This is a genomic window from Paraburkholderia sp. MM6662-R1, assembly GCF_050436245.1.
Classification (GTDB): Bacteria; Pseudomonadota; Gammaproteobacteria; order Burkholderiales; family Burkholderiaceae; genus Paraburkholderia; species Paraburkholderia tuberum.
On record NZ_JBNDLV010000001.1, the window covers coordinates 1656582 to 1713009 of the forward strand.

Annotated in this window: 56 protein-coding genes and 1 pseudogene (1 of these 57 running past the window's edge); 31 read left to right on the forward strand and 26 right to left on the reverse strand. The window is 64.4% G+C overall.

Annotated elements, in window-relative coordinates; all coding sequences use genetic code 11:
* Positions 1-39: 39 nt before the first annotated feature.
* The 5 genes from OKW39_RS07830 to OKW39_RS07850 all read right to left on the reverse strand — a co-directional run bounded on the left by OKW39_RS07830 (position 40) and on the right by OKW39_RS07850 (position 5430).
* Entirely contained in the window at positions 40-1356 is a 1317-nt protein-coding gene (locus OKW39_RS07830; protein ID WP_429335892.1) for a sulfate adenylyltransferase subunit 1, read from the reverse strand.
* A gap of 24 nt (positions 1357-1380) precedes the next feature.
* On the reverse strand, positions 1381-2343 hold the full coding sequence (cysD, locus tag OKW39_RS07835) for a sulfate adenylyltransferase subunit CysD (RefSeq protein ID WP_090803401.1): 963 nt from the start codon (positions 2341-2343) through the stop codon (positions 1381-1383).
* 100 nt (positions 2344-2443) lie between these two features.
* Positions 2444-3190, reverse strand: a complete 747-nt coding sequence (locus tag OKW39_RS07840; protein ID WP_429562372.1) for a phosphoadenylyl-sulfate reductase — start codon at positions 3188-3190, stop codon at positions 2444-2446.
* On the reverse strand, positions 3187-3729 hold the full coding sequence (locus OKW39_RS07845) for a DUF934 domain-containing protein (protein ID WP_429562373.1): 543 nt from the start codon (positions 3727-3729) through the stop codon (positions 3187-3189). The genes OKW39_RS07840 and OKW39_RS07845 overlap by 4 nt, the downstream gene beginning before the upstream one ends.
* A 21-nt stretch (positions 3730-3750) precedes the next feature.
* Positions 3751-5430, reverse strand: coding sequence for a nitrite/sulfite reductase (locus OKW39_RS07850; protein WP_429562374.1), 1680 nt, complete (start codon positions 5428-5430; stop codon positions 3751-3753).
* 225 nt (positions 5431-5655) lie between these two features.
* On the opposite strand from OKW39_RS07850, the gene OKW39_RS07855 reads away from it, so the two are divergent.
* The 6 genes from OKW39_RS07855 (at position 5656) to OKW39_RS07880 (ending at position 10814) form a co-directional block, all read left to right on the forward strand.
* The gene (locus tag OKW39_RS07855) at positions 5656-6597 is read left to right on the forward strand and encodes a CysB family HTH-type transcriptional regulator (RefSeq protein ID WP_429362161.1); all 942 of its coding nucleotides are present in this window, start codon (positions 5656-5658) and stop codon (positions 6595-6597) included.
* A gap of 39 nt (positions 6598-6636) precedes the next feature.
* Complete coding sequence (locus OKW39_RS07860; RefSeq protein ID WP_429562375.1) at positions 6637-7806, forward strand: ABC transporter substrate-binding protein; 1170 nt, start codon at positions 6637-6639, stop codon at positions 7804-7806.
* Positions 7807-7974: 168 nt separating this feature from the next.
* Positions 7975-8514: a DUF302 domain-containing protein gene (locus OKW39_RS07865; protein ID WP_429562376.1), complete on the forward strand. Its 540-nt coding sequence runs from the start codon at positions 7975-7977 to the stop codon at positions 8512-8514.
* 23 nt (positions 8515-8537) lie between these two features.
* Positions 8538-9536 carry a zinc-dependent alcohol dehydrogenase family protein gene (locus OKW39_RS07870; protein WP_429562377.1) on the forward strand — a complete coding sequence of 333 codons (999 nt, stop codon included), beginning with the start codon at positions 8538-8540 and terminating at the stop codon, positions 9534-9536.
* A 90-nt stretch (positions 9537-9626) separates the two neighbouring features.
* Positions 9627-10391: a ParA family protein gene (locus OKW39_RS07875; RefSeq protein ID WP_429562378.1), complete on the forward strand. Its 765-nt coding sequence runs from the start codon at positions 9627-9629 to the stop codon at positions 10389-10391.
* A 162-nt stretch (positions 10392-10553) separates the two neighbouring features.
* Complete coding sequence (locus OKW39_RS07880) at positions 10554-10814, forward strand: hypothetical protein (protein ID WP_090803389.1); 261 nt, start codon at positions 10554-10556, stop codon at positions 10812-10814.
* A gap of 42 nt (positions 10815-10856) precedes the next feature.
* Here OKW39_RS07880 and OKW39_RS07885 read toward each other — a convergent pair whose 3' ends face one another.
* From OKW39_RS07885 to OKW39_RS07910, 6 genes are all read right to left on the reverse strand, one after another.
* Positions 10857-12008 (reverse strand): Gfo/Idh/MocA family protein, encoded by a 1152-nt coding sequence (locus OKW39_RS07885; protein WP_429562379.1) that lies wholly within the window; start codon positions 12006-12008, stop codon positions 10857-10859.
* A 44-nt stretch (positions 12009-12052) separates the two neighbouring features.
* Positions 12053-13102, reverse strand: a complete 1050-nt coding sequence (locus OKW39_RS07890; RefSeq protein WP_429562380.1) for a sugar phosphate isomerase/epimerase family protein — start codon at positions 13100-13102, stop codon at positions 12053-12055.
* A 67-nt stretch (positions 13103-13169) separates the two neighbouring features.
* A complete protein-coding gene (locus tag OKW39_RS07895; protein WP_187611801.1) occupies positions 13170-14132 on the reverse strand; it encodes a substrate-binding domain-containing protein in 963 nt (320 codons plus the stop codon).
* A gap of 147 nt (positions 14133-14279) precedes the next feature.
* Positions 14280-15293, reverse strand: a complete 1014-nt coding sequence (locus OKW39_RS07900; protein WP_090803383.1) for an ABC transporter permease — start codon at positions 15291-15293, stop codon at positions 14280-14282.
* Entirely contained in the window at positions 15274-16761 is a 1488-nt protein-coding gene (locus OKW39_RS07905; protein WP_090803381.1) for a sugar ABC transporter ATP-binding protein, read from the reverse strand. Before OKW39_RS07905 ends, OKW39_RS07900 begins: the two co-directional genes overlap by 20 nt.
* A gap of 3 nt (positions 16762-16764) precedes the next feature.
* Entirely contained in the window at positions 16765-17853 is a 1089-nt protein-coding gene (locus OKW39_RS07910; protein WP_429562381.1) for a LacI family DNA-binding transcriptional regulator, read from the reverse strand.
* Between the two features lie 289 nt (positions 17854-18142).
* On the opposite strand from OKW39_RS07910, the gene OKW39_RS07915 reads away from it, so the two are divergent.
* The 4 genes from OKW39_RS07915 to OKW39_RS07930 all read left to right on the forward strand — a co-directional run bounded on the left by OKW39_RS07915 (position 18143) and on the right by OKW39_RS07930 (position 20699).
* On the forward strand, positions 18143-18796 hold the full coding sequence (locus OKW39_RS07915) for a protein-L-isoaspartate O-methyltransferase family protein (RefSeq protein ID WP_090805605.1): 654 nt from the start codon (positions 18143-18145) through the stop codon (positions 18794-18796).
* A gap of 89 nt (positions 18797-18885) precedes the next feature.
* Positions 18886-19209 (forward strand): rhodanese-like domain-containing protein, encoded by a 324-nt coding sequence (locus tag OKW39_RS07920; RefSeq protein WP_018419659.1) that lies wholly within the window; start codon positions 18886-18888, stop codon positions 19207-19209.
* A 197-nt stretch (positions 19210-19406) separates the two neighbouring features.
* On the forward strand, positions 19407-20186 hold the full coding sequence (locus OKW39_RS07925; protein ID WP_429562382.1) for a hypothetical protein: 780 nt from the start codon (positions 19407-19409) through the stop codon (positions 20184-20186).
* Between the two features lie 27 nt (positions 20187-20213).
* On the forward strand, positions 20214-20699 hold the full coding sequence (locus OKW39_RS07930; RefSeq protein WP_429362177.1) for a hypothetical protein: 486 nt from the start codon (positions 20214-20216) through the stop codon (positions 20697-20699).
* A 32-nt stretch (positions 20700-20731) separates the two neighbouring features.
* On the opposite strand, the gene OKW39_RS07935 is transcribed toward OKW39_RS07930, so the two are convergent.
* Positions 20732-20881, reverse strand: coding sequence for a hypothetical protein (locus OKW39_RS07935; RefSeq protein ID WP_429362179.1), 150 nt, complete (start codon positions 20879-20881; stop codon positions 20732-20734).
* A gap of 784 nt (positions 20882-21665) precedes the next feature.
* Here OKW39_RS07935 and urtA point away from each other — a divergent pair.
* The 15 genes from urtA (at position 21666) to ureG (ending at position 34939) form a co-directional block, all read left to right on the forward strand.
* Positions 21666-22964: an urea ABC transporter substrate-binding protein gene (gene urtA / locus OKW39_RS07940; protein ID WP_184020929.1), complete on the forward strand. Its 1299-nt coding sequence runs from the start codon at positions 21666-21668 to the stop codon at positions 22962-22964.
* Between the two features lie 291 nt (positions 22965-23255).
* Positions 23256-24890, forward strand: coding sequence for an urea ABC transporter permease subunit UrtB (gene urtB, locus OKW39_RS07945; protein ID WP_429562383.1), 1635 nt, complete (start codon positions 23256-23258; stop codon positions 24888-24890).
* Between the two features lies 1 nt (position 24891).
* Positions 24892-26097, forward strand: a complete 1206-nt coding sequence (gene urtC / locus OKW39_RS07950; RefSeq protein WP_429562384.1) for an urea ABC transporter permease subunit UrtC — start codon at positions 24892-24894, stop codon at positions 26095-26097.
* Positions 26097-26960: an urea ABC transporter ATP-binding protein UrtD gene (gene urtD / locus OKW39_RS07955; protein ID WP_090803371.1), complete on the forward strand. Its 864-nt coding sequence runs from the start codon at positions 26097-26099 to the stop codon at positions 26958-26960. The genes urtC and urtD overlap by 1 nt, the downstream gene beginning before the upstream one ends.
* A 50-nt stretch (positions 26961-27010) precedes the next feature.
* Entirely contained in the window at positions 27011-27703 is a 693-nt protein-coding gene (urtE, locus tag OKW39_RS07960) for an urea ABC transporter ATP-binding subunit UrtE (RefSeq protein WP_018419653.1), read from the forward strand.
* 65 nt (positions 27704-27768) lie between these two features.
* Positions 27769-28128 carry a hypothetical protein gene (locus tag OKW39_RS07965; RefSeq protein ID WP_244144829.1) on the forward strand — a complete coding sequence of 120 codons (360 nt, stop codon included), beginning with the start codon at positions 27769-27771 and terminating at the stop codon, positions 28126-28128.
* A gap of 58 nt (positions 28129-28186) precedes the next feature.
* On the forward strand, positions 28187-28384 hold the full coding sequence (locus OKW39_RS07970; RefSeq protein ID WP_184059700.1) for a hypothetical protein: 198 nt from the start codon (positions 28187-28189) through the stop codon (positions 28382-28384).
* A 73-nt stretch (positions 28385-28457) separates the two neighbouring features.
* Complete coding sequence (locus OKW39_RS07975; RefSeq protein ID WP_429362185.1) at positions 28458-29327, forward strand: urease accessory protein UreD; 870 nt, start codon at positions 28458-28460, stop codon at positions 29325-29327.
* 215 nt (positions 29328-29542) lie between these two features.
* Entirely contained in the window at positions 29543-30355 is an 813-nt protein-coding gene (locus tag OKW39_RS07980; RefSeq protein WP_429335880.1) for a transporter substrate-binding domain-containing protein, read from the forward strand.
* 161 nt (positions 30356-30516) lie between these two features.
* Positions 30517-30819: an urease subunit gamma gene (gene ureA / locus OKW39_RS07985; protein ID WP_008923043.1), complete on the forward strand. Its 303-nt coding sequence runs from the start codon at positions 30517-30519 to the stop codon at positions 30817-30819.
* Positions 30820-30844: 25 nt separating this feature from the next.
* Positions 30845-31150, forward strand: a complete 306-nt coding sequence (locus OKW39_RS07990) for an urease subunit beta (RefSeq protein ID WP_018419648.1) — start codon at positions 30845-30847, stop codon at positions 31148-31150.
* Between the two features lie 82 nt (positions 31151-31232).
* Positions 31233-32939, forward strand: coding sequence for an urease subunit alpha (ureC, locus tag OKW39_RS07995; RefSeq protein ID WP_429562385.1), 1707 nt, complete (start codon positions 31233-31235; stop codon positions 32937-32939).
* 2 nt (positions 32940-32941) lie between these two features.
* Entirely contained in the window at positions 32942-33589 is a 648-nt protein-coding gene (ureE, locus tag OKW39_RS08000) for an urease accessory protein UreE (protein WP_429562386.1), read from the forward strand.
* A complete protein-coding gene (locus OKW39_RS08005; RefSeq protein WP_429563472.1) occupies positions 33576-34256 on the forward strand; it encodes an urease accessory protein UreF in 681 nt (226 codons plus the stop codon). The genes ureE and OKW39_RS08005 overlap by 14 nt, the downstream gene beginning before the upstream one ends.
* Before the next feature lie 20 nt (positions 34257-34276).
* Complete coding sequence (gene ureG / locus OKW39_RS08010) at positions 34277-34939, forward strand: urease accessory protein UreG (RefSeq protein ID WP_429562387.1); 663 nt, start codon at positions 34277-34279, stop codon at positions 34937-34939.
* A 231-nt stretch (positions 34940-35170) separates the two neighbouring features.
* Here the strand turns inward: ureG and waaA are convergent, their stop codons facing one another.
* From waaA to OKW39_RS08030, 4 genes are all read right to left on the reverse strand, one after another.
* On the reverse strand, positions 35171-36484 hold the full coding sequence (waaA, locus tag OKW39_RS08015) for a lipid IV(A) 3-deoxy-D-manno-octulosonic acid transferase (protein ID WP_429562388.1): 1314 nt from the start codon (positions 36482-36484) through the stop codon (positions 35171-35173).
* A gap of 88 nt (positions 36485-36572) precedes the next feature.
* Entirely contained in the window at positions 36573-37457 is an 885-nt protein-coding gene (locus tag OKW39_RS08020; RefSeq protein WP_184020906.1) for a Kdo hydroxylase family protein, read from the reverse strand.
* An 80-nt stretch (positions 37458-37537) separates the two neighbouring features.
* Positions 37538-38539, reverse strand: a complete 1002-nt coding sequence (gene waaC, locus OKW39_RS08025; RefSeq protein WP_090803356.1) for a lipopolysaccharide heptosyltransferase I — start codon at positions 38537-38539, stop codon at positions 37538-37540.
* A 175-nt stretch (positions 38540-38714) separates the two neighbouring features.
* Positions 38715-40109, reverse strand: coding sequence for a phosphomannomutase/phosphoglucomutase (locus OKW39_RS08030; RefSeq protein ID WP_090803354.1), 1395 nt, complete (start codon positions 40107-40109; stop codon positions 38715-38717).
* A 342-nt stretch (positions 40110-40451) separates the two neighbouring features.
* On the opposite strand from OKW39_RS08030, the gene OKW39_RS08035 reads away from it, so the two are divergent.
* The 4 genes from OKW39_RS08035 (at position 40452) to galE (ending at position 44860) form a co-directional block, all read left to right on the forward strand.
* Positions 40452-41717 (forward strand): oligosaccharide flippase family protein, encoded by a 1266-nt coding sequence (locus tag OKW39_RS08035; RefSeq protein ID WP_429562389.1) that lies wholly within the window; start codon positions 40452-40454, stop codon positions 41715-41717.
* The gene (locus OKW39_RS08040) at positions 41714-42544 is read left to right on the forward strand and encodes a glycosyltransferase (protein ID WP_090803351.1); all 831 of its coding nucleotides are present in this window, start codon (positions 41714-41716) and stop codon (positions 42542-42544) included. Before OKW39_RS08035 ends, OKW39_RS08040 begins: the two co-directional genes overlap by 4 nt.
* Positions 42545-42675: 131 nt before the next feature.
* Positions 42676-43824, forward strand: a complete 1149-nt coding sequence (locus OKW39_RS08045) for a glycosyltransferase family 4 protein (protein WP_429562390.1) — start codon at positions 42676-42678, stop codon at positions 43822-43824.
* A gap of 13 nt (positions 43825-43837) precedes the next feature.
* Positions 43838-44860: a UDP-glucose 4-epimerase GalE gene (gene galE, locus OKW39_RS08050; RefSeq protein WP_429362197.1), complete on the forward strand. Its 1023-nt coding sequence runs from the start codon at positions 43838-43840 to the stop codon at positions 44858-44860.
* 125 nt (positions 44861-44985) lie between these two features.
* On the opposite strand, the gene OKW39_RS08055 is transcribed toward galE, so the two are convergent.
* Positions 44986-46545: a methyl-accepting chemotaxis protein gene (locus OKW39_RS08055; RefSeq protein WP_184059735.1), complete on the reverse strand. Its 1560-nt coding sequence runs from the start codon at positions 46543-46545 to the stop codon at positions 44986-44988.
* Between the two features lie 248 nt (positions 46546-46793).
* On the opposite strand from OKW39_RS08055, the gene OKW39_RS08060 reads away from it, so the two are divergent.
* Complete coding sequence (locus OKW39_RS08060) at positions 46794-47894, forward strand: MraY family glycosyltransferase (RefSeq protein WP_184059737.1); 1101 nt, start codon at positions 46794-46796, stop codon at positions 47892-47894.
* A gap of 127 nt (positions 47895-48021) precedes the next feature.
* Here OKW39_RS08060 and OKW39_RS08065 read toward each other — a convergent pair whose 3' ends face one another.
* The 9 genes and pseudogenes from OKW39_RS08065 to OKW39_RS08105 all read right to left on the reverse strand — a co-directional run bounded on the left by OKW39_RS08065 (position 48022) and on the right by OKW39_RS08105 (position 55444).
* Positions 48022-48279, reverse strand: coding sequence for a hypothetical protein (locus OKW39_RS08065; protein WP_090803343.1), 258 nt, complete (start codon positions 48277-48279; stop codon positions 48022-48024).
* A pseudogene (locus tag OKW39_RS08070) lies at positions 48260-48779 on the reverse strand (DUF2778 domain-containing protein). Before OKW39_RS08070 ends, OKW39_RS08065 begins: the two are co-directional and overlap by 20 nt.
* A gap of 362 nt (positions 48780-49141) precedes the next feature.
* Positions 49142-49291 (reverse strand): hypothetical protein, encoded by a 150-nt coding sequence (locus OKW39_RS08075; protein WP_316251815.1) that lies wholly within the window; start codon positions 49289-49291, stop codon positions 49142-49144.
* Positions 49292-49370: 79 nt separating this feature from the next.
* Positions 49371-49898 carry a DUF2778 domain-containing protein gene (locus tag OKW39_RS08080; RefSeq protein WP_429562391.1) on the reverse strand — a complete coding sequence of 176 codons (528 nt, stop codon included), beginning with the start codon at positions 49896-49898 and terminating at the stop codon, positions 49371-49373.
* 401 nt (positions 49899-50299) lie between these two features.
* Entirely contained in the window at positions 50300-50557 is a 258-nt protein-coding gene (locus OKW39_RS08085; RefSeq protein ID WP_184045459.1) for a hypothetical protein, read from the reverse strand.
* Positions 50538-51056, reverse strand: a complete 519-nt coding sequence (locus tag OKW39_RS08090; RefSeq protein WP_429562392.1) for a DUF2778 domain-containing protein — start codon at positions 51054-51056, stop codon at positions 50538-50540. Before OKW39_RS08090 ends, OKW39_RS08085 begins: the two co-directional genes overlap by 20 nt.
* Positions 51057-51520: 464 nt before the next feature.
* Complete coding sequence (locus OKW39_RS08095; protein ID WP_429335862.1) at positions 51521-53401, reverse strand: polysaccharide biosynthesis protein; 1881 nt, start codon at positions 53399-53401, stop codon at positions 51521-51523.
* An 11-nt stretch (positions 53402-53412) separates the two neighbouring features.
* On the reverse strand, positions 53413-54435 hold the full coding sequence (locus OKW39_RS08100) for an MraY family glycosyltransferase (RefSeq protein WP_429562393.1): 1023 nt from the start codon (positions 54433-54435) through the stop codon (positions 53413-53415).
* 49 nt (positions 54436-54484) lie between these two features.
* Positions 54485-55444: an NAD-dependent epimerase/dehydratase family protein gene (locus OKW39_RS08105; protein WP_090803328.1), complete on the reverse strand. Its 960-nt coding sequence runs from the start codon at positions 55442-55444 to the stop codon at positions 54485-54487.
* Positions 55445-55964: 520 nt separating this feature from the next.
* Here OKW39_RS08105 and OKW39_RS08110 point away from each other — a divergent pair.
* Positions 55965-56428, forward strand: the start of a protein-coding gene (locus tag OKW39_RS08110) for a glycosyltransferase (protein WP_090803327.1). The gene runs 508 nt beyond the window's last position; the window shows 464 of its 972 coding nt (coding positions 1-464); the start codon lies at positions 55965-55967; the stop codon falls past the right edge of the window.

Consider the following 56428-nt stretch of genomic DNA (forward strand, 5'->3'; position numbering starts at 1 on the left):
CCTGTGTGGGCCGTCCGTCGCCTGCTAGCCTTGCCGTGCTCAGGCCGAAAACGCGCGGATCATGCCGGCGGCGACCGTGTGGTTCGTCGCCTCGTCGATCAGCACGAACGCGCCGGTGCCCTGATGCGAGTCGTACGCGTCGCACACGAGCGGCTTCTGCAAGGTCAGCGCGACACGACCGATATCGTTCATCGCCAGTTCCTTGCGATCGGTCGCCTGCGACAGCGTATGCACGTCGAGCACTTCCTTGATCGCGCCGATCTTCGCGAACACCGTGCTGGTGGTCTGCTTCAGCAGATACTTGCGCTGCGTCGACAGCGGCGTGTCGTCGAACCAGCAGAGGTCCGCTTCGAGCTTCTTCGCCGGCTCCGGCGCCGCTTCGCGCAGCACGAAGGTGTCGCCGCGCGACACGTCGACGTCTTCCGCGAGACGGATCGTCACCGTCTGACCGGCGAACGCACGGTCCACCTGCGCGGTGCCGCCGACCACCGGCGCGATGATCTCCGCCACGGTCGCTTCGCGATTGGCCGGCAACACGACGATCGTGTCGCCGAGCTTCACTTCGCCCGATTCGACCCGGCCCATGTAGCCGCGGAAATCGTCGGCCCGGCTGCCGTCCTGGCGCGCGACCCACTGCACTGGAAAGCGCAGCGCCTCGCCGTTCGCGGTTTCGACCGGCAGCGCTTCGAGCACGTCGAGTAGCGGCTCGCCCGCGTACCACGGCATGCGCTCGCTCGCCGTGACGATGTTGTCGCCCTTCAGCGCCGACACCGGCACGAAGCGCACGTCCTGCAGACCGAGGTGACGCGCGAGCTCGACGTAGGCGTCGCGGATCTCGTTGAAGCGCGCTTCGCTGTAGTCGACGAGGTCCATCTTGTTGATCGCGACGATCACGTGCTGCAGACCGAGCAGCTTGACGATCGCGCTATGACGCTTGGTTTGCGGCAGCAGTTGCGCGACGCCGTTTTCGAACGTCACGCGCGTCGCGTCGACGAGAATGATCGCCGCATGCGCGGTCGACGCGCCCGTCACCATGTTGCGCGTGTACTGCTCATGACCCGGCGTATCGGCGATGATGAACTTACGCTTGGCGGTGGCGAAGTAGCGGTAGGCGACATCGATCGTGATGCCCTGCTCGCGCTCGGCTTCGAGGCCGTCGGTCAACAGCGACAGATCGATTTCGTCGCCGACGGTGCGCTTGTTCTTCGCGCGCGACAGCGCCGAGAGCTGGTCGCTCAATACCGCCTTGCTGTCGTACAGCAGGCGGCCGATCAGCGTGCTCTTGCCGTCGTCGACGCTGCCCGCGGTGATGAAACGCAGCACGCCGAGGTCTTCTGGTTGATGAATACTGCTCATGGTTGCTTTGCCTTCGTCGTGTGCTTAGAAATAACCCTGCTTCTTGCGCTGCTCCATCGCCGCTTCCGACACCTGGTCGTCCATCCGCGTCGCGCCGCGTTCCGTGATTTCGGTGACGGCCGTCTCGGCGATGATCTTCTCGATGACGTCCGCGTCGCTTTCGACCGGGCACGTGCAGCTGATGTCGCCGACCGTGCGGAAACGCACGAGCGCCTGTTCGCTCGTCTCACCCTCGCGCATCGGCGTGAGCGGCGTGACCGGCACGAGCAGGCCGTTGCGGCGCACGATCTCGCGCTGGTGCGCGTAGTAGATGGACGGCAGTTCGAGCTGTTCACGCGCGATGTACTGCCACACGTCGAGCTCGGTCCAGTTCGAGATCGGGAACACGCGCATGTGTTCGCCGTTGTGCAGACGCGCGTTGTACAGGCTCCACAGTTCCGGGCGCTGCGCCTTCGGGTCCCACTGGCCGAATTCGTCACGGAACGAGAAGATGCGCTCTTTCGCGCGGGCCTTTTCCTCGTCGCGGCGCGCGCCGCCGATCATCGCGGTGTAACCGTACTGCTCGATGGTTTCGAGCAGCGTCACCGCCTGCGCGGCATTGCGCGAATCCGTTTCGCGACGCAGACGCACGGTGCCGCGCTTGATCGAATCTTCAACATGGCCGACCACCAGTTCCGCGCCGATCTGTTGCGCGCGACGATCGCGGAAGTCGATCACTTCGTCGTAGTTGTGGCCCGTGTCGATATGCACTAGCGGGAACGGTAGCTGCGTTTTGCGGTTCGCACCGAGGCCGAACGCCTTCAGTGCGAGCGCGAGCACCACGACGGAATCCTTGCCGCCCGAAAACAGCAGCGCCGGCTTGCTGCATTCGGCGACCAGTTCGCGCAGGATGTGAATCGACTCGGCTTCGAGCCAATCGAGGTGATCCATCCGGTTGACCGTGTTGGCAAGTGGAGCGTTGACAGTGGAATCGAGCGTGGTGCTCATAGCGGGTCCTTCGTTGGTTCGTCCGGCAAGCGCTTCTCGCACGGGCGAAAATATTCAGATCGGTTTCGGCGTAGTGCGCCGCAAGCTCGGTACGCGGCGCTCAGGCCGACGCGTTTTCGTTGCGCTCGACCGCTATCGGAGTAATCGCCGTGATATGCAAGCCGCATTCCTTCGTATCGCGCGACTCCCACCACCAGCGCCCCGCCCGGCTGTCTTCGCCGGGGCGGATCGCACGCGTACACGGCTCGCAGCCGATGCTCGGATAACCGCGCGCATGCAGCGGATTGACCGGCACGTCGAACGCACTAAGATAATCCCAGACTTCGGCTTCGGTCCAGTCCGCGAGTGGATTGAATTTGGCGATATTGCGCGCGTCGTCTTGCTCTTCCTCGTGCAGCTCGGCACGCGTGACCGATTGCTCGCGACGCTGCCCGGTCACCCAGGCGCTGACCTCGGCAAGCGCGCGATTGAGCGGCTCGACCTTGCGGATCTCGCAGCAGCGCTTGCGCAGCTCGACGCTTTCATAGAATGCGTTCAGGCCGTGCCCGTTCACATACTGCTCGACCGCGGCCGCCTGCGGATGAAACTGCTCGATGTCATAGCCGTAGCGCTCTTTCACGCGGTCGAGCATGCCGAGCGTTTCCGCATGCAGACGCCCCGTGTTCAGCGAAAAGATGCCGATCTTCACGCCGCGCGACAGGATCGCATGCGTGAGCAGCATGTCTTCGGCCGCGAGGCTGCTCGCGAGCTTCACGTTCGCGTGACGCGCGGCGATCGAGTCGAGCAGCGCGTCGAGACGCTCGACCTTCGCTGCGAGCTCCGGGCTCAACGATTGCGCGGTGCTCATGCCGGGACCTTCGCGGCGCCAGCCTGCGCGGCACGGCGGCGGAACAGCGGCGACGTGTCCACGGCGCCCTGGTACTGCACGCTAAAGTCGTCGAACGCTTTCAACGCGTCGTTGATGTCCTTGTCGGCGCGCAGTGCATACGCGTCGAAGCCGCAGCGGAACATGAACGTGATCTGGTCGCGCAGCACGTCGCCGATCGCGCGCAGTTCGCCCTTGTAGCCATAGCGCTCGCGCAGCAGACGGCCGATGCTGTAGCCGCGGCCGTCGCGGAACACCGGGAAGTCCACGGCGATCAGCGCGAGCTTGTCGAAGTCGCCGGCGATGTCCGCCGGTTCGTTATCCGGCGCGAGCCATACGCCGATGTCGGCGGCTTGACGCGCGGCCACGAGCGCTTCACGCTCGGCCTGCCACAGCGCCAGCGGCACGATGACCTTGCCGGGCGGCAGTTCGGCCACTGCCGGCAAAGCGCCGTCTTCCGCGGCACGCACGACGCTCCAGTCGTCGTCGACGATCGCGCGGTTCTTGATGATTGAAGCCATCTGTTCAGTATCCTTTCGCGGTTACGCGTGAGCCGGTTGACGCGCGGCGTACACGCGCTCCTTGAACGGCGCGATGCCGATGCGGGTGTACGTATCGATGAAACGCTCGCCTTCCTGGCGGTTTTCCACGAACGTATCGATCACCTTCGTCATCACCTCGGGCATTTCCTCGGCCGAGAACGACGGGCCGATCACGCGGCCAAGGTGAGCGCCGGTCGCGCCGGTGCCCTGCTCGCCGCCGAGCGTCACCTGGTACCACTCGGAGCCGTCCTTGTCGACGCCCAGAATGCCGATGTTGCCGACGTGATGGTGACCGCACGCGTTGATGCAGCCCGAGATGTTCAGCGACACGTCGCCGAGGTCGTACACGTAGTCGAGATCGTTGAAACGTTCCTGGATCGCGAGCGCGATCGGAATCGACTTCGCATTCGCGAGCGAGCAGAAGTCACCGCCCGGGCACGAGATGATGTCGGTCAACAAGCCGATGTTCGGCGTCGCGAAACCCTGCGCCTTGGCCTTTTCCCACAGCGCGAACAGGTCGCGCTTCTTGACGTCGGCGAGGATCAGGTTCTGTTCGTGCGACACGCGGACCTTGCCGAACGAGTATTCGTCGGCCCAGTCGGCGACCGCGTCCATTTGCACGTCCGTCGCGTCGCCCGGCGCAACCGTGGTCGGCTTCAGCGACAGCGTGACCGACGCGTAGCCCGAGACCTTGTGCGGACGCACGTTACGCTCGACCCAGCGCGCGAACGCGCGGTTTTCCAGCAGATGCTTTTCGAACGACGTATCGGTGTCCGGCAGCTTGTCGTAAGCGGGCGGCGCGAAGTATTGCGTCACGCGATCGACTTCGGCCTGCGTGAGCGTCGACGGGCCGTTCTTCAGGTGCTGCCACTCTTCTTCGACCTGCGCGGCGAACTTCTCCGGCGACAGCGCCTTCACCAGAATCTTGATACGCGCCTTGTATATGTTGTCGCGGCGGCCGTAGCGGTTGTACACACGCAACACGGCTTCGCTATAGGTCAGCAGGTGCTGCCACGGCAGATCGCGGCGGATCACCGCGCCGACGATCGGCGTGCGGCCCAGACCACCACCGGCGAGGATGTCGGCCACCAGTTCGCCCTGTTCGTTCTTGCGCAGATACACGCCCATGTCGTGGATCTGCACGGCCGCGCGGTCTTCCTTCGAACCCGACACCGCGATCTTGAACTTGCGCGGCAGCCACGCGAATTCGGGGTGGAACGTCGACCATTGACGCAGGATTTCGGCCCACGGACGCGGATCGACGACTTCGTCGGGCGCGACGCCGGCGAATTGATCGGCGGTGATGTTGCGGATGCAGTTGCCCGAGGTCTGAATGCCGTGCATCTGCACCGAGGCGAGCTTGCGCAGAATCTCCGGCGTTTCTTCGAGCTTGATCCAGTTGTACTGGATGTTCGAACGCGTCGAGAAATGGCCGTAGCCGCGGTCGTGTTCGCGCGCGATCTGCGCGAGCACGCGCATCTGGTCGCTGCGCAAGTTGCCGTACGGAATCGCGATGCGGTGCATGTACGCGTGGCGCTGGTAATACAGACCGTTCTGCAGCCGCAGCGGACGGAATTCCTCTTCGCTCAATTCGCCCGACAAGCGGCGGCGAACCTGATCGGCGTACTGCGCGACCCGTTCATCGACGATGGTCTGGTCGTACTGATCGTATTGGTACATTCGGGGGCCCCAATTTTTCGAAACTTGCGTGACACGCGACCGTCCGGATCGGCCGCGGCTTGAATACCGGCTTTGTCAGCTATCGCAAGCGAGCGTTTAGACCCATCGCTCATTTGCTTATAACAAATACAGATATCCATATTGAAAAAGATGGACAGATCGTAATAAACTCGCTTTATATTTCAAACGACTAAAAAATTCTTTTTATATGCGGCGAGGTTATATATGAACCTGCACCAATTCCGCTTCGTCCGCGAGGCTGTGCGGCAGAACTTCAACCTCACCGAAGCGGCCAAGGCGTTGTTTACCAGCCAGCCGGGCGTCTCGAAGGCGATCATCGAGCTGGAGGACGAACTTGGCGTCGAAATCTTCACCCGCCACGGCAAGCGCGTGCGCTCGCTGACCGAGCCGGGCCGCATCATATTGCAATCGATCGAAAAAATCCTGCAGGAAGTGGAAAGCCTGAGGCGGGTCGGCAAGGACTTCGCGGCGCAGGACCAGGGCAATCTGACGATCGCCGCGACCCACACGCAGGCGCGCTACTCGCTGCCCGCGGCGATCGCGGAGTTCAAGAAGCGCTTTCCGAAGGTTCACCTTTCAATTCTGCAAGGCAGCCCGACCCAGGTCGCCGAAATGGTGCTGCACGACCAGGCCGACCTCGCGATCGCGACCGAGGCGATCTCGAACTACAAGGATCTGGTGTCGCTGCCCTGCTTCCAGTGGCACCACGTCGCGGTGATGCAGCCCGACCATCCGCTGCTCGAGCGCAAGCTGCTGTCGCTCGACGACCTGACCCAGTACCCGCTGATTACGTACGACAACGCGTTCGCCGGCCGCACCAAGATCAACGAAGCGTTCCGCCTGCGCGGTGTGCATCCGGACATCGTGCTCGAGGCGATCGACGCCGACGTGATCAAGACCTACGTCGAGCTGGGCCTCGGCGTCGGCATCATGGCCGACATCGCGTTCAACGCCGAGCGCGACCGCCATTTGCGCGCGATGCCGGTCGGCCATCTGTTCGGCAGCAACGTGACGCGCGTCGCGCTGAAACAGGGCGCGTATCTGCGCAGCTACGTGTACACGCTCGTCGAGCTGCTGTCGCCGAGCCTGAACCGCAAGCTGATCGAGCAGGCGCTGACGGGCGAACACGAAACCTATGAGCTTTGAACCGCTTCCATACCGCTCTCTCGCTACGGAGACCTTCCGATGAAGTTGCATAACAATAAAGTACGCAAAACCCTGCGCGGCCTCGCGGCCGCGGCGCTGCTCGTCGCCGGCGCGGCGCACGCAGACCTGAAAGTCGGCATCGATCTGTCGAACACGGGGCCGGCCGCCGTGATCGGCATCACGAGCAAGAACGCGATGCTGATGTGGCCGCAGACGATCGCCGGCCAGAAAGCCGACTACATCTTCCTCGACGACGCGTCCGACCCCGGCAACGCCGTGCGCAACATCCGCAAGCTGATCAACGAGGACCACGTCGACGTGGTCGTCGGCCCGAACATCACGCCGGCCGCGATGGCCGCGCTCGATCCGGTCGCCGACAGCCAGACGCCGATGATCACGCTGATCGGCTCGGCCATCGTCGTCGAGCCGCAGGAAGGCAAAAAAATCTGGGCCTACAAGATGGCGCAGACCGATAGCGCGATGGCCGACGTGATGACGCGCTACATGTCGAACCACGGCGTGAAGACGGTCGGTTTTATCGGTTTCGCGGATGGCTACGGCGAAAGCTGGCTCAACGAGTTCAGCAAGTTCGCTGCGCTGCGCCATATCCAGCTGGTCGCGACCGAGCGCTACAACCGCACCGACGCGAGCGTGACCGGCCAGATCCTGAAGCTGATGGCCGCGAAGCCCGACGCGATCCTGATCGCCGGCGCGGGCACCCCAACGGTACTGCCGCAGCGCACGCTGATCGAGCGCGGCTACAAGGGCCCGATCTATCAGACGCATGGCATCGCGACGCCGGAGTTCATCAAGCTCGGCGGTAAAGACGTGGAAGGCACGCTGTTCCCGACGCAACCGGTCGTCGTCGCGCGCACGCTGCCGGCCGATCATCCGTCGAAGAAGGCGGCGCTCGCGTTCGTCGACGCGTACGAGGCGAAGTACGGCCCCGGCAGCGTCACGCAGTTCGCGGGCGACGCGGCCGGCGTGTACCCGCGCCTGCAGGACGCCGTCGCGCGCGCGTTGAAGACCGCGCAGCCGGGTACGCCGGCGTTTCGCGTCGCATTGCGCGACGAGCTCGAACACGCGCATGAGCTGGTGGTGCCGAACGGGGTCGTCAATACGAGCCCGAAGGATCACGTCGGTCTCGACCAGCGGGCGAGCGTGATGGGCACCATCAAGAATGGCAAATTTGTTTACCTGAGCCAGTAATCTGGCATCGGGGCGCCGATCCGGCGCCCCTGACGGCGGCTTCGCGAATGTGGAAGCCGCCGTTCGTGCAGCGGGCACCCCATCCGCTTTCTTTCGCCTTTCGGTAGAACTTCCCTCACAGCGCGTCCGCACGATCGGCCACACCGCACCAGCGAACGCCTACACTGCATGGATCCGCTTCTCCGTTGGCGCATTGCACGCATGCGACGCATGCTGCGTCACGGTCGACGCGTTGCCCGTCCGGCAGACCTGATCACGCGAACGCTGCCGGAGCACAACATCCGCACGGGAGGCATGATGGCCATCGCTTCGATCGCAGAGAACGCCAGCGCTGGCATCGTCACCGTTGCAAGCACCCATGCGGGCGACGCGACCGCCGAGCGTCTTCAAACCTTGATTCTGGAGCGAGGGCTGACGGTTTTCGCGTGCATCGATTTCAGCGGTGACGCTGGGCGCGAGGGACTGTCGATGCCGTTCAGCCGGCTCCTGATCTTCGGCAATCCCAAAGCCGGTACACCGCTGATGCAACTCGCGCCGACCGCCGCGCTCGATCTTCCTTTGAAGGTGCTCGTCTGGGAGGACGCGGACGGCCGTGCGTGGCTATCGTTCAACTCGACGGCCTATCTTCGTGAGCGGCATGCTCTGCCGGACGACTTGATGAAGCCGGTGAGCGGTGTGGCCGCCCTCGTCGATGCGGCCGCGCGGTAACGCGTCGAACCAAGGAGACCGCCATGTCCATGCACGCTCTGGTCCTCAGCCAATACAACGGCCCGCTCGAATACACGACGCTGACCCGCCCGGAACCCGCTTCCGGCCAGGTCCTGGTGCGCGTCGCCGCGAGCGGCCTCAATCCGCTCGACATCAAGATTCGCGCGGGCGAGGCCGCGCACGCGCAACACCCGTTGCCGCTCGTCCTCGGTATCGACCTCGCGGGCACGGTGGAGGCGCTCGGCGATGGCGTCGGCGGGTTCGCTGTCGGCGACAACGTGTATGGCATGACCGGCGGCGTCGGCGGCATCCAGGGGTCACTCGCCGAGTACGCTGCGGTCGATGCCGCCCTGCTCGCCCATGCGCCGCGCAATCTGTCGATGCGCGAGGCCGCCGCGTTGCCGCTCGCGTTCATCACGTCGTATGCGGGTATCGTCGATCGCGCGCATCTGCAAGGCGGAACCAAGGTGCTGGTCCAGGGTGGCGCCGGAGGGGTCGGCCACATCGCCGTGCAACTGGCGCGCGCGCTCGGCGCCGACGTCTATGCAACCGCGAGCGCACACAATGCCGAGCTGGTGCGGCGGCTCGGCGCGACACCGATCGACTACCGCGCGCAGACGGTCGAACAGTATGTGGCGAGTTTGACCGATGGCGAAGGATTCGATCTGGTCGTCGATACGGTAGGAGGGGCCTCGCTCGATGCGTCGTTTTCCGCGGTCCGGCATTTTGGGCACGTGGTCAGTGCGCTGGGCTGGGGGACGCATGCGCTTGCGCCGCTGTCGTTTCGTGAAGCCAGCTATTCAGGGATCTTCACGCTGTATCCGTTGCTGACCGGTCGATATCGCGCGCACCTCGGCGAGATGATGCGCGAAGCGACGCGGCTCGTGGAAAGCGGCGCGCTCGCGCCCGTGGTCGATCAGACACGGTTCGATTTGCGCAGCGCGGACGAGGCCTATCAGCTCGTTGCCAGTGGGACTGGACGTGTGAAGGTGGTGGTCGAGGTGGATACCGCGCAACGCTGACCCGGTCACGAACAACCCATCGAAATCAGTGCCGTCACCCGACTCAGGTATGCTGGGCCCTTTGTAACCGCTTCCGTTCAAGGGGAGACCATGCGGCGCGTTGTATTCAATCAGAAAGGTGGCGTAGGCAAATCGACCATCGTCTGCAACCTGGCGGCCATCAGCGCGAGCGAAGGTCTGCGCACGCTGGTGATCGACCTCGATGCCCAGGCGAATTCGACCCAGTATCTGCTCGGCCCGCAGGCGAGCGAAGTCCACCCCACCGTCGCGGGCTTCTTCGAAACCGCGCTCGGCTTCAGCTTCAAACCCGTGGAAGCGACCTCGTTCATCCATCCGACGCGCTTCGAGAATCTCGACGTGATGCCCGCCCATCCCGACCTCGACACGCTGCACGGCAAGCTCGAATCGCGCTACAAGATCTACAAGCTGCGCGACGCGCTGAACGAACTCGACATGTACGACGCTATTTACATCGACACGCCGCCCGCGCTGAACTTCTACACGCGCTCGGCGCTGATCGCCGTCGAGCGTTGTCTGATTCCGTTCGACTGCGACGACTTCTCGCGTCGCGCGCTCTACACGCTGCTCGAAAACGTCAAGGAGATCCAGCAGGATCACAACGACGCGCTGCAGGTGGAGGGCATCGTCATCAACCAGTTCCAGCCTCGCGCGAGCCTGCCGCAAAAGCTCGTCGACGAACTGATCGGCGAAGGCTTGCCGGTGCTGGGGTCGCGCTTGTCATCGTCGGTGAAGATCCGTGAGTCGCATCAGCTGGCGACACCCGTCATTCATCTCGATCCGGGGCATAAGCTCGCGCAGGAGTATCGGGCGTTGCATCGGGAGTTGAGCGAGTAAGGCGGAGCGCGGCGCCGAAGCGCGAGCGCGAGCCACCCTTCTCCGCTGTCGCTGAGCGGGTCGTGGTTCATCGCGTGTTTTTCGTCCGTAGTCCCCAACCGCATACCGTCGGCAAAATTGTTAAAGTAACGCTCTCGTCAATCAGCCGCCGCAGTCCCCATCATGCGCACCACCCGAGCCATCCACGCCGTCGAGCGCCTGAAAACGCGCAGCGGCAACCCGCGCTTCGCCGCGATCAGTCTGTCCGGCGGCCTGTTCTATCTGGTCGACAAATCGAGCGGAGCCGACAAGAAAGTGTCCGACCCGCTGACGCTCGACGACTTCGTCAAGTTCGTCGACGCGTACGGCCCGCAGAAGCCGCGCAAGGCCAGCAAGCTCGATATCGCGTTCGAAGCGCAGATCAAGAAAAGCAAGGGCGGTTGACGCTTCGGCAGCTTCGCCGACCTGGCGTTTTGTTGCAACGCTTCACGCCTCTTCGATCTCCACCCACCGCCCATCCGCCGCACTACTTTTCAGCACCGCGTCGATAAACCGCAAACCGTCGACGCCATCATCGACCGTCGTCAATAGCAGGCTCTCGGCTGGTGGCGCGCGACCATCGTTCAACGCATCGATCTGCAACGCCGCATCCTGGTACAACTGCGCGAACGCTTCCAGATAGCCTTCCGGATGCCCGGCCGGCACGCGCGTCGCATGCGCGGCAACCTGACTATTCACCCGAGCGCGCGTCAATCGTTCGGCAGCGCCGCCCAACGGCGTGAACCACAAGGCGTTCGGCTCCTCCTGATCGAACGCGAGTCCCGCCTTCGTGCCATACACGCGCAAGCGCAGCGCGTTCTCCGCGCCGCACGCCACCTGGCTCGCCCACAACATGCCGCGCGCGCCGTTCGCATAACGCAGCATCGCCTGCACGTGATCGTCGACACGACGCCCCGGTACGAACGTGTGCAACTCGGCCGACAGCGCGCGCGGCATCATCCCCGTCACGAAAGCGGCCAGTTGATACGCGTGCGTGCCGATATCGCCGAGGCACCCGGCCGGCCCCGCCAACGCGGGATCGGTGCGCCAGCGCGCCTGCCTGTTCGCGCCGCCTGTTTCGACCGGCTCGGCGAGCCAGTCCTGCGCATACTCGACCTGCACGACGCGAATCTCGCCCAGTTCGCCACGTTCGACCAGCTCGCGCGCATGCCGCACGAGCGGGTAGCCCGAATAGGTATGCGTCAACGCAAACAGCCGCTTTTTTGACTGCGCGAGCTTTGCGAGCGCTTCACCTTCGGCGAGCGAAACCGCGAGCGGCTTGTCGCAGATCACGTGGATGCCGGCTTCGAGAAACGCCGTCGCGACCGGCGCGTGCAGATGATTCGGCGTGACGATCGCGACCGCGTCGATGCCGTCCTCGCGCGCGGCCTCGGCGCGCGCCATCTCGCGCCAATCCGCGTAGCTGCGCGCGATGCCCGCTTCGACGGCGCTCGCCCGCGCCCGCTCGGAATCGGACGACAACGCGCCCGCCACCAGTTCGAAACGATCGTCGAGCCGCGCGGCGATCCGATGCACGGCGCCGATGAACGCGCCCTGCCCGCCGCCGACCATCCCCAGCCTGAGCCTTCTACGCTGCATTGTTTGCGCTCCCATGTGTTGCGTCGGCTGTCACCGCCCGGCCGTCAGATGCCGAGCACGCTTTTTAACTGCGCGGTATCGACACCGCTTCCCGCGAAGTCATCGAACGCACGCTCGGCCACGTGGATGATGTGCCGGCGAATGAACGCCGCGCCTTCGCGCGCGCCGTCGTGCGGATGCTTCAATGCGCATTCCCATTCGAGCACGGCCCAGCCCGGAAAATCGATCTGCGCCATCTTCGAGAAGATCGCGCCGAAGTCGATCTGCCCATCGCCGAGCGAGCGAAACCGCCCCGCGCGTTCGACCCAGCCGCTGTAGCCGCCGTACACGCCCTGCTTGCCGGTCGGACGAAACTCCGCGTCCTTCACATGAAACGCCTTGATGCGCTCGTGGTAGATATCGATGAACGCGAGATAGTCGAGCTGTTGCAGCACGAAGTGGCTCGGGTCGTACAGGATGTTCGCGCGCGGATGCTCATCGACCGCCGCGAGAAAGCGCTCGAACGTCACGCCGTCGTGCAGGTCTTCGCCCGGATGCAGTTCGTAGCAGACATCGACGCCAGCCGCGTCGAACGCATCGAGAATCGGCGTCCAGCGGCGCGCGAGCTCTTCGAACGCGGCTTCGACGAGACCGGCCGCCCGCTGCGGCCACGGGTACAGATACGGCCACGCGAGCGCGCCCGAAAACGACACGTGCGTGCTCAGGCCCAAACGACGCGACGCCTGCGCCGCGAGCTTGATCTGCGCGATCGCCCATTCGGTGCGCGCCGCCGGATTGCCGCGCACCTGCGGCGCGGCGAAGCCGTCGAACAGCGTGTCGTAAGCCGGATGCACGGCGACCAGTTGCCCTTGCAGATGGGTCGATAGTTCGGTGATCGCGACGCCCGCGTTGTCGACGCTCTCGCGCAGTTCGTCGCAATACGCGTCGCTCGCGGCCGCCTTGTCGAGATCGATCAGGCGCGGGTCGCACGGCACCTGGATGCCCTTGAAGCCGAGACCCGCGGCCCAATCCGCGAGATGCGCGAGGTTGTCGAACGGCACGTCGTCGCCCACGAACTGCGCGAGAAAAATCGCCGGCCCTTTGATGGTTTTCATCGTACGGTTCCTCGAACTTTGCGCGCGGGCCGCGCCCGCGCGTGCTAGACGATGCTCGGCGCGCCGCTCAGAACGGCGAGTCGGGGAAATAGAACTGCTGGGCGTTTTCCTTCGTGATCAGCACCGACGGAATGATCGTGGTGGCCGGCAGCTTGTCGCCCTTCAGCCGCGCTTCGGCCGTCAGCTTGATCGCGTCGTAGATGAATTTCGGCGAGTACGACACGTCGGCCTTGATCATCGGCGCGCCGTCCATCACGTTCTTCACCATGCCCTTCGAGCCCGCGCCGCCGAACACGATCTTGATGTCGTTGCGCTTCGCCTGATCGATCGCCTTCAGCACGCCGACCGCCATGTCGTCGTCGGCGGCCCATACGGCGTCGATGTGCTTGAAGCGCGTCAGGTAGTCCTGCATCACCTTGAACGCGTCGTCGCGATTCCAGTTCGCGTATTTCGCGTCGAGAATCTTGATGTCCGGATAGTTTTTCATCACGCCGGTGAAGGCGCTCCAGCGTTCGTTGTCGAGCGTGGTCGGAATGCCGCGCAGCGCGACGACGTTGCCCTTGCCGTCGAGTGCCTTCGCCAGATATTCGGCGGGAATCTTGCCGAACGCGGTGTTGTCGCCGGCCACGTAGGCGTCCTGCGCGCTCGTGTTCGTCAGGCCGCGATCGACCACCGTCACGTACACGCCTTTCTTCTTCACCTGCTCGACCGGCTGTGTCAGCGTCGCCGATTCGTACGGGAAGATCACGAGCGCGTTGATCTTGTTGACCGTCACGAGATCCTGCAACTGGTTCGCCTGCTCGGGCGCGTTGGCGGCCGTTTTCACGATCACTTTCAGATCGGGATGCGCCTTCTCGAGATCCGCCTTCGCCTTGTTCGCCCACCAGACGATGCCGCCGGTGAAGCCGTGATCGGCCGTCGGAATCGCGACGCCCAGCGTGACCTTGTCGTCGGCGCGCGCCGCGCCGCTCGTGCCCAGTATCCCCAACGCCAGCACGCCGGCGCCGATCGCTCGAATGACTTGCTTCATGGTGTGTGTCTCCAATCATGAGGCGTTCGCTCGCCTCGATTTTTCGGACCTGCCGTTGGTTTACCGCGCCTGCTTTGCTACGCCTGCTTCGCTGCGATTTGTTCAGCGCGCTTTGTTCACTGCGCTCGCGCCGCTGGAAGTGCGCGGCTAGCGCCGCCCACGCTGCACGAACGCGACGAAAATAATCACGACGCCCTGCACCGCCGCGTTCAGATACACGCTGATGATGCTGGTCAGGTTCAGGATGTTCGCGATCACCGATAGCAGGATCGCGCCGATCACGGTGCCGATCACGCGTCCCTCGCCGCCCTTGAGCGCGGTGCCGCCGACCACCACCGACGCGATCGCTTCGAGCTCCCACAACAGGCCCGTGGTCGGCGTGGCGGAGCCGAGGCGCGGCACGTAGAGCACGGTGGCCACGCCCACGCAAATCCCCAGCAGCACATAAGTGACGATCTTCACCGTATCGACGCGAATCGCCGCATAACGCGCGACCTGTTCGTTCGAGCCGATCGCCTGCACGTGCCGGCCGAACGCGGTGCGATTGAGGATCAGCGCGCCGCCGGCCGCGACCACGAGAAACACCCAGATCGGCACCGGCACGCCGAACAGGCTCGCGTAATAGACGGGACCGTAGAGGTCCGATAGCGAATCATTGAGCGTCAGCGCGCCGCCATCGGCCAGCCATGTCAGTACCGCGCGAAAAATCCCGAGCGTGCCCAGGGTGACGATGAACGGCTCGATGCGCCCTTTGGTGATCAACAGCCCATGCGCGCAGCCGAACAGCGCGCCGAGCACGAACGCCGCGACGATGCCGATCGTCACGATCACGAGCGGCGGCAACGCATGACCGGCGGCGCCCGCCGCGAGCCCGTTCATCAGCCAGATCATGATGCCCGCGATCAGCGCGGCCATCGAGCCGACCGACAGATCGATGCCGCCCGAGATGATCACGAAGGTCATGCCGACCGCGATGATGCCGATGAACGACGTGCGCGTGAGCACGTTCATCAGGTTGTCGAGCGTCGCGAAGTCGCGATTGAGCAGCGTGCCGACGATGCACAGCAAGATCAGCCCGGCGAGCGGCCCGAGCGTATAGAGCCGCTGCGCGACGCGCAGCGCGCGCCGTGATTGCACGGCTTCAGTGGGTGCCGGTCGCATGAGCGATCAACTCCTGTTCAGTCAGATGCTCGAGCGTCAGCGTCGCTTGCAGATGTCCCGCGCGCATGACGGCGACGCGATGGCACAAGCCGATCAGCTCGACCAGTTCGGATGAAATGACGATCACCGCACGGCCCTGCGCGGCGAGACGATGAATCAGGAAGTAGATGTCGCGTTTCGCGCCGACGTCGACGCCGCGCGTCGGCTCGTCGAGCACGATCACGTTCGGGTCGGGCTGCAGGAACTTCGCGAGCGCGAGCTTCTGCTGGTTGCCGCCCGACAGCATGCGCGCGCGGCTCGACAGGTCGCCGGTACGAATGCCGAATTCGCCGACGGCCTTCTGCAAGGCCGCGCGCCCCGCTTTCATGTCGAGCAGCGGATGCGCGTAGCGTTCGAGCGTCATCAGCGTGACGTTGTCCTGCAGGCTCAGGTCGACGTGCAGACCCTTGCCCTTACGGTCCTCGCTCAGATACGTGAGACCGTGGCGCATCGCGTCGCGCGGGTTCTTCAGATCGACTGCCCGGCCGGCGATTTCAATCGTGCCGCCCGTGCGTTTGCGCAAGCCGATGATCGCCTCGAACGCCTCGGTGCGGCCCGCGCCGACGAGGCCCGCGAAGCCGAGCACTTCGCCCGCGCGCACCTCGAAGCTCAGATCCTCGACCCAGTCGGGCACCGTCAGGCCGTTCACACGCAACGCGATCGGCGTGTCGGCGGGCACCGTCTGCTTGTCGGGGAACATGTCGGACACGTCGCGCCCGACCATCAGGTTCGCCATCTGCTGACGCGCGAGCCCCGCGGTTTCACCGCGCGCGACGAAGCGGCCATCGCGCATCACGATCACTTCGTCGGTGATGCGCTCCACTTCATCGAGCTTGTGCGAGATGTAGACGATCGTCACGCCATCGGCCTTGAGCTTCAGCATCAGCGCGAAGAGCCGTTCGGTCTCGGCGGGCGTCAGCGTCGCGGTCGGCTCGTCCATGATCAGGAGACGCGCACGGCGCGACAGCGCCTTCGCGATCTCGACCATCTGCTTTTCCGCGACGATCAGCTCGCGCACCTTCGTGTCCGGCGCGCGCTCGAGCCCGACCTGCGCGAGATAGCGCGCGGCGTCGCTGCGCATCGCGGCATCGTCGACTAACCAGCCGCGGCGCTTCTCGTGACCGAGGTACATGTTCTGCGCGATCGTCAGATGCTCGGCGAGGTTGAACTCCTGGTGGATCAACACGATGCCCTGCGCCTCGGCGTCGCGTGAGCCGGCGAAGCGCTGCGCGTGGCCGTCGACCAGCACGCTGCCTGACGTTGCCGTTTCATAGCCAGCGAGGATTTTCATCAGCGTCGACTTGCCCGCGCCGTTCTCGCCGAGCAGACCGTAGATGCGGCCGGGTGCGAGTTCGAAGCTCACGCCGTGCAGCACGCGTACGGGCCCGAAGTCCTTGCGGATGTCGTCGAAACGGATCGCGAGGCTCATGGCTCACGCACTCCCACGGATCACGAGGCGATGCGGCAGCAGCACGCCCGGCACGTTGGCCTGCGGATTCGCGAGGCGTTGCAGCAACAGACGCGCGGCGGTCTCGCCGAGCTCGCGCATCGGCTGCGCGATCGTCGTGAGCGGCGGATCGATCTGCGCGGCGAGCGAGATGTCGTCGAAGCCGGCCACGGCGACGTCGTCGGGCACGCGCTTGCCGACGCTGCGCAAGCCGTGGATCACGCCGATCGCGAGCGTGTCCGACACCGCGAAAATCGCGCTCGGCGCGTCGGGCTGCAGCATCAAGCCAGCCGCGGCCGAGGCACCCGCCTCGTAATCGAGGCTGTTCAGATTCATGCGCCAGCGCGGGTCGGGCGCGATGCCCGCGTCGCTCAATGCGTCGAGGTAGCCCTGCTGACGCTGGCGCGCATACAGATAGTCGATGTCGGAATTGATCAAGCCGATGCGCCGGTGGCCGCGCGTGAGCAGGTGGCGCACCGCGTCGCCGGCCGCGCGGTAGTTGTCGATGCCGACGTAGGGCACGCCCATCTGCGGATCGAACTCGCAGCACGCGACCCACGGCAGCGCCTGCGACGCCTCGCCGAGCGCCTGCTGGATCGTCGCCGGATCGAGGCAGATCGCGCCGTCCGCGCGGCGCCGCCGCAGCATGTCGAAGTAGCTGCGCTCACGCCCCGGGTCCGCGCCGGTGTCGCATAGCAGCATGAAATAGCCGTGCCGACGCGCGACGCTGTCGATACCGCGCACGATCTCCGCGTAAAACGGATTGCCGAAGTCCGGCACCATCGTCAGCAGCAGGCGGCTTTCGGCGGTGCGCAGATTGCGCGCAAGTTCGTTGACGCGGTAGCCGCTCGCGTCGATCGCGGCGAGCACCCTGTCGCGGGTAGCGGGCCGCACGTTCTCGTGGCCGTTCAGCACGCGCGACACCGTCGCGACCGACACGCCCGCCTGCTCGGCCACGCCGGCGATCGACGGGCCGTCGGCCGCGCGCGGCGAGCGCCTCTGCGGCTGAGGTTGCAGTTGACTGCTCGCGCCGGACACCACGGCCGGCGACGATCGGGACGGCGTTCGGGACACACGACCTCGCAGCAAAAATGTAATCGATTACATTTTGTGGCGATGGCGACGCGAATCGCAAGGACGGATCGCTAGGGATTAACACGGGGGCCGCCCGGCCTGGCGCTTGCCCGCGAGCGGCCGGCGCGAGTCCGCCATTTGATACAATCCCGCAGTTCCCCTGACGCGGCTTGCGATGCGAATGCCTTGCTCCGAAGCCGCGGCCGCCGGCAATCCGCCGGGGCCGGGTCAGGACAAAAGTCTGCGGCAGCCGCCGCCCGCTCGCCAAACCAAAACCGCCGAATCCACCATGAACATCGAGCAAGCGCGTTTCAACATGATCGAACAGCAGATCCGCCCCTGGGAAGTGCTCGACCAGGACGTGCTGAATCTGCTGTCGATCGTCAAACGTGAGAATTTCGTCCCCGCCGCTTACCGCGACCTGGCTTTTGCGGACTTCGAAGTGCCGCTGCCGGCCGGCCAGCACATGCTGGCGCCGCGCGTCGAGGCGCGCGTGCTGCAGGAACTCGCGGTGAAGAAGCACGAAAGCGTGCTGGAAATCGGCGCGGGCTCGGGTTACATGGCGGCGCTGCTCGCGCATCGCGCGCAACACGTGTTGAGCGTCGACATCGAACCGGAGCTGGCCGAGTTCGCGAAGAGCAACCTGATCGCCAACGGCGTGCTGAACGTCGAAGTCGCGACCGGCGACGCCGCGCGCGGCTGGACCGGCGCAGCACCGTACGACGTGATCTGCGTGTCGGGCGGTCTGCCGGTGCTGCCGCAGGAAATCCTCGAACAGCTGAAGGTCGGCGGCCGTCTCGCGGCGTTCGTCGGCAGCGCGCCGGTGATGAAGGCGCAAATCATCACGCGCATCGACGAGAAGCAATACCGCATCTCCGACGTGTTCGAAACCTATGTCGAGCCGCTCGCCAACGCAGTGCAGCCGGCGCGGTTCAGGTTCTAAGCGGCACTTTTTCGCTGCGCTTCGCGCTGTATTATTGATCTGGACGGGCGGCGAGTAAGCCGCCGTCCCACGAACTGGATGTCTCGCTGATGCAAAACCTGACCGCTCCCGCACTCGCCGAATGGCTCGCCGATACCTCGCGCCCCGCACCCGTGCTGCTCGACGTACGCGAGCCGTGGGAACTGCAAACGGCGTCGATCGCCGGCATCGTGTCGATTCCGATGCGCGAGATTCCCGCGCGCAGCGAAGAACTCGATGACGACGCGCAGATCGTCTGCATCTGCCATCACGGTGCGCGCAGCGCGCAGGTCGCGATGTTCCTCGAATCGCGCGGACACACCAACGTGTTCAATCTGCAAGGCGGGATCGACGCGTGGTCGCGTCAGGTCGATCCGTCGGTTCCGACTTACTGAGATTCGGCGCGAAGGTAGCGCGTTGAAGCGGCGCAAGGGCTGACGGTCCTTGCGCCGTTTGTCTTTGGTGCTGCGCACGCTCGCTAGAGCAGCCAAAATTTTGGGCCATCGCCCATGTACGGACAACCTGTCGCACGGTGATTATCTGATCGCTGCCGATCCGGGCAGCGACTTCATATAGATCGTCGACAATACCTATGTCCTTGTCCGTGTTTGAGATGCACTCCGTGGAGCTGCGCTGTCAGAGGCCCTTGGGTGCTTGTTATGTAATCTGTGACGAGTGGCATTACAAGGCGTGCCTGAGGAAGGCCGCCGACCTCGAGAGGGCCAAAGCAGATACCCGAGAATTTCTGGGCATTGCCGAACTGAACCATCGGGAGTGGGAACGGGACCGGGAGCTGATCGAAAGCATCGGGTGGCGTCTCTCCCTGGCGTTTCAAGCTTTGCGAGACCATGAACCCGACAGCGATGGATGGTGGGTCATCAGTGCGCTTTTCGCTGAAGTGCGGCGGGGCTCCCTACTTGCCGTTAAAGGTCGTCGTGCTGACCTGTTTCCGCCACCCAACAGCGCGCCGTTGAGAAATCTCGGGGTGAGCGCGGTCGAATTCCCGAACGGCGAATCCATGCTGTTCGGCCGCTCTTATCCAGCCACTCGGCAAAGCAAGTTCATTGTCGCGCGCGCAGCTAGAGATGGACGCGATATCGCCGACGATAGGCACACCTCAAAACTGCTCGGCAATGCACAGCCGTTCGACTACCAGCCTGGTATGCCGATCGGCGACGCGATGGAATTGGCCGGTAGCGAAGGAAGGCCGCGAAACAATTTCGCACAGAACAGACAGACCAATGACGTTGCCAGAATTTTGCGCCTGACTCCCGATCAGGCCCAGCGGCTTCATTATGAACTCGGCAGTGAGCCTCCCATGGGATTTCACGAGATCATGGAACGGGCAAAAGACATGTTCAACCTGTGGTGACACCCGACAGTTTGAGGAGGAATCTTAATGATTAACGATCAACGAGAAATCGAGCGCCGCTTGTCGGTACTTGAAGGCTTGGAATGGAGCGGCGTCAGTCGTGCAGCGGATATGCTTACCTTGGGTTTTGGTCCGAAGCACGAAGCGAAAAACTTTTATGGTGTAACCAGGCAGGTCAGCGCATGGGCTCTTCATATCCAGTGCGCCTGGACGCTGAGCGAGGCTGGCAAAATCATAGCAACTGACGAGTCGCTCAGCGGCCCCGACGAGGAGGCTAACGCATTTGCACTGCGTCTGCGGCAATTGTTAGCGCGGAATGGACCCATCATTGTCGAGAGCATATCGGCCAACTCGGACTGCGGCCTGGTCGTGTCTTTGTCGCAAACGTTCCGTTTGATTGTAGCCCCGGACGTAACATCGGATCAGGAGAACTGGCGGTTCTTCGAGTCGAAACGCAATGCGAAACATTTGGTGATTGAAGGCGGCACAGTCGCTCCCGAATCGTTCGATTGAGCTAGGATGATGCGGTGAAGTGAATGAAAAAGTCAAATTACGCAAACGTGCGGGATCTCCAGAATCTCCCCAGCTTCCACGACGCAGAGCTCTTTCGGATTGAGCACCGTCGCGATGAGAGCGAGTTGGAGCTTGGCTTCAAGCGCGTCAATGGTGAGATAGAGGGAGGTTCTGCTTTTCAAGCAGGTGATGTCGTTACGGATGCTGGACTTCGCAGAGCAAAATGTTGTCTCGCGCGTATTGCTCTCGCCGAAGCATTCGTTTTCTGTTAGCGATGTGAGGACAATTATCGGATGGATCCGTAGTTGGACCGGCTCCAAACCCGCGCTTGTATCTCAGGACACTGGCAAACGGAAAGCCGACCCTCGCGAGTCGGCTTTTTTGTACCCACGCCGCCTGATTCAGCGCCATACCACAGACCGAAATCCCACCGAAGCCGAACCCGACGCCGCGATAGCCGCGCTCGCGTCCGATAAACCGGGTGCGCTGCCCTCCGCCTTTCGCGTGGTAGCAGGCAAGCATTGTCTATTTCCCCGGCCTGCGCCCGTTCGCTCATGTCGGGCCTCCTTGTTCCGCATCACTGGTCGTCCGATGTAGCCAGAGCGCACGTCATGCACAAAGACGCGGCGCCCCGATCCCGCCCATGCACCGCCCATGCACCGCCGATGCCCAGCGCGCGCCAGCGGCGCTTCGCTGGCGGCAAAGTGCGCTTCGTCGCGGCGCGACACGCACCTGAACGAGGCGCGGCGCGCGCGACTGCACCAGTTTCGCGCCGCGGCATCGATGGCTCGACGCAACGCCCTCGCGCCGATAGCCGCGCCGCAACGGGCATCGCACGCGCATCGCACCGAATGTGTCACATGGCATGTGCCTTGCAGAAGACAAGTGGCTAGTCGTGCGACCTCAGCCAGGCTGGCTGAAATCGACGCTCATAAACAGTGACCATCAATGACAAGGGGAAAGCACATGAAACGTCGCAGTCTGTTGAAGTTCGGCTCCATGTCCGGCGCGCTCGCGCTCGCGGGCCGTGTGCCGTTCGCGCACGCGCAGTCCGATAGCGGCCCGATCAAGGTGGGCATCCTGCATTCGCTGTCCGGCACGATGGCGATCTCCGAAACGTCGCTGAAAGACACCGCGTTGATGACGATCGCCGACATCAACAAGAACGGCGGTGTGATGGGCCGTCAGATCCAGCCGGTGGTCGTCGACCCGGCGTCGAACTGGCCGCTGTTCGCCGAGAAGGCGCGCCAGCTTCTGACGCAGGACAAGTGCGCGGTGGTGTTCGGCTGCTGGACCTCGGTGTCGCGCAAGTCGGTGCTGCCGGTGTTCGAGGAACTGAACGGCCTGCTGTTCTATCCGGTGCAGTACGAAGGCGAGGAAATGTCGCGCAACGTGTTCTATACGGGCGCCGCGCCGAACCAGCAGGCGATTCCCGCGACCGAATACCTGATGAGCGCCGAAGGCGGCGGCGCGAAGCGCTTCTTCCTGCTCGGCACCGACTATGTGTATCCGCGCACGACCAACAAGATCCTGCGCGCGTTCCTCAAATCGAAGGGCGTGCAGGAAGCCGACATTCAGGAAGTCTATACACCGTTCGGACACAGCGACTATCAGACCATCGTCGCGAACATCAAGACCTTCTCGCAAGGCGGCAAGACTGCCGTGATCTCGACCGTGAACGGCGATTCGAACGTGCCGTTCTACAAGGAGCTCGGCAACCAGGGGCTGAAGGCATCGGATGTGCCGGTCGTCGCGTTCTCGGTCGGCGAAGAGGAGCTGCGCGGCATCGATACGAAGCCGCTCGTCGGCAATCTCGCGGCCTGGAACTACTTCATGTCGTTGCGCAACCCGACCAACGAGAAGTTCAAGAAGCAATGGGCCACGTGGGTCAAGGACAACAACCTGCCGGGCGGCACGAAGCGCGTGACCAACGATCCGATGGAAGCGACCTTCGTCGGCATGCATATGTGGAAGCAGGCGGTCGAGAAAGCAAAGAGCACCGAGGTCGACAAGGTGCGCGTCGCGATGGTCGGCCAGACTTTCGCCGCACCGTCGGGCTTCACGCTGGAGATGGACGGCAACCACCATCTGCACAAGCCGGTGATGATCGGCGAGGTACGCGCGGATGGCCAGTTCAACGTCGTGTGGCACACCAAGGGACCGATTCGCGCGCAACCGTGGAGCCCGTTCATCGCCGGCAATGCTGGCAAGCCGGATGTGGTCAGCTCGATTCCGGCGTTCCTGCGGCGCTCGCGCGTCGCATGACGTGTCGGCGTGAGCCTCGTTGCGGCTCGCGGCGGCGGTGTGGCGCGCGGGTCACCGCGCGGGTATCGCCGCTCCGGTCGCGACGCGCGACCTGCGTGCCGACGCGCGCGCGGCTCGCACGTGACCCGGACGCCCTGCGCTTCGCGCCGCCGCCGCGCGTTCGCTGCGTCGCGCGGCGTGACCGCGCACGCCAAGGCGCGGCAACGTCCCGCTGAAGCGGCGCCGACGTCTGACGCGCCGCCCTCGCGCTCTCGAGCGGCTCATCGATTCAACCCAGTGCAAAAGGCCATCATGGCGTTTTCATTTCCGACTTCCGTACGACGACGCGGCGCGACGCTCCTGGTGCCGCTCGCGGTCCTTCTCGCCGCCGCGCCGGGCGCCGCATTCGCGCTGACCCAGGCCGACGTCGCGCCGCTCGCGGGCGACGACTTCGAGGCGAAGTCCGCCGCGATCGACAAGCTGATCTCGACGCACGATGCCGCGTCGCTCGCGGTGCTCAAGGCGCTCGCCGACGACAACGCGCTCGCCACCGACGCAGGCGCGGTACTGCTGCAGGACGGCGACGCCACCCGCGATGCCGTCACCGGCCAGCCCGTCGCCACGAGCGACGCGCAACCGGTCACGCTGAACAACCTGCTGCGCTCGAAAGTGGCGGGCGCGCTGTCGGGTCTGCAACTCGCCTCGCCCGACCAGGCGACACGCGCAGCCGCCGTCGATGCGCTGCTGCAAAACCCCGATCCGTCGATCAAGCCACTCGTCGACGCGGCGCGCGCAAAAGAAACCGATCCCGCTCTGAAGAAACGTCTCGACACGCTGTGGGCGATGAGCGCATTGCACGACCCGGATCCGGCCAAGCGCCTCGATGCGGTGCAACTGGTCGCCGCGCGCCACGACCTCGACATGAACGAACTGCTGCGCCCGCTGGTCGCGAAGAAAGCCGACGGCACGTTTGCCGAAGCCGACGAACGCGTGCGCGCGGCCGCGCAAAGCGGCATCGATGAGCTCGATGCGATCCAGCGCCGCAGCCAGATCGCGGGCACGCTGTTCGCGGGGCTGTCGCTCGGCAGCGTGCTGCTGCTCGCCGCGCTCGGCCTCGCCATCACATATGGCCTGATCGGCGTGATCAACATGGCGCACGGCGAATTCCTGATGATCGGCGCGTACGCGACCTACGTCGTGCAGAACCTCGTTCAGCGTTTCGCGCCTAACGCGTTCGACTGGTATCCGCTACTCGCGATACCGGCCGCGTTCGTCGCGGCGGCGCTGGTCGGCATCGTGCTCGAACGGCTCGTGCTGAAGCACCTGTACGGCCGCCCGCTCGAAACGCTGCTGACCACCTTCGGCGTGAGCCTGATCCTGATTCAGGCCACCCGCATGCTGTTCGGCGCGCAGAACGTCCAGGTCGTCAATCCGTCGTGGATGAGCGGCGGCGTCACCGTGCTGCCGAATCTGATCCTGCCGTACAACCGGCTCGCGATTCTCGCGTTCTCGCTGATCGTCGTCGCGATCGCGTGGGCCGTGCTCACGCGCACGCGGCTGGGTCTGTTCGTGCGCGCGGTCACGCAGAACCGTCGCATGGCCGCGTGCGTCGGCGTGAAGACCGCGCGCGTCGATTCGTATGCGTTCGCGTTCGGCGCGGGCATCGCGGGGCTCGGCGGCTGCGCGCTGTCGCAGATCGGCAATGTCGGGCCGGACCTCGGCCAGAGCTACATCATCGATTCGTTCATGGCGGTCGTGCTCGGCGGCGTCGGCCAGCTCGCGGGCACCGTGCTCGGCGGCTTCGGGCTGGGACTCGTCAGCAAGGCGATCGAACCGTTCTGGGGCGCGGTGCTCGCGAAGATCGCGGTGCTCGTGCTGATCGTGCTGTTCATCCAGAAGCGTCCGCAGGGCATGTTCGCCTTGAAGGGCCGTAGCGCGGAGGCATGAGATGACATCGGCTACTTCATCGGCAGACCCCGCTTCCGCTTCGTCGTCGCGCGCCGGTGCCGCTGGCGCTGGCGCTGGCGGCGCGCGCGAGTCCAACACCGGCTTCGCGCTCGGCCTGCCACCGCGGCCCGCGCTGTTGTCGCGTCGCGCGTGGCTCGCGCTGATCGCGCTGATGATCGTGTTCGGCCTCGGCGTGCCGTTCGCCGCGCTGGTGATTCCGGAGACGAGCGCCTTGCATCTGTCCGCGTATGCGATGACGCTAACCGGCAAGTTCATGTGCTATGCGATCGCCGCGCTCGCACTCGATCTGGTGTGGGGCTACTGCGGCATCCTGAGTTTGGGTCACGCTTTGTTCTTCGCGCTCGGCGGCTACGCGATCGGCATGTACCTGATGCGCGCGATCGGCCGCGACGGCAAGTACGGCAGCGATCTGCCCGACTTCATGGTGTTTCTCGACTGGCACCAGTTGCCGTGGTACTGGCAGGGCACGCAACATCTCGGCTACGCGCTCTTGCTCGTCGTGCTGGTACCCGCCGTGCTCGCGTGGGTGTTCGGCTTCTTCACGTTCCGCTCGCGCGTGAAGGGTGTCTATCTGTCGATCATCACGCAGGCCATGACCTTCGCCGCGATGCTGCTGTTCTTTCGCAACGAGACGGGCTTCGGCGGCAATAACGGCTTTACCGACTTCAAGCGCATCGGCGGATTTCCGATCACGCATCAGGGCACGCGCGCCGCCTTGCTGCTCATTACGTTCGCGGTGCTGATCGCCGCGTTCATCGGCGCGCGCGCGATCGTCACGTCGAAGCTCGGCCGCGTGGTGAGCGCGGTGCGCGACGGCGAAACGCGGCTGATGTTCCTCGGCTACAGCCCGCTCGCGTACAAGCTGTTCGTGTGGACCGTGTCGGCGGTGCTGTGCGGCATCGCGGGCGCGTTGTACGTGCCGCAGGTCGGCATCATCAATCCGGGCGAGATGTCGCCGGGCAACTCGATCGAAATGGCGATCTGGGTGGCGGTCGGCGGACGCGGCACGCTGATCGGCCCCATCATCGGCGCGTTCGCCGTGAACGGTGCGAAGAGTTTCTTCACGGCGAACTTCCCCGAATACTGGCTGTTCTTTCTCGGCCTGATCTTCGTGCTGGTGCCGCTGCTGCTGCCGAACGGCATCATGGGGCTGGCCGATCTGCTGACGCGTAAAAGGAACCGCTGATGAACGAAAACCCGATGGTTCCCGATCTGGATTTGCCCGAAGCACCACCGGAACGCTCGCTGAGCGGCGTCGCGAGCATGGGACACGCGGTCGTGCCCGGCGAGATCGACGTATCGCACGGCACGATCCTCTACCTCGAAGACGTGACGGTCAGCTTCGACGGCTTTCGCGCGCTGAACGCGCTGTCGCTCGCGATCGACGCGGGCGAACTGCGCTGCATCATCGGCCCGAACGGCGCGGGCAAGACGACGATGATGGACGTGATCACGGGCAAGACCGCGCCCGATCACGGCAAGGTGTTTCTCGGTCAGTCGATCGATCTCACGCGCATGAACGAACCGGCGATCGTGCGCGCCGGCATCGGCCGCAAGTTCCAGAAGCCGACCGTGTTCGAGCAGCATCCGGTGTGGGAAAACCTCGAACTCGCGATGAAGACCGACAAGGGCTGGTGGGCGTCGCTGCGCGCGCGGCTCGATGGCGACGCGCAGGCCCGCATCGAGGAAACGCTCGCGCTGATCGGGCTGGAAAGCGAAGCGCGAAGGCTCGCCGGCGAGCTATCGCACGGCCAGAAGCAGCGCCTCGAAATCGGCATGCTGCTGATGCAGCAACCGGCGCTGCTGCTGCTCGACGAACCCGCGGCCGGCATGACCGATGACGAAACGATGCAACTCGCCGAATTGCTCAACCACCTGCGTGGCACCTGCTCGATGATGGTCGTCGAGCACGACATGGAGTTCGTCGCGGCGCTCGCGGGCGACACAGGCAAGGTGACGGTGATGGCCGAAGGCCGCGTGCTCGCGCACGGCACGCTCGACGAAGTCAAGCGCGACGAGACGGTGATCGAGTCTTATCTAGGCCGCTGATTGCTGCTGGAAGCGGCACCGCATCGTCAACCCGACAGGACGACTGAACAATGCTCGAAGTAGACCGACTGAACCAATACTACGGCGGCAGCCATATTCTGCGCGACGTGAAGCTCACGGTGCCCGACGGCAAGCTGACGGTGCTGCTCGGGCGCAACGGCGTCGGCAAGACCACGCTGCTGCGCTGCCTGATGGGCGTCGTGCCCGCGAAAAGCGGCGCGATCGCATGGCGCGGCGAACAGTTGATGAAACTGCCGACCCATGCCCGCGTCGCTCAGGGGCTCGCCTACGTGCCGCAGGGCCGCGATATCTTTCCGCGCCTCACCGTCGAGGAAAATCTGCTGGTGGGCGCCGCGAGCAGAAAGGCGCCGAAGAAAATCCCCGAGCGCATCTACGAGCTTTTCCCGGTACTGAAGGACATGCGCAACCGGCGCGGCGGCGATCTCTCCGGCGGTCAGCAGCAACAGCTCGCGATCGGCCGCGCGCTGATGAGCGAGCCGCAACTGCTGATCCTCGATGAGCCGACCGAGGGCATCCAGCCGTCGATCATTCAGGACATCGGCCGCACGCTGCGGCAGCTCGTCGAGGACATGGGCATGACCGTGCTGCTGGTCGAGCAGTACTACGACTTCGCCAAAGCGATCGCCGATCGTTACTGGGTGATGAGTCGCGGCGAGATCGTCGCGGGCGGCGAGGGGGCGAACATGGATGCGGATGGGGTAAGGGGATTGATTGCCGTGTAAGCGAGCTCAAGTTATCCGCCGCGCAACCGTTACACAGGCTAGAACGGTTCGACGAGGTGGACACCATGGACGACAACAAGCAGGTCAGACGCGAGTTTTACAGAAACCCAGCCTCTTATTGCAGGGTGATGAACGTCGTGTCGGCGGTCACTTTCGGTCTATTCGAAGTGGACAGCGGCGGTACGGTCGGCATGCTGTCGGTGCGCTGGGAGAAGCTCGGCAACGAACTCGCGCCGCAGCTGCACGCGTATTACGACAGCTGGCACGTGCTCGCGTCGTTCCCCGACGTTCTCGCGAGAATGGCCGGGACGACCGGGCCGTCGTGTTCGCCGGAAGCTTTCTGTCAGCTATTGCTCGACTGCGGATTCATCAATCGCGCGGAACGGGGCGTGGACGATCACGCCGAGCCGACACCCGTACCCTAGACGCCGCCGCGATACGGCCTGGGTCGGCGACACAACATCGATATAGAGGGAGAAAAGCATGTCCGTGACGGTTCACGTCGAATATCAGTATTGCCAACATGGCAAGAAAGCCATCCAGACAGGCAGCGACTCGTTGACCGTCCAGGAAAACACCCCCCGCGCGATCCTTGCGTTGCTGCGACTGTTGCATCCGCAGTGGGAGGGCATCAAGGTGCTGTCGGTGACCGAAGCCTCGCCCGAGAGTACCGCGTCGTAGCCGCTGCCGCGGCTTGCGCGCTTCGACACGCGTGCTATCCTCGTCGCACGCGCCGATTCCCCCCTCCATCCGCATGTCGCTTCACGAAAACCACGCCACGCTCGCCGCCGCGCACACGCCGTGGCGCGCGCGGCTCGAACTCGGCTTCGTCGGCGGCGACGCTCGCACGACGCTCGCGCACCGGCTGCACGACGGACCGCTGCGCGTGCAACGGCCGCTCTATCCGGAAGGCCCGTCGATCTGTCACGCGGTGATCGTGCATCCGCCCGGCGGCGTCGCGGGTGGCGATCAGCTCGACATCGACATCACGCTCGCCGCGCAAACGCATGCGGTGCTGACGACGCCGGGCGCAACCAAGTGGTACAAGTCGAACGGCCGCGCGGCGCGGCAGCGCATCGCGCTGCGTGTCGGTGAGCATGCGAAGCTCGACTGGCTGCCGCAGAACAACATCGTGTTCGATCACGCGAACGCGCACCTCGATTTTTCGCTGACGCTCGCCGACGGCGCGAGCGCAATCGGCTGGGACGCGACCCAGCTCGGACGTCAGGCGGCCGGCGAACGCTGGTCGGCGGGTAGCTTGCGCGCGGTGTCGCGCATCGTCGGCGCTAATGGCGAGCTGCTGTGGTTCGAACGCGCGAGCCTCACCGCCGACGATCCGCTGCGCGACGCGCCGCAGGGGCTCGCCGGCTTCCCGGCCTACGGCACGCTGTGGGCCGTAGGCGCCGCTTGCGACGACGCGCTCGCCGAATCGCTGAGCGCGCAACTGCCGTTCGACGACACGTTGCGAGCGGCCGCGTCGTGCGTGACGAACGGCGTGCTGCTCGTGCGCGCGGTGTCGCGCTCGATGGAAACGCTGCAGCACGCGCTCACGCGCTGTTGGCTGCAATTGCGGCCGGTCGTGCATGGCGTCGCGGCGGTGCCGTTGCGGATCTGGTCGACCTGACAGCGCGGCTTCCCGCTTTCGTCTTCATCACGCTGTTTGCGCACCAAGGCGGCGCACGCGCACGCCCCAACCCTGTGCGCGAACTGGCGTAGCACGCCGCCACGCCACGCCGCAGAGGGATGGCACACAGCTTGCGTTGCACTCGCCACTTCGCGGCCGGCCAAGATGAAGCCAGCGACGACCCGACACCCACGACACCACCACTGCTCACGCCCATGACCCGCACTCTCTCCCGCTCCGCGCGCCGCGCCTTGCTAGCCGCATTACTCGCCCTGCCCATCGTCGCCGATCTCGCGTTTCATGCGGCCCCCGCGCACGCCGACACGCTCGACAACATCGCCAAGGCCGGCGTGCTGAAGGTCGCCGTGCCCGAGGACTATCCGCCGTTCGGCTCGGTCGGCCCCGACATGAAGCCGCAGGGCTATGACATCGACACGGCCGCGCTGCTCGCCAAAGCGATGAACGTGAAGCTCGAACTCGTGCCGGTCAACAGCGCGAACCGCATTCCGTATCTGCAAACGGGCAAGGTCGACCTCGTGATCTCGTCGCTCGGCAAAACGCCCGAGCGCGAAAAGGTGATCGACTTTTCGAGCGCGTACGCGCCGTACTACCAGGGCGTGTTCGGTCCCGCCGACATCAAGGTGAGCGGTCCCGCCGATCTCACCGGCAAGACCGTCGGCGCGACGCGCGGCGCGCTCGAGGAAATCGGTCTCACGCAGATGGCGCCGAACGCGACGATCAAGCGCTTCGAGGACAACAACGCGACGATCGCCGCGTTCCTGTCCGGCCAGGTGCAGTTGATCGCAGCCGGCAACATCGTCGCGGCCGCGATCCTGGCGAAGAATCCGCCGCGCCGTCCGGAGCCGAAGTTCGTGATCAAGAACTCGCCGTGCTTCGTCGGCATGAACAAGAATGAGCCGCGCCTGCAACAGAAGGTCGATGCCGCGATCGCCCAGGCCAAACACGACGGCACGCTCGGTGCGATGTCGAAGAAGTGGTTCGGCGCACCGCTGCCCGCCGACCTGTAATTCTGCAAACGCGGTGGCATGCGCGGTCGCAAACGTAGTTGTAAGCGCGCCGTTAGCCGGACTTGATACCGTGACCGGATGATCGCGCGACGCCAGGCCCCCGTCACCGCGACGCGACCACGACGCCGCCACGACACATCAAACGCCGAGACCCACACCCGATGAAGCTGACACCTCGCGAGAAGGACAAGCTGCTGATCTTCACCGCCGCGCTGCTCGCCGAACGGCGCCGCGCGCGCGGCCTCAAGCTGAACTATCCGGAGGCGGTCGCCTTCATCACCGCCGCGCTGATGGAAGCCGCGCGCGACGGCAAGAGCGTCGCCGAGGTGATGCACTACGGCACCACGCTGCTCACGCGCGCCGACGTGATGGAGGGCGTGCCCGAGATGATCCCCGACATCCAGGTCGAAGCGACGTTTCCCGACGGCACCAAGCTCGTCACCGTCCATCACCCGATTCCCTGAACTCCTCTTCGTCAAGGCAGGCCCCATGATTCCCGGCGAACTCCTCATCGACGACGGCGAGCACGAACTGAACGCGGGCCGCGCGACGGTCACGGTGGTCGTGTCGAATACCGGCGACCGTCCCGTGCAGATCGGCTCGCATTACCATTTCTACGAGGTGAACGACGCGCTGTCGTTCGATCGCGAAGCGGCGCGCGGCTTTCGCCTGAACATCGCGGCGGGCACCGCGGTGCGCTTCGAGCCCGGTCAGGAGCGCACGGTCGAACTCGTCGCGCTGGCCGGCGAGCGCATTGTCTACGGCTTCAACGGCAAGGTGATGGGCAAGCTGTGATGCGCTGCCCGCGCCCTGGCGTTTCGACCGCCCTGCTCCGCCTTGCCTGTCGCTCGCTTGTAGCTCATTCCGGACCCACACCATGACACTACGCATTGGCCGCCGCGCATACGCGGAGATGTTCGGCCCCACCACCGGCGACCGCGTGCGCCTCGCCGACACCGAACTGCTGATCGAGATCGAGCGCGACTTCACGACCTACGGCGAAGAGGTCAAGTTCGGCGGCGGCAAGGTGATTCGCGACGGCATGGGCCAGTCGCAGCGCGTGCATGCCGAGGTCGTCGATACCGTCGTGACGAACGCGGTGATCCTCGATCACTGGGGCGTCGTGAAGGCCGACATCGGCATCAAGGACGGCCGCATCGCGGCGATCGGCAAGGCCGGCAATCCCGACATCCAGCCGAATGTGACGATCGCGATTGGAGCCGCCACCGAAGTGATCGCGGGCGAAGGGCTGATCGTGACCGCGGGCGGCATCGATACGCACATCCACTTCATCAGCCCGCAGCAGATCGAGGAAGCGCTCGCGAGCGGCGTGACGACGATGCTCGGCGGCGGCACCGGCCCCGCGACCGGCACGAATGCGACCACCTGCACGCCGGGGCCGTGGCATCTCGAACGCATGCTGCAAGCGGCCGACGGCTATCCGATGAACCTCGGCTTTCTCGGCAAGGGCAACGTGAGCCAGCCGGCACCGCTGACCGAACAGATCGCCGCGGGCGCGATCGGTTTGAAGCTGCACGAAGACTGGGGCACGACGCCCGCGGCGATCGACAACTGCCTTGGCGTCGCCGACGATACCGACACGCAGGTCGCGATCCACACCGATACGCTAAACGAAGCGGGCTTCGTCGAAGCGACCGTCGCCGCGTTCAAGGGCCGCACGATCCACACGTATCACACCGAAGGCGCGGGCGGCGGCCACGCCCCGGACATCATCAAGGTGTGCGGCGAAGCGAACGTGCTGCCGTCGTCGACGAACCCGACGCGGCCCTACACGGTCAATACGCTCGACGAGCATCTCGACATGCTGATGGTGTGCCATCACCTCGATCCGTCGATTGCCGAAGACATCGCGTTCGCCGAATCGCGGATTCGCCGCGAGACGATCGCCGCCGAGGACATCCTGCACGATCTCGGCGCGCTGTCGATGCTTTCTTCGGATTCGCAGGCGATGGGCCGCGTCGGCGAAGTGATCATCCGCACGTGGCAGACCGCGCACAAGATGAAGGTGCAACGCGGCGCGCTGCCCGAGGACAACGCGCGCCACGACAATTTCCGCGCGAAACGCTATGTCGCGAAGTACACGATCAATCCGGCGATCACGCACGGCATCGCGCATGAAGTCGGTTCGATCGAACCGGGCAAGTGGGCCGACCTCGTGTTCTGGGAGCCGGCGTTCTTTGGCATCAAGCCGTCGCTGATCCTGAAGGGCGGCATGATCGCGATGGCGCAGATGGGCGATCCGAATGCATCGATTCCGACGCCGCAGCCCGTGCACTATCGCGAGATGTTCGCGACGCGCGGCGGAGCGCTGGGCCGTACGTCGCTGACCTTCGTGTCGCAACTCGCCGCCGATGCGAATGTGGCCGAACGCTATGGTTTGCACAAGCGCATCGTCGCGGTGAAGAACTGCCGCAACGTGACGAAGGCCGACATGATTCACAACGCGTGGCGCCCGAACATCAGCGTCGATCCGGAAACCTATCAGGTGATCGCCGACGGCCAGTTGCTGACCTGCGATCCGGCCTCCGTGCTGCCGATGGCGCAACGCTATTTCCTGTTCTGATCATGCGTACACTGAACAAACTTCTCGCGCCGCATCTGAAGATCGCGCCGGTACTCGTCAAGCGCGCGCCGACCTTGACGCTCGCGTTCGATGAACGTCGCAAGAGCCGTCTCGCCGCGACGCTCGATGACGGCGAGGAAATCGCATTGCTGTTGCCGCGCGGCACCGTGCTGCGCGATGGCGACGTGCTCGTCGCCGATGATGGCGGGCTCGTGCGTGTCGTTGCGGCTGATGAAGCCGTGCTTGTCGTACGCGCATCGGACGCGTTGACGTTGACGCGCGCCGCCTATCACCTCGGCAATCGTCATACGCCGGTCGAAGTGGGCGCCGATTATCTGAAGCTCGAATACGATCCGGTGCTCGCCGACATGCTCGAGCGCATCGGCGCGACGGTCGAGCGGGTGTCGCTGCCGTTTCAGCCTGAAGCCGGGGCGTATGGCGGTGGACATAAGCATGGGCACGACGAGACGTTCGCCGAGGACTATGCAATCGCGCAGCAGGTGTTTGGTGAGCATCATGGGCATGAGCATGCTCATGCCCATGAGGGCTCTTCGCACTCGCACGATCACGACCATGACCATGACCATGACCACGTGCACGACGAATCGTGCGGACATGGACACCACCCGCATCGTCATGCGCATCGCTGAATTCACCGCGCTGCTGCATCTCGCGTCGCCAGCACTGCCGATTGGCGCGTTCAGTTATTCGCAGGGTCTCGAAGCGGCGATTGAAGCGCAGCTCATCACCGATGCCGACTCCGCGCGCATATGGATCGAACGCGGCCTGACCGACGTGCTCGCGCGCGGCGAGTTGCCGTTCCTCGCGCAGCAGATCGAACGCTGGCGCACGCACGACGCCGTGGAACTCGCCGACGCCAACGCCGAATTCCTGGCGAGTCGCGAGTCCGCCGAACTGCGCCGCGAAACGGAGCAGATGGGCTGGTCGCTGCGACAGCTGTGTGTGTCGCTCGAATGGGGCGACGTGGCGAGGCGCGAAACGCTCGCGTCGCTGACGCCACTCGCGCAGCCGAGCGCGTTCGCGTTCGCCGCCTATGCGCACGATGCTCCGGTCGATGCCGCGCTCGCCGCCTATGCGTTCAGCTGGGTCGAGAACCAGGCCGCCGCCGCGTTGAAGGCGGTGCCGCTCGGCCAACTCGCAGGACAACGCATCATCGTCGCGCTGCGTGAGCCGATCGAGGCGGCCGTCGCGCGCGCGCTCGCGACCTCGCGTGACGACCTCAACACGTTCGCGCCGCAGCTCGGCATTCTGTCGGCGCGCCACGAGTCGCAGTATTCGCGGCTCTTCCGCTCCTAGCACGATTCCCACGATCCATCATGAACGCATCTCATCATTCCGCTTCCCATACCGCGAGCCAGATCCGCACGAAGAAGCTGCCGCCGCTGCGCGTGGGCGTCGGCGGCCCGGTCGGCTCGGGCAAGACCACGCTGCTCGAAATGCTGTGCAAGGCGATGCGCGACCAGTACGACCTCGTCGCGATCACGAACGACATCTATACGAAAGAGGATCAGCGTCTGCTGACCGCCGCGGGCGCGCTGCCAGCCGAGCGCATCATGGGCGTCGAGACGGGCGGCTGCCCGCACACCGCGATCCGCGAGGACGCATCGATCAACCTCGAAGCGGTCGACCGCATGCTCACGCGTTTTCCGGATGCGGACATCGTGTTCATCGAATCGGGCGGCGACAACCTCGCGGCGACTTTCAGCCCGGAGCTGTCGGACCTGACGATCTACGTGATCGACGTCGCGGGCGGCGAGAAGATTCCGCGCAAGGGCGGACCTGGGATCACGAAGTCGGATCTGCTCGTGATCAACAAGACGGATCTCGCGCCGCTGGTGGGCGCGAACCTCGACGTGATGGCATCCGATGCGAAGAAGATGCGCGGCGAGCGGCCGTTTGTGATGTGTAATCTGAAGGTGCTCGACGGTCTTGATGATGTGGTGAAGTTTATTGAAAAGAAGGGGTTGTTGAAGGTGTGAGCAAGTGACGCTTCACTCGCCAGGATGGCATTCACGCAGGACACACCTCCGCAGGAAGAGGAAGCGGTCGACGCCGTAGCGCCGACACAAGCCGAATAAGCGACGAGTCGGTCGCGAAGCAGCAATAACACTCGGACGGTTCATATCACATAAGCAAGCGTTAGCCACAAAGTGCGTGGCGCTTGCGGCTTGAATAATTCGCTCGGCGCGGTCGTCACCGGCGTTCCGCGACTACTCCGGCAACAACGCCGCCAACACATCCACCGTCCTCGCCGTCGCCCCGCGATGCCTCGCCGCAAACGCGGCAGCCGCACCGCCCATCGCGAGCCGCCGCGACTTGTCGCCGAACAGCTCGCGCAGCGCGCGCGCCAGATCGGCCGGGTCCTGCACCTGCACGGCGGCACCGGCCGCGACCGCGTCGGCGGTGGCTTGCGTGAAGTTGAAAACGTGCGGCCCGATCAGCACCGGCACGCCGACCGCGCACGCTTCGATCAGGTTCTGTCCGCCAAGCGGCAACAGACTGCCGCCGATAAACGCAAGATCCGACGCCGCGTAGTAAGCGCCCAACTCGCCCATCGAATCGCCGAGCAGCACGTTCATCTCGCGAGGCAGCGGCGCCACGCCATCGTCGGCGGTGCGCGCCGCCGACGCGACCTTCGCATCGGGCGCCCAACTCGATCGGCGTTCGAGCCGCAACCCCGCTTTCTCGACGAGCGCCGCGACTTCATTGAAGCGCTGCGGATGACGCGGCACCAGAATCAGCAGCGCATCGTCGATGCCGAGCGCCGTGAACGCCTCGAGCACGAGCGCTTCTTCGCCCTCGCGCGTGCTCGCCGCGACCCACACGGGCCGCGTGCCGATCGCCGCGCGCCACGCGTGGCCGCGTGCCGCGAGTTCGGGCGGCGTGCTCATGTCGAACTTCAGATTGCCGAGCACCGCGACATTGCGCGCGCCGAGCGAGGTCAACCGCTCGGCATCGGACGGACTCTGCGCGAGCACGCGCGCGAAGCCGCCGAACACGTCCTTCGTCGCACCGCCGAATTTCGCCGCGCGCTTGAACGAACGTGCCGACATCCGCGCGTTGGTCAGCACGAGCGGCACGTCGGCGCGACGGCACTCGTCGATCAGGGTCGGCCACACCTCGGTTTCCATCACGAGACCGAGCGACGGCCGCCACCCGCGCAAGAAGCGCCGTACCGCATGCGGCATGTCGTACGGTAGATAACTGCGCAACACGCGGTCGCCGAAAATCTCGATGCCGGTCGCGCGGCCGCTCGGCGTCATGTGCGTAAGCAGAATGTGCGCGTCGGGGCGCGCCTTCGTCAGCGCATCGATCAGCGGCTGCGCGGCGCGCGTCTCGCCGACCGACACCGCATGCACCCAGATCAACGGCGCGCTGTCCTCCAACAGGCGCCCGCGCGAATAACCGAAGCGCTCGCCGATATGCTCGCGATAACCGCGCTCCTTACGCGAACGGATCAACAGACGCAGCACCGCAAGCGGCGCGATGAGCCACCAGAGCGCGCGATAGATCGCCCTTAGCATCGGCGCCCCGCGTGATTCGGAAAGCGCAGCGCGCTCACGCGCGCGATGCGGGCCGGCATCTGCCCGGCCCTCGAATCGACCGCCGCGCTCAAACCAGCGCCCTGCCCTTCAGGCGCTCGAGAATGCCGAGCGGCGCGCATTCCGGCTGCGCCATCGCCTTCACTGGCAGGAAGAAAGTCTGCTCCAGCATGAACTGGCCGGACATCACCGCATGCGAGGTCTGGTCGGAGAAGCACACCCACACGCTGCCCGGTGGAAACGGCATGGTCTGTTGCGGGCTCGTCTTCTGATAGTCGAGGTCGGCCTTCATGCCGTCGTGCAGACTGAGCATCAGATGATCGTATTCGCTGCGCAGCGATTTGGTCACGTGCAGCAGGTTCAGCAGCCACGCGGAGCCGGGCATCTGCGGCTTGATACGCGGCAGGAAGCGCTGCGCCATGTCCTCGAACGGCTCGCCGACGCGCCATACGCGCGGCACGCCATGGGGATTGACGTTGGTGAACACGCGCAGGATGCGCTCGCCGTAATTCGGCCGCGACGGAAACGCGTCGACGTGCAGACGGCTATCGTCCTTGCGCCACGAGGTTTCGCGTGTCTCGACCTGATGCAGCCGCAGGCTCGTCGGCGCGACCCGCAGCTTGCCGCTGTACTCGGGAAAGAGCCCGTCGACGAGCGTGCGCGCATTCGCCTGATAACGCGCGATCAACGCGCGCACCGCCGATTGCGTGACCGCATCGCCGGCCACGCCATGCAGCGCGCCGCCGTTCGGTTCGAGGCTGATGTTCTTGCGGTTCGGATCGGCGAGCGCCGGGTCGAGCAGCGCCTGCTCGCCACCGTCGATCGCGAAGCGCAGGTTCGGGAAGTACAGCACCTTGCCGCGCTCGACGCCGGCGAGCAGCGTCTCTCGAGGCACGGACAGGTTGCAGCCGTGCCAGTCGGCGTTCGCTACTTCGATGATCTGGGTTTCGTTCATGGTCGCCCTTTGGAACGGAGGGTGCGCAAGGCGAAGCGCACCGACAGGATGCAGCAGGTGCTGATGCCGGCCGGCCCGGGTTACAACAGCCCGAAGCCGGCAAGCACCGACTTCACCTGCTGCAGCGTAGGCGGCTGCCCCGCCGCGCCGAGATTGACGACGTTCGGCGACCAGTAGCCGCCGGTGCGCCACGCGGTCGAGAAATTGTACAACTCGACCGTGGGCCGCTTCAGCGCCGCCGCGATATGGACCAGACCTGTGTCAACCCCGACCGTCGCGGCGGCGCCATCGATCAGCCCCACCACCGCCGGCAGCGACAGCTTCGGCGGCACGATCGCGGCCGCGCCGAACTCCTTTGCGAGCCGCTCGCTGGTCGCGCGCTCGGCGTCGCTGCCCCACGGCAGCACGATCGACGCGCCGCGCCGCACCAGCGCCTGCCCGAGTTCGATCCACGCGGCATCGGGCCACTGCTTGTCGGCGCGCGAAGTCGCGTGCACGAACACCACGTACGGCACCGGCAGATTCAGATTCGCCTGCGACAGCGCGAGCGCGGCACGGCCCGTGTCGAGACCGAAGTCGATGTCGTCGGTAGGTTGCGGCGGCGGATCGTTCAGCGCCGCGGCCACCAGTTGACGCGTGCGTTCGACCACGTGCGTGCGCGGCGCGATCGGCACGCGCCGCCCGTAGAAAAAGCGCACCGGCCATTCGTAGCCGGCGCCTTCGGTACGGTTGCCGAGGCCGACGAGCGGTCCGCGCGCCATGTTCGCGAGCCACGCGGTCTTGATGAGGCCCTGGCAGTCGATCACCAGATCGTAGTGCTCGGCGGCGAGCGCGCGGCGAAACGCGCCGATCTCGCGCCAGTTGTCGACGGACAGGATGCGCTTGCGCCAGCGCCGCAGCGACACCGGAATCGCGCGCCGCACGCCGGCCACGAGTTCCACGAGCCCGACGAAGCTTTCCTCGACGAGCCAGTCGATCTGCGCGTCGGGATGGCGGCGCCGGATGTCGGCGATCACGGGCATGTTGTGAACGACGTCGCCCAGCGACGACACCCTCACGATCAGTATCTTTTGCGCGCTCAAGAGTGAGAAAACCGGCTATCCGGCTCGAAGATGCGTTGAAAGGACCGCAATTCTAGCGCGCCGTCCATGAAAGACATGAAAAACGCGGCGCGGTAAGGCAACCCGCGCCGCGTTCGGTATTGGCGACGCTTCGAGCCGTCTTAACGAACCTCGAAGCGCAGCGCCACTTCAGCCGTCAGAACGGCAGTTTCGCATCGGCCTTCTCCGCGAGAATCACGCGGCGGAAGTCGTCCTGGATGCGTTTGAGCGCCGCGTCGTTGTCGGCCTCGAAACGCATCACCACGACCGGCGTCGTGTTCGACGAACGCGCGAGGCCGAAGCCGTCCGGATACTCGACGCGCAGACCGTCGATCTTCACGACGTTGTCCGCGCCGGTGAACTTCGCGTTCTGCTGCATACGCGCGATCAGCTCGAAGTTCTCGCCTTCCTCGAGTTTCAGCTGCAGCTCGGGCGTGGAGTGCGAGTTCGGCAGCGAGTTCAGCAGCTTGCTCGGGTCGGCGACACGCGTGAGGATCTCGAGCAGACGCGCCCCCGTGTACAGGCCGTCGTCGAAACCATACCAGCGGTCCTTGAAGAACACGTGGCCGCTCATTTCGCCAGCCAGCGGCGCGCCGGTTTCGCGCAGCTTCGCCTTCACGAGCGAGTGGCCGGTCTTCCACATCAGCGGCTCGCCGCCCTTGTCCTTGACCCACTTCGCGAGATTGCGCGTGCACTTCACGTCGTAAATGATCTGCGCGCCCTTGTTGCGCGACAGCACTTCTTCGGCGAACAGCATCAGCTGACGGTCCGGGTAGATGATCTGGCCGTCTTTGGTGACGACGCCGAGGCGGTCGCCGTCGCCGTCGAACGCGAAGCCGATTTCCGCATCCGTTTCCTTCAGCGCGCGAATCACGTCTTCGAGGTTCTCCGGGTGCGCCGGGTCCGGGTGGTGATTCGGGAAGTTGCCGTCGACTTCAGTGAACAGTTCGACGAGTTCGCAGCCGAGCTTCCTGAACAGCTTCGGCGCGAGCTCGCCGGCCACGCCGTTGCCGGTATCGACGACGATCTTGATCGGACGCGCGAGCTTCACGTCGCTCGCGATGCGCTCGAGATACGCGTCGGCGATGTCGTACTCGGCGTAGCTGCCGCTGCCGTCGGCGAAGTTCTCGTCGACGATGCGCTGATGCAGCGCGAGAATCTGCTCGCCGTAAATGGCCGCGCCGCGCAGCACCATCTTGAAGCCGTTGTAGTCCGGCGGATTATGGCTACCCGTCACGACGATGCACGAGTCGACGCGGCGCTCGCCGCCCGCCAGTTTCAACGGTACGCTCGCCGCGAAGTAGCCGACCGGCGTGGGCACCATGCCCACGTTCACGACATCGACGCCGGCCGCACGCAGGCCGTCGGACAGCGCCCCGATCAGCTCGGGGCCCGACAGGCGTCCGTCGCGCGCGACCACGACCGCGTCGCCGCCCTGCGCGCGCACTTCGCTGCCGAATGCGCGACCGATGGAACGCGCGGCGTCGGCGTCGAGCGTCTTGCCAATGACGCCACGAATGTCATACGCCTTGAAAATGGATTTGGAGATCATGTTGGCTCACTTGCGTGCAATGGAAAATTTTGACCTGCGCACCGACCTCGACCGGTAACAATCGCCGGTTAAAACGCGGTAAAAATTCGCGTTAAAAACCACGGTAATACTCACGTTAAAAACACCTGTTACCGCGCCTCGATGCGCCCTTGCCGGAAGCGGTCCGGTTCCAACTTATAATTGCGTTTTTCTGACCAGCCTGAATACCGCCATTCTAATGCTTAGACGCCCTCCATTTGTAAAGTTGCCGTGGCTGCCGGCCGGGTGGGCGAATGCGCATAGCGCCGCATGCATGGCCGTGCGAGGCGGCTTGACCGACGCGCAGCGGCGAGCGGCCAACGGATGCTGACGGTCAAGCGCTTCGCCAATCCCGACGTCACCCGAGCGTTTACGAACATCGTCTGGCTGGGTCTCGAGCGGCTCACGCAGATCGGCGTCGCAATCGTGATCAGCGGCATGCTCGCGCGTTACTTCGGGCCCGAAACGTTCGGCAAATGGCAGTACGCGAATACGCTGCTGCTGGTGCTGTCGCCGATCACCTGGGTCTGCGGCGCGGAAATCCTCGTACCGACCATCGTCAACCGGCCGCCCGGACAACTCGGTACCGTCCTCGGCAGCGCGTTCGCGTTGCGCATCTCCGTCTCGGCCGTTGCGCTGCTGCTTACGTGGCTCGGCATTGCGCTGCACTTCTTCGAACCGCTCGTCGGTGCGATGCTCGCCGGCCTCGCGGTGACGATGCTGTTTCGCGAGCCGTTCGTCGGCGTGATCAACGCGTGGCTGCAAAGCATGACCTACAGCAAGCCGCAATTGCTGACCAGCATGAGCACCGCGGTGATCAAGGCGGCTCTCGTCTATCTGCTGGTGCGCGCGACGGCCGCGCCCGCGCGTTTCGGCTGGCTGTGGGCGCTCGAATCGGCGGCGATCGGCGCGGTGCTGTTGCTCTACTTCATGCGCCGGCATGGCGGCAAGCTGGGCTGGCATGTCGAACGTTCGCTCTTCAGGCACTTCGCGAGCGCGGGCACCGTGTTCTGGCTCGGGCTCATCTGTATGTATCTATTTCTGAAACTGGACCGGCTGATGCTCGAGCGCGCGATTTCGTTCGCCGACCTCGGTCGCTACTCGGCCGCCCAGCAGTTGAATGAAAACTGGATCACGCTCGCGCTGATGCTCGCGCAAACCATTGCGCCCGCATTCGTCTACCGCGTGCAAGGCATCGCGCAACTGCGCCGCAACATGTGGCGGCTCACCGCGCTGACCGCCGTGCTGATGGTGTGCGGCGCGTTCGTGCTCGATCTGCTCGCGGGCTTCATCATCCGCCGTGTGTTCGCCGGGCCGGACTTCGAAGGCGCGATCGAAATCTTCCGCTGGGCCGTGTGGCTGTCGGTGCCCGCCGGCGTCGAGGCGATCGGCAATCTGGTCGTACTCAAATATCAGGCCAAGTTCGTATTGCTCGCCAAGTGGCTGCTCGCGCTCGCCGTCGCGTTCGCGGTCAATCTGCTGGCGATCCCGCGGCTCGGCGCGTATGGCGCGCTCGTCGGCCTCGCGGCCGGCTATCTGGCGGCCGCCTCGGTCAATCTTTATTACATCCGTTTCAAATTGCGCCCATGACGAACTCATCCGCCACCGCGCAAACCACGCTCGACGACGTCGCGGTGCTGATACCCGCCTATAACGGTCAGACGGACGTCGATTCTACGCTCGCGTCGTTCGAAGAAAGTGCGCTAGTGCACGTACTGATCGTCGATGACGGCAGCACGCCGCCGATCGTCGCGCCCACGCTGCCGAACCTGAAGATCGAAGTGCTGCGCATGGCGCAGAACGGCGGTATCGAGCGTGCGCTGCAAACCGGCGTCGACGCGCTCGCGCGGCGCGGCTTTCGCTATGCGGCGCGCATCGACGCGGGCGATCGCGCGGTGCCACAGCGGCTCGCGAAGCAGCGCGCGTTCATGCAAGCGCATCCGAACGTGGCGGGCCTCGGCATGTGGACCCAGGTCGTCACGCGCACGGGCGAGCCGCTTTTCATGCTGACGCCGCCGGCCGAGCCGAACGTGATCCGGCGCCAGCGCTTTTTCCGCTCGTGCCTCGCGCATCCGTCGATGATGCTGCGTATCGATGCCGTCCGCACAGTCGGCAACTACCGCGCCGCGTATCGTTCGGCGGAGGACCTCGATCTGTTCGTACGTCTGATGGAACGCTATGACTGCGCGAATCTGCCGGAACTGGGCCTTTTCTATGAGCTGAACGAAGGCGGCATCAGCGCGACGAAACGGCGCCGGCAGATCGGTTCGACGCTGCGTTTGCAGTTGCGCTACTTCAACGTGGCCAATCCGTACGACTGGTTGGGCCTCGCGAAGAATCTGTTGCATCTGATGCTGCCTTATCGCACGTTACAGCGGGTCAAGCGCGCGCTGCTCACGCCGCGCGCGAACCGTTGAGTCGCGCCGCGTGTGAGCGCTGTCGTTGCCGCTGTCGCTGTCGCTTCATTCGCTGAGGTTCGCGCCGCATCGTAGGGCGCTGTCTTCGTATCAATGGTCCACACTTCATTCAACGCCCGGCATTTCTTCGCATGAAGCCCTCTTTCAAGTCGACGCCCGCGCTACGCATTACACTCGTTTGCAACACGGCCTGGGCAATCTATACGTATCGGCAAGGGCTGATCCGCACGCTGATCGGGCGCGGCGTCGACGTGACGGTGCTCGCGCCGCGCGACCGCACCTTCGAGTTGCTCGCCGCGATGGGCTGCCGTTGCATCGAGCTGCCGATGGCGTCGAAAGGCACGAGTCCGGGCGAAGATCTGCGCACGCTCGTCGCGCTGTATCGGCAGTACAGGACCATCCGTCCGCATGTCGTGTTTCACTACACGATCAAGCCGAACATCTACGGCTCGATCGCGGCGAAGCTGGCTGGCGTGCAGTCGGTGGCGGTCACCACCGGGCTCGGCTACGTGTTCATCCAGCACAGCCGCGCCACGCAGATCGCCAAAAGGCTGTATCGTTTTGCGTTCCGCTTTCCGCGTGAAGTGTGGTTCCTGAATCGCGACGATCAGGCCGCGTTCATCGACGGCAAGCTGCTCGTGCATCCGGAGCGCGCGCGGCTGTTGCACGGCGAGGGCGTCGATCTCGAGCAGTTCGCGTTCACGCCGCTGCGCGAGCGCGCGGAGTTTCGCTTCGTGCTGATCGGGCGGCTGCTGTGGGACAAAGGCGTCGGCGAATACGTCGAGGCCGCGCGGCAATTGCGCGCGCGCTATCGCCACGCGCGCTTTCAGCTGCTCGGGCCGGTCGGCGTCGACAATCCGAGCGCGATCACGCGCGAGGAAGTCGCCGCGTGGGAACAGGAAGGCGTGATCGAATATCTGGGCGAGGCGCACGACGTGCGGCCGTTCATCGCCGATGCCGATTGCGTGGTGCTGCCGTCGTATCGCGAAGGCGTGCCGCGCACGCTGATGGAAGCGTCGGCGATGGGCCGGCCGATCGTCGCGACCGACGTGCCCGGCTGCCGCGAGGTGGTGGCCGACGGCGTCAACGGCTTGTTGTGCGAAGCGCGCAATGCGCAGAGCCTTGCCGCGAGTCTCGCGCGCATGCTCGACATGAGCGGCGCGGAGCGGCGCGCGATGGCGGAACGCGGCCGGCAGAAAGTCGCGACCGAATTCGACGAACGCATGGTCGTCGAAACCTATAAAGACCTGGTGCAAAAAATCACGGGTGTTTTACTTTAATGGGAGCAACAGCATGACCATGAAGGGCACGATTCTGGTAACGGGCGGCGCGGGTTTCATCGGCTCGCACACCTGCGTCGAACTGCTGAACGGCGGCTACGACGTCGCGGTGATCGACAACCTCGTGAACAGCAAGCGCGAAGCGGTGCGGCGCGTCGAGAAAATCACCGGCCGTGCGGTGAGCTTCTACGACGACGACGCGCGCGACGCAGCCGCGCTGCAGCGGATTTTCGATGTGCATCCGATCACCGGCGCGATCCATTTCGCGGCGCTGAAAGCGGTCGGCGAGTCGGTCGCGAAGCCGATCGAGTACTACGCGAACAACGTCGGCAGCCTGCTGACGCTACTCGGCGTGATGCGCGATCGCAACGTCAAGCAGTTCGTGTTCAGTTCGTCGGCAACGGTGTACGGCGTGCCGAAGAGCTCGCCTATCGACGAATCGTTCCCGCTGTCGGCGACCAATCCGTATGGTCAATCGAAGCTGATCGCCGAGCAGATCCTGCGCGATCTCGAAGTGTCGGACCCATCGTGGCGCATCGCGACGCTGCGCTACTTCAATCCGGTCGGCGCGCATGAAAGTGGCCTGATCGGCGAAGATCCGGCCGGCATTCCGAACAACCTGATGCCGTACGTCGCACAGGTCGCGGTCGGCAAGCTCGACAAGCTGCGCGTGTTCGGCGGCGACTACGAGACGCCCGACGGCACCGGCGTGCGCGACTACATCCACGTGGTCGATCTCGCGCGCGGGCATCTCGCCGCACTCGATGCGCTCGTCGAGCGCGATGCGAGCTTCGTCGTCAATCTCGGCACGGGCCAGGGCTATAGCGTGCTCGACGTGGTGCGCTCGTTCGAGAAGGCGTCGGGGCGGCCGGTGCCGTACGAGATCGTCGCGCGCCGCCCGGGCGACGTCGCTCAGTGTTTCGCGGACCCGAGCGCGGCCGAGAAAATCATCGGCTGGCGCGCGCAGTTCGGCATCGAGCGCATGTGCGCGGACCACTGGCGCTGGCAGTCGACGAATCCGCAGGGGTTTGCATAAAGCGCTTCGGCACCAGCGCATCCCGTTAAAAAAATGGCGGCGGCATTCGCGTAGCGCGGATGCCGCCGCCGTTTGCTTTGGCGCTCACCTCGTCAGAACGGTGAGCGCCGTGGCTGCTGAACGCGTTACGCCGTTGCCCCTTCCAGCTGGAACACCGCGACCGCATCACGCAACGCCATCGCATGCTCCTCCAGCGACTTCGCCGCGGCCGCCGCCTGCTCGACGAGCGCCGCGTTGTGCTGCGTGACCTCGTCGATCTGCGACACCGCCTTGTTGACCTGCTCGATACCGTCGCTCTGTTCGAGCGCCGACGCCTCGATCTCGCTCATCACGCCGGTCACGCGCTCGACGGCCTTCAGCGCTTCCTGAATCGTCTTCTGCGCATCCGACACCAGCGAGGCACCCTCCTCGACCTTCGCCGCCGACTCGCCGATCAGCTCCTTGATCTCCTTGGCCGCCGCGCCCGAGCGCTGCGCGAGGCTGCGCACTTCCGAGGCGACCACCGCGAAGCCGCGTCCCTGCTCGCCCGCGCGCGCAGCTTCGACGGCCGCGTTCAACGCGAGAATATTGGTCTGAAACGCAATCCCCTCGATCATGCCGATGATCTCCGTGACCTTGCGCGACGACTCGCTGATGCCGTCCATCGTCTCGGTCACGCGCGACACCACCTTGCCGCCGCGCGTGACCGTATCGAGCGCGCCGTGCGCGAGGCGGTTCGCCTGCCTGGCGTTGTCGGCGTTCTGTTTCACCGTCGCCGACAGCTGCTCCATGCTCGCCGCGGTCTGCTGCAGCGCGGCCGCCTGCTGCTCGGTGCGCGCCGACAGATCGGCATTGCCCGACGCGATTTCGTTCGCGCCCTGCGTGATCGCGCTCGTGCTGCCACGCACCTTGCCGACCGTTTCGACGAGGCCGTCGCGCATCCTCGTCAGCGCGCCGAGCAGCTGGCCCATCTCGTTGCGCGATTTCACCTTGATCGCGACGCTCAGGTCGCCGGCCGCGATGCGCTCGAAGTGCTTGACCGTCGCGTTGACCGGCTTGATCAGCGCCGACGACAACGCGACCCGAGCGCCCACCGCGATCACGAGCGCGATCACCGCGATCGCGCCGAACAGCACTGTCGCGAGCTGGAAGCGTCGCGCGCCGGTCGCGGCCTGCTGATGCTGATTGTCCATCTGCGCTTTTTCGAGCGCGTCGATCGCTTTCGAGTAGGACGCGTACAGGCTGTTCGCCGTGTCGCCCTGGATGTTGCGGAAGGTGTTGAAGTCGAAGTCGATCAATGCCTTGAATTCCGGTTCGATCGCCTTGTCGACGAGCGCCGCGCGCGCGTCGCCGACGCTCTGCGCGAGCTTGCGCTCTGCGTCGCTCGCGAACGGGCCGGCCATGTAGTTGCGGAAGTCGTTGTTCGATTCGAGCAGCACCTTGTGCGCGGCCGGCAGCAGATCGTCGGTCTGCTTGCCGACGCTGAACAAGGTCTGATAGGTGCCCAATGCGAGCTGCACCTGCAGAAGCTTCTCGGAACTCGCCTTCAGATGCGACAGCGCGACCGCACTGCGCTGGGTGTCGTCGAGGCTGTCGTTGGCGAGCTTCAGCGCGCCGTAGCCGACAGCGATCACCGTCAGAAGAAAGGCGACGAATACACTGATCACGAGCGTCAGTCCGCCACGAATTGTGATGTTATTAAGCATTGGGTCTCCGGAACGCCTTTGTTGCGCGCGACTTACACTTCGTCGCATCCAGGTTTACGGTTGCGGCGCGCGCGCGCCGCATAGGGGGAATCCATGAGGAGCGAGCGCTCACGGGCCTGTGCGGGCCACTTCGGTCTCGCTATCTGGGATTTTTTGCCGGCCTGGATGCAAGCTTCGCGCCCGTGCCGCGCGCCGGCCGCCGCACGTTTCGTTTGTATAATTCCGCGTCTTCGCTCAGGCCCACTTTCATGCTTAGTTTTGCGCTCGGCTTTCTCGTCTCTCTGCTGATCACGCTGTTGATCGTGCGCTATGCGCATCTGCATGAAAAGTTCTCGACCGACACCGATCTGGCCGGCGTCCAGAAATTCCACGTGCGTCCGGTGCCGCGCATCGGCGGGACTGGGATTCTGGTCGGGCTGATCGTCTCCGCGGTGCAGTTGCATCGCGCGTATCCGGCCGTATCGGGCAGCATTCTCGGGTTGATCGCGTGCGGCATGCCGGCGTTCGGCTCGGGGCTCGTCGAGGATCTGACCAAGCGCGTGTCGCCGCTCGCACGCCTGATCTGCACGATGGCGGCCGCCGCGCTCGCCTGGTTCTTTCTCGACATCGCGGTCACGCGCATCAGCGTGCCGCCGCTCGACTTTCTGCTGTCATATGCGGCGATCTCGTTCGTGGTCACGGTGCTCGCGGTCGCGGCGCTCGCCAACGCGATCAATATCATCGACGGCTTCAACGGCCTCGCGTCGATGGTCGCGTTCATGATGTTCGCGTCGCTCGCGTATGTGGCGTTCCAGGTGCACGACCCGGTCGTGCTGTCCGCGTCGTTCATGATGATGGGCGCGGTGCTCGGCTTCTTCATCTGGAACTTCCCGGCCGGGCTGATTTTTCTGGGCGACGGCGGTGCTTACTTCATCGGCTTCATGCTCGCCGAGCTGTCGATCCTGCTCGTGATGCGCAATCGCGACGTATCCGCGTGGTATCCAATGCTGCTCTTCATGTACCCGATCTTCGAGACCTGCTTCTCGATCTACCGCAAGAAGTTCATTCGCGGCATGTCGCCGGGCATTCCAGATGGCGTGCATCTGCATATGCTGGTCTACAAGCGGCTGATGCGCTGGGCGGTCGGCGCGCGCACCGCGCGCGAGCTGACGCGCCGCAACTCGCTGACGTCGCCGTATCTGTGGCTGCTGTGCCTGATCGCGGTCGTGCCGGCGACGCTGTTCTGGCGGCACACGCTACATCTGTTCTGCTTCGTCGTGGTGTTCGCGGCGACTTATGTGTGGCTTTATGTGAGCATCGTGCGGTTCAAGTCGCCGCGGTGGATGGTGGTGAGGAAGGGGAAGCGGTGAGCAGAAACGACAAAGGCTGAAATCGGCTCACTCGGCTCGAAATGTAGCAATAAATCCTCTCTTCACGAGATTCCTCCAAATTCATCAATGCACGGGATAAACAAAAGCCCCGTCACCGGGCTTTCGTCTACCTCGTGCGATACCACCGCCATAGCTTCAGGATCGCCACATACGCCAGCGCCGCCACGATCAGTTCGATAGTCACCCACACCATGTAATACAGGTCATCAGGGTCACGCACACCGAGCCAATCGGAAGCCGCCCAATATGCATTCGACTCGCTTTCTGTCCACTCGTACGGATACGGCCGGACATAAAGAACAGAGAGAACAAACAGCGCCAGAAACAACGTGACCTTGAACAGTCTACGGGCAAGTGTTGCCATATGTGATGACCTCAATTGTTCCGTAGGCCCGAAGCCCCGAAATGCCGGCAAGGATCGTCATGGTGCCCAGCAGCGCATTGCGGATTCTCATGAAATCGCTATGGCTCGGCAAGGTAATGCAACCAAGTGATGCGCCGTGCCCGCCTGCTGGATGCAACCGGAACTGCCCACGCTTGACACCATTGACCCAAGTGAAATCATCGACTAGTCCGTCATCCCGATACAGGGCGAACCAGTCACCGTGATTCGACGGATGGCCGAAAACGGCATTCAACGCGTCTTTTCCCAATGCGTAAGCCTGTGAACGGATGCCACCAGTCGGACTGGTCGACGATCCAGTATTTGCCGGCGGGAATCGGCCCCTTGCTAGGCACAGCCGTGCAGCCGCCCCGATTGCGGTATTGCCGGTCGCCAGAATAAGCGTCAAAGGTGCCGATGCCAGAAATGGTGAGCGGTGATAGTGGCTCGTTATTCACGAGGAATTTGCCGGTGTAGGCCATATGTCACACCTCCTGATTACGCTGGCTGTAGGTCATTGCGTCCTGCACAGGTTCCTCCCGTCGGGGAACCTTGACCGTAAGCGCGCGTGCCCCTGGCGCGCTACAGGTCGATTCCCGATTTGCCGCCTCCTTCGCCTGGGCAAAAAAAGCGCGCCACAAGGGCGCGCAAAAATTTGCATCACAGATAAAAGAGCTAACCGAACCGCCACCTCAGCGAGAAAGCGATACCGGGTTGCGACGATTCAATGCTAGGTGTATGTGCCGGGCGCAGGCTTCAGACAACTCCGAAACGCCGGGGCGTGCGCGATGGTCGTCAACTCTCCTGAGCAAAAATAGAAAAGCCCCCTCCCCAGGGCTTTCGTCTACTTCGTGCGATACCACCGCCATAGCTTCATGATTGCCACATACGCCAGCACCGCCACGATCAGTTCGATAGTCATCCACAGGCCGATATACAGGTTTTCGGGATCGCCGATACCTAGCACCTCCGAAGCGTGTATCCATGCACGCATCTCAGACTCGGTCCACCCATCGTCGTACGGTCGGACAAATCGGAATGACAGAAGGTACAGACCTATAAACAGCAGGACCTTAAGCACCCTTCGGACAGGTGTTGCCATAGGTAATGACCTCAATTGTTCCGTAGGCGCGAAGCCCCGAATTGCCGGCAGGGATCGTCATGGTGTGAAGGAGTGAGTTGCGGATTCTCAGGAAATCCGTACGGCTCGGCAGGGTAATGCAGCCAAGCGAAACACCCCGACCACCTGCCGGATGCAACCTGAAGTTTCCACGCCGCACGCCGTTGATCCATGTGTAATCGTCGATTAGCCCATCACCACGATACAGTGCAAACCATTCACTGTGATCGGTCGGGTGCGACGAGTAGTAATTGAACTCATCTTTTAACCACGTTTCTACCGCAGAGCGCACGCCGCCAGTAGGGCGCGGGACGATCCAGTACTTGCCAGCGGGGATCGGCCCGTTATTGGGAACCATTGTGCAGCCGCCCCGATTGCGGTATTGGCCGTTGCCGGAATAGGCGTCGAATGTGCCGATGCCATTAATGGTGAGCGGTGACAGCGGCGCGTTGTTCACGAGAAATTTGCCGAAGTAAGCCATGTTTCACGCCTCCTGATTGCGCTGGCTGTAGGTCATTGCGTCCTGCATAGGTTCCTCCCGTTGGTGAGCCTGGACCGTAAGCGCGCGTGCCGCTGGCGCGCTACAGGTCGATTCCGGATTTGCCGCCTCTTGCGCCTGGACAAAAAAAAGCGCCACAGGGGCGCGCAATACCTTTGCATCACAGAAAAAGAGCCAACCGGGGCGCCACCTCAGCGGGAACGACATACCGGGCGGCGACGGTTCAATGCTAGGTGTATGTGCCGGGCGCAGGCTTCAGACGACTCCGAAAAGCCGGGGCATGCGCGATGGTCGTCAACTCTCCTGGGCAAAATCGGGATAGGGGCAGGCCTCGCGGCCCGACCCCTCCCACAATAGAAAAGCCCCGTCGCCGGGGCTTTCGTCTACTTCGTGCGATACCACCGCCATAGCTTCATGATCGCCACATACGCCAGCGCCGCCGCGATCAGTTCAATCGTCACCCACACCACGAAATACAAATCTTCGGGATCGCGGACACCAAGCCAACGCGAAGCACCAAACCATGCGCGCGACTCGCTTTCTGTCCACTCATAATGGTACGGACGGACATAGAGCAGAGAGAGATAGCACAGGCCGATAAACAGGGCGACCTTGAACACCCTACGGGCAAGTGTTGCCATATGTGATGACCTCAATTGTTCCGTAGGCGAGAAGGCCCGAACTGCGCGCGGGGATTTTGACCGTGTGCAGCAGCGCGTTGCGGATTCTAATGAAATCGCTATGGCTCGGCAGCGTGATGCAGCCAAGCGAAATCCCGCGTCCGCCTGCCGGATGTAAACGGAACTGCCCGCGTTTGACGCCATTAATCCACGTCAGATCATCAATCGTCCCATCATCACGATATAGCGCGAACCAATCACCGTGATTCGATGGGTGACCCATTGCTGCATTCCACTCATCTTTTGCCCATGCAAACACCTGAGAACGGATGCCGCCCGTGGGGCGGTCCACGATCCAGTATTTACCGGCAGGGAGCGGCCCATCATTAGGCACCATCGTGCAGCCGCCCCGATTGCGATATTGATTGTTGCCTGAATACGCGTTGAACGTGCCGATGCCAGAAATGGTGAGCGGTGATAGTGGCTCGTTATTCACGAGAAATTTGCCGGTGTAGGCCATGTGTCACGCCTCCTGATTGCGCTGGCTGTAGGTCATTGCGTCCTGCATAGGTTCCTCCCATTGGTGAGCCTTGACCGCAAGCGCGCGTGCCGCTGGCGCGCTATAGGTCGATTCCGGATTTGCCGCCTCTTGCGCCTGGACAAAAAAAACGCGCCACAGGGGCGCGCAATACCTTTGCATCACAGAAAAAGAGCCAACAGAGCCGCCACCTCAGCGGGAATGACATACCGGGAGGCGACGGTTCAATGCTAGGTGTATGTGCCGGGCGCAGGCTTCAGACGACTCCGAAAAGCCGGGGCGTGCGCGATGGTCGTCAGCTCTCATAGGCAAAAAAAAAGCCCCAGCATGTCTGTAGGGGCTCTTATCGATAAACATCCGGCGGCCAACTTCAACGGGTCAAATGACCTGCCTTCGCGGGTACTGATTCAATGCTTCGACTACTCCGATGACTCGCGGCGGAACGCCTACGACACCCGCGTCGCCGGCGCCACACTACGCAGTGTCGTCGCCGTAGCCGGCAGATACTCCGGCACCCAGCGCCGCAGATCGCGCCGCACTTCATCGTCGGCCGGCACGCGATGCTGCATCAGCCACGGCAGCAGATTGTCGATCAGGCTGTCCGGCACCTCGCGCGCCTGTGCGATGCGCAGCTTCGGATGCGGCGTGCGCGTGGTGGTTTCGTCGTCCGCGAGCAGTTCTTCGTAAAGCTTCTCGCCCGGACGCAAACCCGTGAACACGACGCGAATCTGCTCTTCGGTGAAACCGTACAGGCGGATCAGATCGTGCGCAAGATCGGCGATTCGCACCGGCTTGCCCATGTCGAGAATGAAAATCTCGCCGCCGCGCCCCATGCTCGACGCCTGCAACACGAGTTGCGACGCCTCCGGAATCGTCATGAAGAAACGCGTGATTTCCGGATGCGTGACGGTCACCGGCCCGCCGCGCGCGATCTGCTCCTGGAACTTCGGAATCACGCTGCCAGCGCTGCCGAGCACGTTGCCGAAGCGCACCGTCTCGAACTGCGTGCGCCGCGCGCCCTGCTGCTGCAGCGCCGAGCACGCCATCTCCGCGAGCCGCTTGCTCGCGCCCATCACGTTGGTCGGGTTGACCGCCTTGTCGGTCGAGATCAGCACGAAATGCGCGACGTCGTGGCGGATCGCCGCGCGCGCGACGCGGTACGTGCCAAGCACGTTGTTGCGCACCGCCTGCCACGTGTTGACCTCTTCCATCAACGGCACATGCTTGTAGGCCGCCGCATGAAACACGATGTGCGGACAGTAGCGCGCCATCACCTGATCGAGCAGCAGCGAGTCCTTCACGTCGCCGACGATCGGCACCACCGACACTTCCGGATACTTGTCGCGCAGCTCTTCGTTCAGCCGATAGATCGAGAACTCGGAGATGTCGAACGCGACCAGTTGCACCGGACCGAAGCGCAGGATCTGCCGGCATAGCTCCGAGCCGATCGAGCCGCCCGCGCCCGTCACCATCACGACGCGGTTTTTCAGCAGCGCGGCGACGTGCTCGGTGTCGATCGTCACCGGGTCACGGCCGAGCAGGTCTTCGAGATCGATCTGCCGCACGCGCGACAGGAACGCCTGACCTTGCGTGAGCGGCGTGAGCGCGGGCAGCGTCATTGCGCGTACGCCGGCGCGCACGCACAGCGTGGCGATGCGCCGATGCGCCTCCACCGACGCCGACGGCACCGCGATGATCACATGCTCGACCTTCAGCTCCGTGCAGATTTTCTGCAGATCGCTGATCGCACCAACCACGCGATAGCCGTAGATTTCACGGCCCTGCTTGATCGGATCGTCGTCGAGCAGACCGACGAGGCGCCATTGGCCCGAGCGCTTCAGCTCGCGCACGAGGTTCGCGCCGGCATTGCCCGCGCCGAGCACGAGCACCGGCTTGCCCTGGCCGACCAGTCCGCCGTAGCGATAGAACTCCTTGGCCGCGCGATACAGCGCGCGTGAGCCGCCCATCGTCAGGAACAGCAGCATCGGCGACACGATCAGCACCGAGCGCGGCACGACCGGCGCCGGCTGCAACAGCGCCGAGCCGATCACGACGACGAGCGCGCCGACGCCGATCGCTTTCGCGATCCGCACGAGATCGGGCAGGCTCGCGAACACCCACATGCCGCGATAGAGGCCGTAGCTGCGGAACATCACCGCGTAGATCAGCAGCACCCACACGAGCGCATGCAGCCCGCTCGACCAGAACGGCGCGGGCACCGGTCCGTTGAACCGGATCACATAGGCCAGCAGCCAGGCCATTGCCACCGCGCACAGGTCGAACGCAAACGCACTGAACGAAAGCCATCTGGCTTTGAAGCTTTTCATTGCGCAGAACCTCAGATTGGCCCGGAACGGGACACATGGCGCCGCCAGCGGCGATCAATACACAGCCCCGCGACGACCAGCACGGCAGCCCATGCGACGACAACCAGCCATTGATACAGAAGAGCGAATTGTAGCGCCCAGATAGCAAGCATTATGCCCGCCGCCATGAACAGATACCAAATCCACGCGGTCGATGCGTGCCCGAAACCCGACTGCACCAGTCTTTGATAGTAGTGTTCACGATGCGCCTGCCAAAATTTTTCACCGCGCAGCAGGCGCTTGAGCAGCGTGACCGACGCATCGCCGATGAACGGCGCGAAGCACAGCGCCGGAAACCACACCGGCCATACACCCTCGCGCCACCCCCAATAGCCGAGCGCGCCGGCCAGAAAGCCGAGCGGGATCGAGCCGGCGTCACCGAGAAAGATGCGCGCCGGGTGAAAGTTGAACAGCAGAAAGCCCGCGGCCGCGCCTGTGACGATCAGGCTCGCCGTCGCGAGCGCCGGGTCCGCGTGCGACGACAGCGAGGCGGCCACCGCATAGCCGCCGAAGCCGAACAGCGCCATGCCGCCCGCGAGGCCGTCCGAGCCGTCCATGAAGTTGTAGAGATTGACGAGCCACACGAGCAGAACCGCCATGCACGCGAGCGCCCACCACGGCACGTCGGCCGGATAGACGGCGATCAGTGCCGCCACCGCCGCCGCATGACCGCCGAAGCGCACGCGTGCGGGCAGGCCACGTCGATCGTCGAGCTGCGATAGCGCCGCGAGCAGCGCCGCGGCAAGCGCGGGCAGCCACAGCGACGGCGCCGCCAGCGCGATCAGCAGCACCGCGACCGGCACGATGCCCCACCCGCCGACGCGCGGCGTCGGGCGCGTGTGCAGCGAGCGGTCGTTGGGGATGTCGGTGGCGAGCCGCCACGCGAGGCCGGTGCGCAGCAGCGTCCACAGGATCGCCGCGCAGGCGGCGAGCGCGGCGACGCCCCACGGCAGTAGAGAGACGACGGAAGAGGCAGAGTGTGCAGCGAGCGGCATCGATAGCGTTAGCGGTTCAGGTCGGAGTCAAGGCGGGTTCAACCCGTGGTCAATGCGTTGAGCGATACCACGCCGCGGTTTCGAGCAGCCCATGCTCGACCGTATGCGGCGCAGACCAGTTCAGACATTCGCGGATATGCGAACTGTCGACGCGCAGCTCGCCGGTCAATCGATCGATCTGCGCCGAGCGGCCGGTCAGGCGACCCGCGAGACGCAGCAGGCTGGCCGGCACCGGCACGAGCCGCGCGGGCACGTGAAGCTGCGTGGCCAGCAGACGCGCGAGTTCCGGCACGCTGAGGTCGCGGCCGTCGGTCACATGGAAGGTTTCGCCGGCCGCGCGCGGATCGGTCGCGCAATGCACGAGCGCGTCCGCGAGGTTATCGACGAACACGAGGCTGCGCAGCGCGCTGAGCGCGCCGAGCGGCAACGGAATGCCTCTCGCGACCGCGTTCATCAGCTGCAGGAAGTTCGCGCGCACGCGCGGCCCGTAGACCAGCGGCGGCCGCACCACGACGACTTCGAGACCCGTCGAGCGGCCGTAGTCGAACAGCGCGCGCTCGGCTTCCAGTTTCGAGATGCCATACGCATCGGACGGCGCGGGCTGATCCGTTTCAGCGATCGGCCGGCCGCTGCTCGCCTCGCCCATCGCCTTGATGCTGCTGACGAACACGAAGCGCCTCGCGCCCGCGCGCCGCGCCGCGGCCGCGACGCGCAAGCTGCCCTCGACATTGGTCGCGCGATAGGCGGCGAGCGGCTCGGTCAGGGTCTCCCGCATCACGTGCACGCGCGACGCCAGATGGATCACCGCATCGCAAGTGAGCGCGACCGGCCAGCGCTGGTCGATGCCCGCAAAGTCTTCGGTATCGAGCAGCCATTCGCGCACGCCCTCGGCGGCCGTCTGCGGCCGGCGCACCACGCCAGTCACTCGATCGCCCCGCCGCAGCAACGCGCGGGACACCGCCTGGCCGACGAAGCCGTTGGCGCCGGTGACGAGGATCTGCAGACTCATCGCAATGCTCCGTCATGCACTTCGCGGCGCACGATTACGCCCACGCCATGCCGCGCGACCCACGCAAACAGACGATCGCCGTCAGGACTCGACGCGGCCGCAAACGGCGGGAAAGGCGGATCAGACACGATACAATCTGGCATCGGCGGTGCTTTCTCAGGAAGTCTGGCTGGGAACGTATTGTATTCGGGCCGTGATAATAAAACGGACCTGCGCCTGCTGGCGCGTCGTTCGTACACTTCGTAACAACTCAAACATATTCGCGCATGTGGAATTCGTGGTATCGATCCGACGTGCTCGACAACAGCACACGCCGGCCTGCTCGCGGGCCGTGCGATCAGGCCCCGGCCCGCGCACCGGCAAGTCCGCGCCTGAAGGCCGCGCAAGCGCGCGGCGAGCATCCACGTGAATGCCCCGAAACCTGCCGGTCTCGCCGCCATGTTCGCGCGTTACGCGCAGCGGCGTGCCGCGACGTGCTGGTCTGAAGAAAAGAACTGTTTGAGCGACTAGAGTCCCACCTATGAAAGTGCTGTTCGCCACCTACCCGATGGCTTTCCATACCCCCGGCGGCGGAGAAATCCAATTGCTTGCGTATCACAAGCATCTGCCCGCGCATGGCGTCGACGTTACGCTGTTCGATCCGTGGAAGCCGCGTTTTCTAGAACACGACGTGGTGCATTTCTTTTCGTGCGTCGGTGGCTCGGTGCACTTCTGCAACTTCGTCAAGCAACTCGGCTTGCCGCTCGTCGTGTCGTCGAGTCTGTGGGTGACGGAGGAAACCAGGCATCTCTATCCGATCGGCGAAATCCATCATCAGTTTTCTCTCGCGGACCGCGTGGTCGCGAACTCCGAGATCGAATGCGACACGCTCGCTCGCATCTTCGATCTGCCGCGCGAGAAGTTCGCGAGCGTGTTGAACGGCGTCGAACAGAGCTTTTACGAGCCGGTCGCGGCGGAGCCGTTCCGCCGCGAATCCGGCATCGA

Bases quoted from the DNA above. Each gene is read 5' to 3' on its own strand.
- OKW39_RS07830 (WP_429335892.1), bottom strand. From the start codon at position 1,356: ATGAGCAGTATTCATCAACCAGAAGACCTCGGCGTGCTGCGTTTCATC.
- cysD (WP_090803401.1), bottom strand. From the start codon at position 2,343: ATGAGCACCACGCTCGATTCCACTGTCAACGCTCCACTTGCCAACACG.
- OKW39_RS07840 (WP_429562372.1), bottom strand. From the start codon at position 3,190: ATGAGCACCGCGCAATCGTTGAGCCCGGAGCTCGCAGCGAAGGTCGAG.
- OKW39_RS07845 (WP_429562373.1), bottom strand. From the start codon at position 3,729: ATGGCTTCAATCATCAAGAACCGCGCGATCGTCGACGACGACTGGAGC.
- OKW39_RS07850 (WP_429562374.1), bottom strand. From the start codon at position 5,430: ATGTACCAATACGATCAGTACGACCAGACCATCGTCGATGAACGGGTC.
- OKW39_RS07855 (WP_429362161.1), top strand. From the start codon at position 5,656: ATGAACCTGCACCAATTCCGCTTCGTCCGCGAGGCTGTGCGGCAGAAC.
- OKW39_RS07860 (WP_429562375.1), top strand. From the start codon at position 6,637: ATGAAGTTGCATAACAATAAAGTACGCAAAACCCTGCGCGGCCTCGCG.
- OKW39_RS07865 (WP_429562376.1), top strand. From the start codon at position 7,975: ATGGATCCGCTTCTCCGTTGGCGCATTGCACGCATGCGACGCATGCTG.
- OKW39_RS07870 (WP_429562377.1), top strand. From the start codon at position 8,538: ATGTCCATGCACGCTCTGGTCCTCAGCCAATACAACGGCCCGCTCGAA.
- OKW39_RS07875 (WP_429562378.1), top strand. From the start codon at position 9,627: ATGCGGCGCGTTGTATTCAATCAGAAAGGTGGCGTAGGCAAATCGACC.
- OKW39_RS07880 (WP_090803389.1), top strand. From the start codon at position 10,554: ATGCGCACCACCCGAGCCATCCACGCCGTCGAGCGCCTGAAAACGCGC.
- OKW39_RS07885 (WP_429562379.1), bottom strand. From the start codon at position 12,008: ATGCAGCGTAGAAGGCTCAGGCTGGGGATGGTCGGCGGCGGGCAGGGC.
- OKW39_RS07890 (WP_429562380.1), bottom strand. From the start codon at position 13,102: ATGAAAACCATCAAAGGGCCGGCGATTTTTCTCGCGCAGTTCGTGGGC.
- OKW39_RS07895 (WP_187611801.1), bottom strand. From the start codon at position 14,132: ATGAAGCAAGTCATTCGAGCGATCGGCGCCGGCGTGCTGGCGTTGGGG.
- OKW39_RS07900 (WP_090803383.1), bottom strand. From the start codon at position 15,293: ATGCGACCGGCACCCACTGAAGCCGTGCAATCACGGCGCGCGCTGCGC.
- OKW39_RS07905 (WP_090803381.1), bottom strand. From the start codon at position 16,761: ATGAGCCTCGCGATCCGTTTCGACGACATCCGCAAGGACTTCGGGCCC.
- OKW39_RS07915 (WP_090805605.1), top strand. From the start codon at position 18,143: ATGAACATCGAGCAAGCGCGTTTCAACATGATCGAACAGCAGATCCGC.
- OKW39_RS07920 (WP_018419659.1), top strand. From the start codon at position 18,886: ATGCAAAACCTGACCGCTCCCGCACTCGCCGAATGGCTCGCCGATACC.
- OKW39_RS07925 (WP_429562382.1), top strand. From the start codon at position 19,407: ATGTCCTTGTCCGTGTTTGAGATGCACTCCGTGGAGCTGCGCTGTCAG.
- OKW39_RS07930 (WP_429362177.1), top strand. From the start codon at position 20,214: ATGATTAACGATCAACGAGAAATCGAGCGCCGCTTGTCGGTACTTGAA.
- urtA (WP_184020929.1), top strand. From the start codon at position 21,666: ATGAAACGTCGCAGTCTGTTGAAGTTCGGCTCCATGTCCGGCGCGCTC.
- urtB (WP_429562383.1), top strand. From the start codon at position 23,256: ATGGCGTTTTCATTTCCGACTTCCGTACGACGACGCGGCGCGACGCTC.
- urtC (WP_429562384.1), top strand. From the start codon at position 24,892: ATGACATCGGCTACTTCATCGGCAGACCCCGCTTCCGCTTCGTCGTCG.
- urtD (WP_090803371.1), top strand. From the start codon at position 26,097: ATGAACGAAAACCCGATGGTTCCCGATCTGGATTTGCCCGAAGCACCA.
- urtE (WP_018419653.1), top strand. From the start codon at position 27,011: ATGCTCGAAGTAGACCGACTGAACCAATACTACGGCGGCAGCCATATT.
- OKW39_RS07965 (WP_244144829.1), top strand. From the start codon at position 27,769: ATGGACGACAACAAGCAGGTCAGACGCGAGTTTTACAGAAACCCAGCC.
- OKW39_RS07970 (WP_184059700.1), top strand. From the start codon at position 28,187: ATGTCCGTGACGGTTCACGTCGAATATCAGTATTGCCAACATGGCAAG.
- OKW39_RS07975 (WP_429362185.1), top strand. From the start codon at position 28,458: ATGTCGCTTCACGAAAACCACGCCACGCTCGCCGCCGCGCACACGCCG.
- OKW39_RS07980 (WP_429335880.1), top strand. From the start codon at position 29,543: ATGACCCGCACTCTCTCCCGCTCCGCGCGCCGCGCCTTGCTAGCCGCA.
- ureA (WP_008923043.1), top strand. From the start codon at position 30,517: ATGAAGCTGACACCTCGCGAGAAGGACAAGCTGCTGATCTTCACCGCC.
- OKW39_RS07990 (WP_018419648.1), top strand. From the start codon at position 30,845: ATGATTCCCGGCGAACTCCTCATCGACGACGGCGAGCACGAACTGAAC.
- ureC (WP_429562385.1), top strand. From the start codon at position 31,233: ATGACACTACGCATTGGCCGCCGCGCATACGCGGAGATGTTCGGCCCC.
- ureE (WP_429562386.1), top strand. From the start codon at position 32,942: ATGCGTACACTGAACAAACTTCTCGCGCCGCATCTGAAGATCGCGCCG.
- OKW39_RS08005 (WP_429563472.1), top strand. From the start codon at position 33,576: ATGCGCATCGCTGAATTCACCGCGCTGCTGCATCTCGCGTCGCCAGCA.
- ureG (WP_429562387.1), top strand. From the start codon at position 34,277: ATGAACGCATCTCATCATTCCGCTTCCCATACCGCGAGCCAGATCCGC.
- waaA (WP_429562388.1), bottom strand. From the start codon at position 36,484: ATGCTAAGGGCGATCTATCGCGCGCTCTGGTGGCTCATCGCGCCGCTT.
- OKW39_RS08020 (WP_184020906.1), bottom strand. From the start codon at position 37,457: ATGAACGAAACCCAGATCATCGAAGTAGCGAACGCCGACTGGCACGGC.
- OKW39_RS08030 (WP_090803354.1), bottom strand. From the start codon at position 40,109: ATGATCTCCAAATCCATTTTCAAGGCGTATGACATTCGTGGCGTCATT.
- OKW39_RS08035 (WP_429562389.1), top strand. From the start codon at position 40,452: ATGCTGACGGTCAAGCGCTTCGCCAATCCCGACGTCACCCGAGCGTTT.
- OKW39_RS08040 (WP_090803351.1), top strand. From the start codon at position 41,714: ATGACGAACTCATCCGCCACCGCGCAAACCACGCTCGACGACGTCGCG.
- OKW39_RS08045 (WP_429562390.1), top strand. From the start codon at position 42,676: ATGAAGCCCTCTTTCAAGTCGACGCCCGCGCTACGCATTACACTCGTT.
- galE (WP_429362197.1), top strand. From the start codon at position 43,838: ATGACCATGAAGGGCACGATTCTGGTAACGGGCGGCGCGGGTTTCATC.
- OKW39_RS08055 (WP_184059735.1), bottom strand. From the start codon at position 46,545: ATGCTTAATAACATCACAATTCGTGGCGGACTGACGCTCGTGATCAGT.
- OKW39_RS08060 (WP_184059737.1), top strand. From the start codon at position 46,794: ATGCTTAGTTTTGCGCTCGGCTTTCTCGTCTCTCTGCTGATCACGCTG.
- OKW39_RS08065 (WP_090803343.1), bottom strand. From the start codon at position 48,279: ATGGCAACACTTGCCCGTAGACTGTTCAAGGTCACGTTGTTTCTGGCG.
- OKW39_RS08075 (WP_316251815.1), bottom strand. From the start codon at position 49,291: ATGCGTGCATGGATACACGCTTCGGAGGTGCTAGGTATCGGCGATCCC.
- OKW39_RS08080 (WP_429562391.1), bottom strand. From the start codon at position 49,898: ATGGCTTACTTCGGCAAATTTCTCGTGAACAACGCGCCGCTGTCACCG.
- OKW39_RS08085 (WP_184045459.1), bottom strand. From the start codon at position 50,557: ATGGCAACACTTGCCCGTAGGGTGTTCAAGGTCGCCCTGTTTATCGGC.
- OKW39_RS08090 (WP_429562392.1), bottom strand. From the start codon at position 51,056: ATGGCCTACACCGGCAAATTTCTCGTGAATAACGAGCCACTATCACCG.
- OKW39_RS08095 (WP_429335862.1), bottom strand. From the start codon at position 53,401: ATGAAAAGCTTCAAAGCCAGATGGCTTTCGTTCAGTGCGTTTGCGTTC.
- OKW39_RS08100 (WP_429562393.1), bottom strand. From the start codon at position 54,435: ATGCCGCTCGCTGCACACTCTGCCTCTTCCGTCGTCTCTCTACTGCCG.
- OKW39_RS08105 (WP_090803328.1), bottom strand. From the start codon at position 55,444: ATGAGTCTGCAGATCCTCGTCACCGGCGCCAACGGCTTCGTCGGCCAG.